This window comes from Streptomyces sp. 7-21, assembly GCF_016741785.1.
Classification (GTDB): Bacteria; Actinomycetota; Actinomycetes; order Streptomycetales; family Streptomycetaceae; genus Streptomyces.
Genome location: NZ_JAERRL010000003.1, coordinates 343,909 through 400,891, shown reverse-complemented (window position 1 = coordinate 400,891; position 56,983 = coordinate 343,909). Strand labels below are relative to the sequence as shown.

Here is a 56,983-nt window from a genome sequence, read left to right as displayed (position 1 = left end):
CTTCTCGCTCAGGTAGCTGAACGGGCTCGTGGACGGCAGGTACATGAAGCCCCACATCAGCGAGGCGACCACGCCGGGGATGGCGTAGGGGATGAAGATCGCGGTGCGGGAGAACCGCCTGCCGCGGGAGCTGGCGTTGTCGAGCAGCAGGGCGAACAGCAGCGCCAGGCCGAGGGTGAGCGGCACGGCGATCAGGCCGTAGGCGGCGAGGCGGCCGAAGCCGGCCCAGAAGCCGCTGTCGCCGAGAATCTGGCGGTAGTTAGCGGTTCCGACGAACACCTCGGTGCGGATGCCGAAGACGCCCTCGTCGACGATGCGCAGGCCCTGGGTGCTGAGGTAGACCGCGTAGCCGATGGGTATCGCCATGAAGGCGAGGAACAGCAGGAGCGCGGGTGCCAGGAAGACGAACGGCGCGCTGCTGCCGCGTCGTTTCCTGGCCGAGCCGCCGCGGGCGGCCGTGGTGGAAGCCATGGGTACCCCGTCCGGTGAGTGTCCGGTGCGTGTCCGGTGAGTCGGTGCGGAAGCGTTATCCGGTGACGTTGAAGCCGACGCGTTCCATTTCGTCGACGACCGTCCGGTGCGTGCGCCGCATGGCGTCGGTCAGCGGCGTGTGGTCGCGGATCGCCGCCGACATGGCGTCCTGGTACACGTTGGTTGCCGTGCTGACGTTGGGTCCCCAGGTGATGTCGGGGAGGGTGTGCTCGGCGGCGAAGGAGGCCACCTCCCAGTAGTCCTCCTGTTCCGAGGTCAGCGGCGGCGGGTCGCTGCGGGTGGTCGCTTCCTGCCCGGCCAGGCTGGCGGGGTACTGGCCCCCGGCGATCTGGATCCGGGTGGCGTCGGGGTCGGTGTTCATCCACATCGCGAACTCGGCGGCCTCTTCCGGGTGGTCCGAGTTCTTGGTGACGGCGAGCGCGGTGCCGCCCTGGAGCGCCGCCTCGGGGCCGTCGCCCTCCCAGTGCGGCAAGGGTGCGATGGCCCAGTCACCCGCCTGGTTCTGCGCGATGTTGTACAGGACGCCGGGACCCCACAGGCCGACGGGCCAGCTGAGGATCTGGCCGCGGTTGACGCGGTTGTTCCACTCGGGCGTAAGCAGCGGTTCGGCATTGACGAGATCCCGGTCGATCAGGTCCTGCCAGTACTCGGCGACTCGCATGGTCGGTTCGTCGTCGAGCCCGACCGTCCACTGCCGGTTTTCGACCGACCACCACTGCGCGCCGGCCTGCTGGGCGAGGCCGGCGAAGTTGCCGAACTCCGAGGGAGCGAACGTCGTCAGGTAGCTGTCGGGGTCGGCGTCCCTGATGTCCTGGGCGACCTCGGCGAACTCCTCCCAGGTCCCGGGAACCTCGACGCCGAGTTCGTCGAAGCGCGCCTTGTTGTAGAGCAGCACCATCGGACCGATGTCCTGCGGAATTCCGAAGACCTGGCCCTCGAACCGGGTCATCTGCCAGACCTCGGGCGCGAAGTCGCCGGTGACTTCCTCCGTGTAGTCGGAGATGTCGGCCAGCACGTCGGAGACGATCATCGCGGGAACGGTCGGGTATTCCACGCAGGCGACATCGGGAGCGTTGCCGGCGCGGCTGGCGGTGAGCAGTTTCACCGAGGAATCCGTGCCGCCGCCCGCGTCGGTATGCCGGACCTGAATATGGGAGTGGCTCTCGTTGAACGCCTCGACCTTGGCGGCGGTCGGTTCCCCCCAGCACCAGAAGTCCAGCGTGACGACACCGTCGTCGCCCGAGCCCACGGCACAGGACGCCACCAGCGATGCCGTGGCGGCCCACACGAGCGGCAGGAGGCGGCGCGATACGGCCATGTCTGTCTCCCTCAACCCAGCTGTCCGCCTCGCCGACGGACGACGCCTTGCGCTCTCGCCCGCGCGTTGAGGGCGTCTCCCACAACAGTCGGTTTTGAGCCGGAGTCAAAGTAGAGCACCCGGGCGACGTTGTCACGACCCCTTGTTACAACTTCGCGCAAAAACACTCGCGTCAGCACGTAGAGTAAGTGAATGCGTTTCGACGCAAAGCTCTTCTCGCTGTCGAACGCACGGCCACGCGTTCGACAGAGCACGACCGGGGACGACCGGGGGAAGGCACGGAACCGGCACGGAACGGCGCCTCACGACAACGGACGCCGCCCCACCACCGGCCCCAGCGGCCAGCCGCTGCCATGCGTCCCTGCTATATGCTGCGCGGGTGTTTGCGGCGCCCAGGAAAAGCGTTCGACGGTCCGCGATCGAGGCATGGAACGACGTTTCCCGCCCGGCCCGCCCCATCCTCAGGGAATTGCTCATCGACGGCCCGCGGACCAGAACCGCCCTCGCCCGGAGCCTCGGCCTTTCCACGGGCAGCCTGACCCGCCTCACCAAGCCGCTGGTGCACGCCGGACTTCTCGTGGAACGGGGCACCGTGCACGACCCGGTAAACGGCCGGCCCACCCGTCCGCTCGACATCGTCGCGGACGATTACCACTTTCTCGGCGTGAAACTGACCGCCGACCGCCTCTACGCCGTCGTCACCGACCTGCGCGCCCGCATCGTGGCCGAGGCCGAGGAACCGCTGCCCGACACCTCACCCCGGGCGGTGTGCGCGCTGATCCGGCGCGTGAAGGACCGCCTCGCCAGGACGGCACCGCCGCCCGCCGCCGCCGGCATCACCTTCGGCGGCAGCGCCGTGCCACCCGGAGCCTGCGGCGCCGGGTCCGGGACCGGCTACGACGCCCCGTTCCTCGGCTGGCGCGGCGTCCCGCTCCACGCCCACCTGCGCGAGGCCATGGACATACCGTGCGTCGCCGGCAACGACGTCGCCGCGCTCGCCCACAGCCAGCACTGGTTCGGCGCCGCGCGCGGCCTCGACGCCTTCGCCCTGGTAACCGTCGGCGCCGGCATCGGCTACGCCCTCTTCCTGCACGGCCGCATGGTGACGGTGTCCGAGGACGACATGCGCGAGTTCGCCCACCACGTCCTCGACCCCGGCGGCCCGCTCTGCCCCGCCGGCCACCGCGGCTGCCTGTCCGCGTACCTCGCCACGGACTGCGTGCTCGCCGCCGCCGCTACCGGGCTGCGGCGGCCCGCCACGCTGGAGGAGATCGTCCGCCTGGCCGGCGAGGGCGACCCGGCCTGCCGCCACCTCACCCGGCAGGCCGGCTGGGCCGTGGGCGCGGTCATCGCCACCATCGCCAACCTCACGACCGTCAGGACCGTGATCGTCACCGGCGAGTCGGTCCCGCTCGCGCGCGCCGCCAGCGAGGACGTCGGGCGCGGCATCGCCCACCGCCGGCTGCACGGCCGCGCCTCGCTCGACCACACCCTGCTGCCCGCGCCCTTCACGCAGTGGGCGCGGGGCGGCGCCGTGCAGGCCATCAGGGCGTTCGTGCTGAACGAGCCGGACAGCGGCGCCGCCCCGGCCGGGCGTCAGTCGGCGACCGGCAGGTAGACCCGGTTGCCGGACTCGGCGAACTCCCGCGACTTCGCCAGCATCCCCTCCCGGATCTCCTCCTCGGTCAGCCCCTCAGCCGCACCCTCGGGGCCGAACCGGTCCATCACGTCCCGCGAGATGCGCATCGAGCAGAACTTCGGCCCGCACATCGAGCAGAAGTGCGCCGTCTTCGCGGGCTCAGCCGGCAGCGTCTCGTCGTGGAACTCCCGGGCGGTGTCCGGATCGAGCGAGAGGTTGAACTGGTCCTCCCAGCGGAACTCGAACCGCGCCTTCGACAGCGCGTCGTCCCACTCCCGCGCCCGGGGGTGCCCCTTCGCGACGTCCGCCGCGTGCGCCGCGATCTTGTAGGTGATCACGCCGGTCTTCACGTCGTCCCGGTTGGGCAGCCCCAGGTGCTCCTTGGGCGTGACGTAGCAGAGCATCGCCGTGCCCCACCAGGCGATCATCGCCGCACCGATCCCGGACGTGATGTGGTCGTACCCCGGCGCGACGTCGGTCGTCAGCGGCCCCAGTGTGTAGAACGGCGCCTCGTCGCACAGCTCCTGCTGGAGCTCGACGTTCTCCTTGATCTTGTCCATCGGGACGTGTCCCGGGCCCTCGATCATGGTCTGCACGTCGTGCTCCCGCGCGATGCGCCCGAGCTCGCCCAGCGTGCGCAGCTCCGCCAGCTGTGCCTCGTCGTTGGCGTCCGCGACCGAGCCGGGCCGCAGGCCGTCGCCGAGCGAGAACGTCACGTCGTACTCGCGCAGGATCTCGCACAGCTCGGTGAAGTGTGTGTACAGGAAGTTCTCCTCGTGGTGCGCCAGGCACCACGCCGCCATGATCGAGCCGCCGCGCGAGACGATGCCCGTGACCCGGCGCGCCGTCAGCGGCACGTACCGCAGCAGCACGCCCGCGTGCACCGTCATGTAGTCCACGCCCTGCTCGGCCTGCTCGATCACCGTGTCGCGGTAGACCTCCCAGGTCAGCTTCTCGGCGCGCCCGCCGACCTTCTCCAGCGCCTGGTAGATCGGGACCGTCCCGACCGGCACGGGCGAGTTGCGCAGGATCCACTCGCGCGTGGCGTGGATGTCCTTGCCCGTGGAGAGGTCCATCACGGTGTCGGCGCCCCAGCGGACCGCCCACACCATCTTGTCGACCTCCTCGTCGATCGAGGAGGTCACCGCCGAGTTCCCGATGTTGGCGTTGACCTTCACCAGGAACCTCTTGCCGATGATCATCGGCTCGGACTCGGGATGGTTGACGTTGACGGGCAGCACCGCGCGCCCGGCCGCGATCTCCTCGCGGACCACCTCCGGCTCGACGCCCTCCCGCAGCGCCACGTACTCCATCTCCGGGGTGATCACCCCGCGCCGCGCCCAGGCCAGCTGCGTCACGGCCTTCTTGCCGCTCGCCCGGCGCTCGTTGATCCACGCACGCCGCAGCGGCGGCAGGCCGCGGCGGACATCGGTGTCGATCTCGGGGTCGGTGTACGGACCTGACGTGTCGTACAGCGTCACCTGCCCGCCGTCGGACAGGTGCACGCGCCGCACCGGGACACGGATGTCCGGGCGCGATCCCGTCAGGTAACCCTTGTGCCATGCGGTCATGTGAGACCCACTCCCTACGCCGGCATTACCCGGTAACAGGTTCAGCGGTCGGCGCAGCCTCAGCGCCCTCTCAGCCCCGTGCTCGGAGCTCCCGCGCACTTGCGATCGCACACCACGCTAACGGCACACCACCAGCAAAAACCAGAGCGGCTTGCGGGTTTGGGCGATCATCGGAACGTGACCGGACCCGACGACGCCCCCGCGCGGCCGCACTCCCGCTCCCATCCCCGCCTGCCTCCGCAGACCCCGGCCCACCGCCACACGCACGGTGACTCCCGCAGCCGGCCAGGCGGGCACGCCCACGGCCATGCGCACGGGCACGGCAAGCCGCCGCCCGCCTCCGCCCGGCTCCGGCGCGTCATCACGGCGGTCATCGTCCCGTTCGCCGCCGCCATCGGCATCGGGCTGGTGCTGCTGTGGCCCGGCGGCGCGCCCGAGAAGGAGGGGCACAGCGGCATCGGCTTCGACCAGCAGACCGAGCACGCCCGCGTGACAGCCGTCACCGACGTGGCGTGCGAGGACATCGGCGTGCAGGTGCCCCAAGGCATGGCGGGCCCCTGCCAGGAGGCCACGGTGGAGATCACCACCGGCCCGCACGCCGGACGCACCTACACCGAGATCGTGCCCCCCGACGCCACCCGGAGCTACCACGAGGGCCAGGACGTCATCGTCGCCTACGCGCCCGACGCGCCCGCTGAGCTCCAGTACAGCATCACGGACGTGGACCGCCAGGCGCCGATGCTGCTGCTCGCCGCCGTGTTCGCGCTGGCGGTCGTGGCCGTCGGGCGGCTGCGCGGCGTGCTCGCGCTGGTCGCCCTCGTCGTCAGCTTCCTGGTGCTGACGCTGTTCATCCTGCCCGCCATCCTCCGCGGCTCGAACCCGCTGCTGGTGGCCGTCGTCGGCGGCAGCGTCATCATGCTCGTCACGATGTACGTCACGCACGGCGTCAACGCCCGCACGTCCGTCTCCGTGGTCGGCACCCTCATCTCGCTGCTGCTGATCGGCCTGCTCGGCTCGGCGTTCATCGACTGGGCCAGCCTCAGCGGCAACACCGACGACCAGACCGGCCTGGTCCACGCCCTCTACCCGGACATCGAGATCCGGGGCCTGCTGCTGGCCGGAATCCTCATCGGCTCGCTGGGCGTGCTGGACGACGTGACGGTCACGCAGACGTCCTCGGTGTGGGAGCTGCGGCAGGCCGAACCGGGCGCGAGCTGGCGCAAGACCTACCGGGCGGCGATGCGCATCGGCCGCTCCCACATCGCGTCCGTCGTCAACACCCTGGTGCTGGCCTACGCCGGCGCCGCCCTGCCGCTGCTGCTGCTGTTCACGATCGCGCAGAGCGGCGTGAGCACCGTGGCCTTCAGCGAACTCGTCGCCGAGGAGATCGTCAGGACGCTGATCGGCTCGATCGGCCTGGTCGCCTCCGTGCCGCTGACGACGCTGCTCGCCGCGCTCGTCACCGCCGCCGACCGGCCGGACGCCCGCCCCGCGGCCGCTACCAGCCGCCGCCGGAGGAGGGCCCGCCCGAGGAGGAGATGAACTTCCGCACCGCGAAGATTCCCAGCGCCACCGCGACCGCGGCGAGCACCACCCAGAACACGACGCTGAGCACGAAGGTGACGAGCTTGATCAGCAGCGTGCCGAAGAGAAACAGCACGACGAGCGGGACGGCGAGCCACCGCACCCACCATGGCAGCGCCATGAAGAGCTGCTTCACAGCTCATCTCCCCTTCGTCTCGTCTGTGGACCTGCTCCGCGGTTCGCGGCTTCCGGCACGATGCTAAGCGGCCCGGGTACCCCGGCGGGAGGGCCGCCGCCCCCGGTTGGCCCCTGAGCGTTCCCTGAGACGGACCCTGACGTGTCCGGCCGCCTCAGCCCTCCGGGGGCGAGAAGACGACCATCACGCGCAGGTCCTCGGTGATGTGGTGGAACCGGCTGGGCGTCCCCGCCGGCACGTACACGACGCTGCCGCGCGCCACGACGGTCGTCTCGTCGCCCACCGTCAGCGAGGACCGGCCGCTGACCACGAAGTAGAGCATGTCCTGGCGCTGCGGCTTCTGCGGGTCCTGCTGCCCCGCGTCGAGCGCGTACAGCCCGACCGAGAGATTCCGTTCGCGCAGAAACCGCAGGTAGGCACCGTCGTTCGCCTTGCGCTCGGCCTCCAGTGCGTCGAGCCGGAAAGCCTTCACCGGGGCGCACCCCCTGCCCGGCGACCCGTTCCGTCTGGAACGATCTCAACCATGATGAGCATCCTGTTCAAGTTCATCGCCAACGCCGTGGCCCTGGCCGCCGCGGTCTGGCTGGTGGGCGACATTACCCTCGGAGAGGACGACGCCAGCACCGGCAGCCGTGCCGTCACGCTGGCCATCGTCGCGCTGATCTTCGGCCTGGTGAACCTCATCGTCAAGCCGATCGTGAAACTCTTCTCGCTGCCCCTGCTGATCCTCACGCTGGGGCTCTTCACGCTGGTGATCAACGCGCTGATGCTGATGCTGACGGCCGCGATCGCCGGTGACGCCTTCAACGTCGGCGGCTTCATGCCCGCCGTGCTCGGTGGCCTGATCATCTCGATCGTCTCCTGGGCCGTGAACCTGGTCCTCGACCGCGACTGACCCGCCGACCCGCGAAACCCGACCGAAAACCGACGACAGCTGACCAGAAGAGGGACGTGTTGTACCGCATCAGCTTCGTGTGCACCGGCAACATCTGCCGCTCCCCGATGGCGGCGTCGGTCTGCCGCGCCCAGGTCGCCGAGCGCGGGCTCGGCGACCGGGTGGCGGTCGACAGCGCCGGCACCGACGGCTGGCACGAGGGCGAGCCCGCCGATCCGCGCGCCGAGGCCGTGCTGGCGGCCGCCGGGTACGGCACGGCCCACCGCGCGCGGCAGTTCCAGGCCGAGTGGTTCGAGCGCTACGACCTCGTCGTCGCGCTCGACCAGGGCCACCTGCGCCGCCTGCGGCGGCTCGCCCCCAGCGCCGGCCACGCCGCCCGGGTGCGGCTGCTGCGCTCCTGGGATCCGGCCGCCTCCGGCGACGGCGACCTGGACGTCCCGGACCCGTACTACGGCGACGAGGCAGGCTTCACCGACTGCCTGAAGCTCATCGAGGCCGCCATGCCGGGGCTGCTCGACGAGGTCGAGGCGGGCCTGCCGTGACCGCGCCAGGCCCGCTCGCCGCGCGCATCGGCGCGCTCACCGGCACCACCGTGCGCCGTCTGACGCCCGTGTCCGGCGGCGACATCTGCGACGCCTACCGGGCCGATCTGGACCGCCCGGCGGCCGGCCACGGCGCCGGGCGGACGGTCTTCGCCAAGACCAGGCCCGGCGCGCCCGCCGACTTCTTCGCCGCCGAGGCCGCCGGGCTCGAACGCCTGGGCGCCACCGGCACCGTGGCCGTGCCCGGCGTGCTCGCCGCCGAGCCCGGCCTGCTCGTCCTCACCTGGATCGAACCCGGCGCCCCCACCCCGGCCGCCGCCGAGCGGCTCGGCCGCGACCTCGCCGCCCTCCACAGCACGCCCGCGCCTCACTACGGCGCCACCGGGCCGCTCTACCTGGGCACCGTGCCGCTCACTACGCCCGACCCGCCGCCCGCCGCCCCCGCCGACTGGCCCGCCTTCCACGCCGAGCACCGGCTGCTGCCGCTGCTGCGCATGGCGGTCGACAACGGCGGCATCGGCGCCCGCGACGCCGCCGACGTGGAGCGGCTGTGCGACCGCATCGCCGAGGTCGCCGGGCCGCCGCAGCCGCCGGCCGTCATCCACGGCGACCTGTGGGCGGGCAACATCCTGTGGTCCGACCGCCCCGCCCTCATCGACCCGGCCGCCCAGGGCGGCCACCCCGAGGCCGACCTGGCGTTCCTGGAGGCCTTCGGCACGCCCCACGCCGACCGGCTGCTCGCCGCCTACGAGGAGGTCAGACCGCTGCCGGGCCGCCGCGAGCGCGCCCCGCTCCACCTGCTGCACCACCTCCTCGTCCACGCAGCGCTGTTCGGCGGCGGCTACGGCCGCCAGTGCGGCAGCGCCGCCCGCGCCGCCCTGGGGGCCGCCGCGCCGTGACCGGGGCCGCCCCGTAGCCTCGGGGGATGAGCACGACCCGCGAACCCGCCGGCGGCGCGCCGCACCCGGCGCCTGGTGCCGAGCTGGGCGACGGCACGCGCACCGTGCACGCCGGGCTCCCCGCCGCGACGCCGTACGCGCCCCCGATGCCGGGCCCGGTCTTCGCCGCGCACTACCACCTGCCCGGCGAGGTGGCCGGCGCCCCGTACGCCTACGGCCGCGAGTCCAATCCGACGTGGACCGCGCTGGAGGAGGCCATCGCCGCCCTGGAGTCGCCCGGCGCGGCGGCCGAGGCCGTCGTCTTCCCCTCCGGCCTGGCCGCGACGACCGCCCTGCTCTTCGGCCTGGCCCGGCCCGGCGACGCCGTCGTGCTGCCCGCCGACGGCTACCAGGGGCTGGCCATGGTGCGGGAGCGGCTGGCGGCGTTCGGCGTCGAGGTGCGCACGGCGCCGACGGCCGGCGACGCCCAGCTCGCCGCGCTGGACGACCGGGTGCGGGTGCTGTGGCTGGAGACCCCGAGCAACCCGGGCCTCGACGTGTGCGACATCCGCCGCCTGGCCGCGGCGGCGCGGGCGCGCGGCGCGGTGACCGTCGTGGACAACACGCTCGCCACGCCGCTGGGGCAGCGGCCCCTGGAGCTCGGTGCCGACGTGGCGATGGCCAGCGGCACAAAGGCGTTCAGCGGCCACGGCGACGTGCTGCTCGGCTACGCCGCCACCCGCGAGGCCGCGCTCGCCACGCGGCTGCGGGAGTGGCGCACGGCCACCGGGGCGATCCTCGGGCCGATGGAGGCGTGGCTGGCGCACCGGGGCGTGGCCACGCTCCAGCTGCGCACCCAGCGGCAGGAGGCGGGCGCGCGGGCGGTCGCCGAGGCGCTGCGGGAACGGCCCGAGGTGACCGGGCTGCGGTACCCGGGGCTGCCGGACGATCCCTCGCACGCGCTGGCGGCGCGGCAGATGCGGGGCTTCGGGTGCGTGGTGTCGTTCACGCTGCCGTCGCGGGAGGCCGCCGAGCGGTTCCTCGCCGGGCTGCGGATCATCGGCCAGGCCACGAGCTTCGGCGGGGTCCGCGCCACCGCCGAGCGGCGCGGCCGCTGGGGCGGCGACCCGGTGCCGGAGGGGTTCATCCGCCTGTCGGCCGGGATCGAGGACCCCGGCGACCTGGTCGCCGACGTGCTCCAGTCCCTCGCGCGGCTGTGACCGGGCGGGCCGGGCCGCGACGGCTCAGCGGCGGCTGAACCAGTCCTCGGGCCGGGAGGGCGCGGCGGCGCCGCGGCGTTCGGCCTCCTCCAGGGCGCGCCGGGCCTGGGCCCGCCACGCCTCGGCGTCCGCCGCGGCCGGGGCCGACGCGACCGGCCCGGAGACCACCGGCGGCGGCGCCGCGGCGGCCGGGACCGGTTCCGGCGCGGCGTCCGGCGCCGGGGCGGGAGCCACCGGGGGCGGAGCCGGTGCTGCCGGTACTTCCGGCACCGCCGGTGCCGCCGGTGCCGCGGGCGGCGGGGCCGGGACCGCCCGCCCGCGGGCCCGCCGCTGCTCGGCTTCGCGGGCCGCGCCGAAGAAGTCACCGCCCTTGCGCCGGTAGTCGTCGGTGCCCCAGTCGCGTTCCCGCGCCGCCCGGCCCTCCACCTTCGCCAGCCGCGGGATGTGCTTGGCGCAGTGGATGTACGCCTCCTCGACCTCCAGCCGCACCCACACCTGGGCCCGGCGCCCCGGCACCGTCTCCTCCGGCAGCTCGGGGTGGCGGGCCCGCATCTCGGCGTCGGGCACGATCCGGGCGCGCCCGTTGATGTGCAGCCCGATCCGCGCCCGTTCGAAGTCGATGAGCAGCAGCGCGGCGTGCGGGTTCTCCGCGATGTTGCCGAGCGAGGCGTGCACGCCGTTGCCCCGGTACTCGGGGAAGACGAGGGTGCGCTCGTCCACGACGTGCAGGAAGCCGGGCGGACCGGCGCGGAAGGAGTTGTCGCACTCGCCGTACCGGTCGGAGGTGGCCAGGAAGAACATCTCCTGCGCGGCGACGAACTCCCGCATCCGGTCGTTGAGGTAGTCCAGCACCTGCTCGTCGTAGAAGCGTTCGGCGCGCTCCCGCGTCCCGAGCTTCAGCTGGAGGGCGTGCTCACCGTCGCTGCCGGGCAGTCGCCGGTCGCCGCCGGCCGCCGCGCCGTTGTGGTCCATTGCTGCCATGCCTCGCGATCCGTCACTTTCCCAGCGTCAGAGTTCCCATGAAGTCGTGCCGGATCCGCTCCCGCGGCATGCCGCTCGACACCAGCGCGTCCACGCTCTTGCGCACCATCTGCGGCGGGCCCGACAGGTAGCCGTCGAAGCCGCTCCAGGGCCCGGACTCGCGCACGGCGTCCGGCAGCTGGCCGCGCAGGCCGCGGTGGGCGGGCGAGGCCACGACCGGGCGCACCGTCAGCCACGGGTGGCGCCGTTGCAGCGCGGTGAACGACTCCAGGTCGTAGAGGTCGGCGTCGCGGTTGGCCCCGAAGAACACCTCGACCCGGCGGCGGCTGCCGTGCTCGGCGACGTCCTCCACCAGCGCCTTGATCGGCGCGATGCCCGTTGAGCCGCCGACCAGCAGCAGGCCGGTGCCCGAGGAGTGGTCGATGGTCATGGATCCGGAAGGCGGCCCGAGCCGCAGCACATCGCCGGGTCTGGCCCGGTGGACGAGCGCGTTGGAGACCCACCCGGCGGGGACGGCCTTGACGTGGAAGGAGAGCAGGCCGTCGGGGCGGGGGGAAGAGGCGAAGGAGTAGTTGCGCCACACGCGCGGCCACCACGGCGTCTCCAGCGCCGCGTACTGCCCGGCCCGGTACGGGTAGGGCTGGTCGGGCCGGACGGTGAGGACGGCGACGTCGCGGGTGCGGCGCTCGTGGCTGACGATCTCGGCGTTCCACCAGGCCGGGGCGCGCAGTTCGTCCTCCGCCGCCGCGTCGATCATCGTCTGCGACATCACGGTGTAGGCGCGGGCCCAGGCCGCCTCCGCCTCGGGGCTCCAGGTACGGCGGGCGAAGCGCTCGAGCGCAAGCATCAGGCATTCGCCCAGCAGCGGATAGTGCTCCGGACGCGTGCCGTATTTGCGGTGACCGCGCCCGAGATGCGTCAGATACTCCTCAAGCGCCTCGGCGTCGTCGATGTGTTCGGCGGTGGTGAGAAGCGCCGCGAATAGCCGGTCGCGCTGCGCGTCCATCGCGGCGGGGAACATATCCCGCAGCTGCGGATTATGGAGAAAGAGCAGCGCGTAAAAATACGAGGTCAGCTGGTCGGCGACGGGCTCGATCTCCTCGAGCGTGCGTCTGATCAGTATCGCGTCCGGCGAGGGGCGCCGCCGTCCGCCGAGGCTTTCGGGGAGCCCGCTCGGGTAATCCCCGCCCGTGGTGGCGGCGCCGTCGTCGGCCGATATCGCGGTCATGACCCTGCCTTGCCTTCATCGCTGTACGGTTGCCCAGCGTGCCAGCCGGCTCACCCGGAATGGATGAGCCCCTGGATTCCGGGCTCGCAGCACCCCCGCGTCATCTAAACTGAACGGCCCCATCGCGCCGCCCGGATGCGGATCAGACCCTACCGTTATACAGCCGAGACACAACCCCCTACCGGAAACGCGATGTTCGGGCGTTTTACGCGCTATCACGCCGTTGATTTCGGACTCTTCGTCAACTAAGGCGGATGGGACGGTCGTTGACACCATTCGTGCGGCAGGTGACCGGTATGGCCGGCGGCGGGGCCGTGCCGTCAGCCGCCCCAGCCCGCCGGGTCGGTGCCGCCGGGGATGGCGTGGCCGGGCTCGTACGGGGCGCGCGTCAAGACGAATGTGCCCAGGTCGAGGTGGTCCACGCCGCCGTCCTCCCGCCGCACCACACGCAGCGTCTCCCCGGCGAACTCCCCCGACTGGCCGGTCCAGCGCTCGCCGTCGCCGGCGGGGAGGAACCGCGAGGCGCCGAGCCCGGTCTGTGTCAGCGGCGCGAGCGAGACCACACGGCCCGCGTGCAGCCGCAGCAGGAACGGCACCGTCCCCCAGTACCAGGCGCCGGTGAGGGCCAGCAGCGCCGGATCGGCGTCCGTCTGCGGCATCGGACGCCACGGCGGCGGGAACGCCGGCTCCAGCCGTGCCGCCTCGCTGAGCAGCCCGGCCGCGAGCGAGGCGGCGAACAGGCCCGAGGAGGCGTTGGTCAGCGCCACGGCCGCGAGCCCGGCGGCGTCGTCCGCGGCGTCGTCTTCCGGGATGGCGTCCGGGATGGCGTCCGGGGCGTCTGCCGGGTTCCCGCCGGCCGGGCCGCCGGGGGCCAGCCACAGGCCCGCCGTGAAACCCGGCATCGTCCCGGCGTGGCCGCGCAGCAGCCGCCCGTCGTGCCGCTCCAGCGCCATGCCAAGGCCGTAGCCGGCCTCCCAGCCGGGATCCTCGGGCACCACGGCGGCCCGCCGCATCTCGGCCAGGCTGGCCGCGCCCAGCACCCGGTCGTCACCGGACGCCAGGAACGCGGCGAAGGCACACAGGTCACCCGCCGTGGACCACAACTGCCCGGCGGGCGCCATCAGCCCGGTGTCGGTGAGCGGCTCCGGCTGCCGGACGTCGGCGTAGGGGTGCACGGCCCAGCCGCGGGCGTACGGCTCCTCGGGGCGGATGGTGGTGCGGCGCATGCCCAGCGGCTGGCAGATCTCCTCACGCACCACCTCGTGCCACGGGGCGCCGCGCTTGGCCGCGACGAGCGCGCCGAGCAGGGCGAAGCCGACGTTCGAGTAGTGGTGTCGGCGGCCCGGCTCGTGCGGCCGCGGCGCGTCGCCGAACAGGTCGGCCAGCCCGGGCCGCAAGGTGCCCGGCGTCCGCTCCCACCAGGGGCCACGCGCCTCGGACGCCAGGCCGGCGGTGTGCGCGAGCAGCTGCGCCAGGGTGGCATCGCCCCCGTGAGGGACGGACAGGTGCGCGCCGAGCGGGTCGCCGAGACCGACCAGGCCCTCGTCGCGCAGCCGCAGCACGAGCACGGCCGTGAACGTCTTGGTGATCGACCCGATGCGGTACTGCACCTCGGCGGGCGGCACGCCGCCGGGGAGTTCGCCGCGGCCGTCGCACCACACCCGCTCGCCGTCGCGGACGAGGGCGGCGACGGCCGAGGGGGCGCGTCCGGTGGACTGGGCGACGGCCAGGCGGCGGGAGAGCGCCCGGCGGGTGGCGGGAAGCAGCGGCTGGCTCATGACCGCCATGGCTACCGGCTCCGGGCGGCGCGCGCCACCGGATTACCGGCGGCGTACTCGCCGCCGAGTAGCGGCGGATACTCCCGCTGCCCGACGACGGCGGGCCGCCGCGCCGCGACCGTGGAGGCATGGATGCTCTGGCTCCTCCCGCCCGTCAGGCTCGTTCGGCCCGTTCCGCCCGTTCCGCCCGGCTGCCCCGCCGCGTCCGCCGGGGCCTGCTCGTGGCACACCTCGCCGTCTCCGTCAGCTGGCTCGGGCTGACGCTGTGCCTGCTGGCGCTCGGCGTCACCGGTGCCACCAGCGGCTCGGCCGCGGCGGCCGCGGCGGCGTACCGCTCGATGAAGGTGTGCGGCGACTGGCTGCTCCCGCCGCTGGCGCTGTCGACGTTCGCCACCGGCCTGGTGCTGGCGCTGGGCACCCCGTGGGGTCTGGCGCGCTACCGGTGGGTGTACCTGAAGTTCTGGCTCACGCTGGGCGCGGCCGCCGCCTCGCTGCTGGTGTTCCGCGGCAGCGTCAACGCGGCGGCGGCCGACGTGGCGGCCGGGCAGGCCGTGAGCGATCCGGCCAGCCTGGTGGCGCCCCCCGTGGTGTCCGGTTCGCTGTACCTGTTCATGACGGCCATCTCCGTGCTCAAGCCGTGGGGTCCCACGCGGCGGGGGCGGCGCATGGGTGGCCGCCGGGTGCCCGCGCCGGCCGGTGAGGGGCGGTGACCGTGAGGACGCCGCCGGTGTCACGGCCCCGGTCGGCAGCAGCCGCTCGCAGGCCGGGGGGATACCGCTCCGCGAGCCGGCGGCTCCCCTCGCGGCGGGTGACGGGTCCGCCCGTGCCCGCCAGGATCCCTGGCCGCTCAGCGGGATGGCCCGGTCAGTCATTGCACGCGCTGGATCGGCGCGGACGCGGGCAATTGCACGTATTGGCTATGCTGGCGGCAGGACAGGGAGGACGAGCGGAGCGGAGGAGAGCGATGACGCGTCCCGGACCCGCGCTGGCCCAGAGCTGGTGCGCCCTGTCGGCCCTGCACGACCGCATCGAGGCCCACGTCGAGCGCGCCTTGCAGGAGGCGCACGGGCTCAGCGTCCGCGAGTACTCCGTGCTGGACGTGCTCAGCCAGCAGCACAAGGGCCCGCGGGGCCACTTCCGCATGAACGAACTGGCCGACGCCGTCGTCCTCAGCCAGAGCGCCACCACCCGCCTCGTCACGCGGCTGGAGGACCGGGGCCTGCTCACCCGCTACCTGTGCCCGGACGACCGGCGCGGCATCTACACCGACGTCACCGAGCCGGGCCGCCGCCTGCTCGAGGAGGCCCGCCCCACCAACGAGCGGGCCGTCCGCGAGGCGCTCGACCAGGCCGAGCAACGCCCCGAACTCGCCCCGCTGGTGCGGGCCGTCCGCGCGCTCCCCGCGCCCGCCCCGTGACCGGCGCGGGCGCGATCAGGACCGCCGGGCGTGCTCCAGGACGCGGGTGAGCAGCCCGGTCAGCTGCTGCCGTTCGTCCTCGGCGAGCGGGGCGAGCAGCGTGTCCTGCACCGCGGCGAGGCGTTCGTCTATGCGCCGCAGCTGCCGCTGGCCCTCCGGCGTGATGGTGATGACGTTGCGCCGCCGGTCGGTCGGATCGGGGGAGCGCACGACCTCGCCGCGCTCGGCCAGTTCGTTGAGCGCCGCCACCACGTCGCTGCGGTCGATGCCGCACCGGCGTCCCAGCACCGCCTGGCTCGCCGCGCCGAACTCCGCCAGCGCCGCGAGCAGCGCGTAGTGATACCGCCGGGCGCCCGCCGCCGCGAACGCTTCCTGCACCAGCCGCCCGGCGTGCGTCGCCGTCTGCGTCAGCAGCCAGCTCGGCGCGGCCCGGAGCCGCGCTGGCACGCGATGATCAGCCGCCGTCTCCATGGCCCTGACCCTACCGGCGCCGCATGGCCCAACTCGCCCTGCGGCAGCCGTACTCGCGAGTGCGGGAGCCGCCGCGGGCCCCGCTGACCGGCGCGCCCGTCAGGCGTACTCCGGCGTCATCGCGGCGGCCAGCCGCAGCTGCGCCGCCGCTTCGTCGTCCCGTCCCAGGCGCTGGAGGGTGCGGCCGAGCATGAGACGGGCGTAGGAGTCGTCCGGCGCGTCGGCGACCAGCCGCACCAGCGCGTCGTGCGCCCGGGCCAGCTGCGCCGAGTGGAAGTAGCAGCGGGCCTCGGCGCGGCGGACGTTCAGGTCGCCGGGGTGCGCGTCGAGCAGGGGGCGCAGCAGGGTCAGCGCGCCCAGCGGGTCCCGCTGCCGCAGCAGCGACTCCACCCAGCGCAGCCGCCGGACCTCCGCGGGCTCCCGCCGGCTGCCCCCGCCTCCGCTACCGTCGCCGTCGCCGCTGGCAGCGGCGGCGAGGAAGTCCGCGATGACCCCGGGCGGCTGGGCGCCGGCGAGCGCCCGGTCGCCGACGACGATCGTCGGGGACGTGGCGATGCCCCGCGCCTTGCCGATGAGCAGCAGCTCGCGCACCTCGCGGTCGCCCGCGCCGGTGTCCAGCAGCTCCCGGCCCCCGGGGAAGCCCGCGCGCGCGGCGGCCGCCGCCAGGCACCGCCGGTCGCTGATGTCCTCGCCGTCCCGGAAGTGCGCCCGCATCACCTGCTCGGCGACCTCGTGCTGCAACGCCGGGCCGCCGTGCGCGCGGGCCAGGCGGAGCAGGCGGTGGGCGTCGTGGCTGCTGGCGCGCCAGGCCACCCGCCACGGCGCCAGTCCCTCGTCCGCCGCGATCCGCGAGATCCGCTGCCGGTTCTCCTGCGGCGACAGCCCCGGGGCGCAGCGGCGCAGCGCGGCGTCGACCAGCGGGTCGCGCCAGGCCGCCTCGGCGGGGACGGCCGCATCCGGCGTGGTGGGATCGATGCGGAAGGGCAGCCAGTCCACCTCGGCTCCGGCGCCGGCCAGCCTGGGGTCCGCCAGCGCCTGCTCCAGGCGCCGCTTGCCGATGTAGGCCCAGCCGCAGACCACGTCTGCCCAGATCTCAATGCGCATACCCGGCACACTAAACGACAACTGTTGATTAGAAAAGCGACAACTGTCGGTTAGTCTTGGGGCGTGAACCCGGACGACCCCCGTGCCCAGCGCAGCCGCGCCCGGCTGCGGACGGCGATCCTGCGGCTGGCGGCGGCCAAGGACCCGACCGCGATCACCATGTCGGAGGTGGCCCGGCAGGCGGGCGTCAACCGCGCCACCGTCTACCAGCACTTCCCGGACGTGAACGCGCTGATCACCGACGCCCTGGACGACGCCGTGGCACACGTGGCACGCGCGGCGTCGCTCTGCCCGCTCGACGCGCCCCACGGCACCGTGCCCGAGCCGCTGCGGGAGCTGTTCCGGCACGTCGAGGAGCGCGCCGGCCTGTACCGGCGCATGCTCGGCACGCGCGGCAGCGCCCAATTCGCCGCCCGGCTGCGGGAACGGGTGACCGGCGAGCTGCTCGCGGCGTTCCGCGCCGGCCGGCGCCCCCGCGGGTTCGCGGACGTGCCGCCGCAGACGCACGCCGCCTACCTGGCGGGCGCCCTGACCGGCGTGATCGCCTCATGGGTCACCAGCGACGCCCCGGCACCGGCGGACGACACCGCCGCCGCGTTCTGGCGCCTCGTGGCAGGCGGCGCGCCGGCGGCCTGACACGCCGGCACCGTCGTCAGGCAACGGGCGGCCGTCCACCGCGAGGCACGGCTCGGCCAGCACGGTCGCCGGGGTCCGGCCGCTGCACGCCACGACCCCGCGGTGCAGGGGGGACTGGTCGCAGTAGCCCGCCCGCGACGCGGCGCGCGGACCGAGCCGCGGCCGGGCCTGGGGCGCCCCCTCACCGAGGCCCCGGCGCGCACCGCCGCGCCGCTGCCGCGCTTCGCCCCGGCCCACGCCGTCTGACCGCGGCGCGGGGCCGCCGCCGGTCAGAAGCCGTTCTGCATGTTCACGAAGCGGGAGTAGTGGCCCTGGAAGGCGACCGTGATCGTCGCCGTCGGGCCGTTGCGGTGCTTGGCCACGATCAGGTCGGCCTCGCCGGCCCGCGGCGACTCCTTCTCGTAGGCGTCCTCGCGGTGCAGCAGGATCACCACGTCGGCGTCCTGCTCGATCGAGCCGCTCTCCCGCAGGTCGGAGACCATCGGCTTCTTGTCTGTGCGCTGCTCGGGCCCGCGGTTCAGCTGGGACAGCGCCACCACCGGCACCTCCAGCTCCTTGGCCAGCAGCTTGAGGTTCCGGGACATCTCCGAGACCTCCTGCTGGCGGCTCTCCGGGCGGCGGCTGGAGCCGGTCTGCATCAGCTGGAGGTAGTCGATGACGACGAGCTGGAGGTTGTTGCGCTGCTTCAGGCGGCGGCACTTGGCGCGGATCTCCATCATCGACAGGTTCGGCGAGTCGTCGATGTACAGCGGCGCCTCGTTGACCTCCGCCATCTGGCGGGCCAGCCGGTTCCAGTCCTCGTCCGTCATGCTGCCCGAACGCATGTGGTGCAGCGCCACCCGTGCCTCGGCGGACAGCAGGCGCATCGCGATCTCGTTCCGCCCCATCTCCAGGGAGAAGATCACGCTGGGCAGCTTGTGCCGGATCGAGCAGGCGCGGGCGAAGTCCAGCGCCAGCGTGGACTTGCCCATGGCGGGGCGGGCGGCGATGACGATCATCTGGCCGGGGTGCAGCCCGTTGGTCAGCGCGTCGAGGTCGGTGAAGCCGGTCGGCACGCCCGTCATCTCGCCGCTTCGGTTGCTGATGGCCTCGATCTCGTCGAGCGTGCCCTCCATGATCTCGCCGAGCGGCAGGTAGTCCTCGGCCGTCCGCTGCTCGGTCACGGCGAACACCTCGGCCTGCGCCGAGTCCACGATGTCGTCCACATCGCCGTCGGCCGCGTACCCCATCTGGGTGATGCGGGTGCCCGCCTGGACCAGGCGGCGCAGCACGGCCCGGTCGCGGACGATCTGCGCGTAGTACTCGGCGTTGGCCGCGGTGGGGACCATGTTGACCAGCGACTGCACGTACCCCGCGCCGCCGACCTTGGCCAGCTCGCCGCGCTTGGTCAGCTCCGCCGCGGTCGTGATCGGGTCGGCGGGCTCGCCCCGGGCGTACAGGTCGAGGATCGCCGCGTAGATCGCCTCGTGTGCCGGCTTGTAGAAGTCCTGGCCCTTGAGCACCTCGACGACGTCGGCGATGGCGTCCTTCGACAGCATCATGCCGCCCAGCACCGACTGCTCCGCCGCCAGATCCTGCGGCGGGACGCGCTCGAACGCCGCACGCTCCCCCGGCTCAGGGCCGTAGCCGGCGTGCCCGTCGGCGGCCACCGCGTCCGGGTCCCGCCGGGGACGGGTCACGGACAGGGGGCCTGACTCGACGGCCTCATCCCACGGAGGGCCCGCATGCTCAAGCTCAGCCACAGCACCCGCCTCCTTATGACCGCACGCGCCGCGCCCGCACCATTCTTCAACGCCCTTCCTACGGCACGGCACTGACACTCAGGCGGGCGCGCGGCCGGGAAGCACGGCGCGTTCCGCCAGCGCGAGCACCGGGTGCACCGTCAGGACGTCCAGGCGAGCGGCACCCCACGCTAAGGGGCGGAGGGGGAGGGACCCAACCAAGTTATCCACAGGCTATGTGGATTTCAGATCGATGCCTGTGGATGACGGCCCGATTCCTGTGGACGAAGCGGGGGATGACACTGTGGACGACTCCTGCAAGATCATCCGACAGTGGGCCTGACCTGGGAAGACCGTGTCCACCGGCTGTGGGAGGAAAAAAGTTCTCCCCCTGTGCCCCGCGCACGGCGGCCGCCCGCGCCACCGGCTCCGCGACCGCCAGAAAGTAAGGGACTGAAGACCCTTGCGTCCCTTACCTGTGGATGTTTGGATCGGAACATGCCAGCCAACCCCCCGGACGCCCCCGCACCCGCTGAGAGCGACCGCCGCGAGCGGCGGCGGGCCATGCGCCGCCACGACCGCGAAATCCTGGCGCTGGCCCTGCCCGCCTTCGGCTCCCTCGTCGCCGAGCCGCTCTTCCTCATGGCCGACAGCGCCATGGTCGGCCACCTCGGCACCCCGCAGCTGGCCGGCCTCGGCGTCGCCTCCGCCGTCCTGACCACCTGCGTCAACGTCTTCGTCTTCCTCGCCTACGCCACCACGGCCGCCGTGGCCCGGCGCGTCGGCGCCCGGGACCTGCCCGCCGCCGTGCGGCAGGGTGTGGACGGCATCTGGCTGGCCTTCCTCCTCGGCGCCGCGGTCCTCGCCTTCACGCTGCTGGCCGCCCCCGCGCTCACCGACGCGCTCGGCGCCTCCGCCAGCGCCGCCCCGCACGCGGTGACCTACCTGCGGATCAGCGCCCTCGGCATCCCGGCCATGCTGGTCGTCCTGGCCGCCACCGGCGTGCTGCGCGGCATGCAGGACACCCGCACGCCGCTGTACGTCGCCATCGCCGGCTTCGCCGCCAACATCGCGCTCAACGCCCTGTTCATCTACGGCTTCGGCTGGGGCATCGCCGGCTCGGCCTGGGGCACGGTCGCGGCCCAGACCGCCATGGCCGCCTTCTACCTGCGCGTCACGGCGTCAGCCTGCGGCCCAGGGCGGCCGGAATCCGCGCCAGCGCCCGCGCCGGGGCGCCGCTGCTGGTGCGCACCCTCTCGCTGCGCGCCGTGCTGCTCATCGCCACGTCCGTCGCCGCCCGGCTCGGCGACGCCGACATCGCCGCGCACCAGATCGCGCTGACCATCTGGACACTCCTGGCGTTCGCCCTCGACGCCATCGCCATCGCGGGACAGGCCATCACCGGGCGGTACCTCGGCGCCAGCGACGCCCCCGGTGCGCAGGCGGCCTGCCGGCGGATGGTGTGGTGGGGCGTGCTCTCCGGAATCGTGCTGGGGGTGCTGACCGCGGCGGCGAGCCCGCTGCTGCTGCGGCTGTTCACCTCCGACGCCGGCGTACGCGAGGCGCTGCTGCCCGTGCTGCTCGTCGTCGCCGTCACCTCGCCGGTCTCCGGCGTGGTCTTCGTGCTCGACGGCGTGCTCATGGGCGCGGGCGACGGCACCTACCTGGCCTGGGCGATGCTGCTCACCCTCGCCGTCTTTGCCCCGGGCGCGCTGCTGGTGCCCGCGCTCGGCGGCGGGGTCACGACGCTGTGGTGCATGGTCGCGGGGCTGATGATGGGCACCCGCCTGGTCACGCTCGGACTGCGCGCCAGGACCGGTCGCTGGCTGGTCACCGGCGCCGAGCGCGCCTGACCGGCCGGCGGCCGGGCCACGAGTATGGCAGCGCCCGCGCCCTCAGCCGTGCGGCTGCGGGCGCGGGCGCGTGGTGCGCAGCTGCTGCGATGTGCTGCGACGCCGTGCGAAGCCGCGGATTACTTCGCGGCCTCGACCTGGAGGCCGACGTTGGCGACGACCTCGGGGTGGAGCCGGATCGGCACGCGGTGCGCGCCCAGGCTCTTGATCGGCGTGCTCAGCTCGATGCGGCGCTTGTCGACCTCGGGACCGCCCGAGTTCTTCACGGCGGCCACGATGTCCGCCGGGGTGACGGAACCGAACAGCCGGCCGCCCTGGCCCGCACGGACCTTCAGGCGGACGGTGACGCCCTCGAGCTTGGCCTTGATGTCGTTGGCCTGCTCCACGGACGCGATCTCGCGCATCTTCCGCGCCCGGCGGATCTGCTCGACGTCCTTCTCGCCGCCCTTGGTCCAGCGGATGGCCACCCGGCGCGGCAGCAGGTAGTTACGGGCGTACCCGTCCTTCACCTCGACGACGTCGCCCGCCGAGCCGAGACCGGACACGTCACTGGTCAGGATGATCTTCATGACGCGGTGCCCCTTTCTCAGCGAGCGGTCGAGGTGTAGGGCAGCAGCGCCATCTCACGGCTGTTCTTCACGGCCGTCGCGACATCGCGCTGGTGCTGGGTGCAGTTGCCGGTGACCCGGCGGGCACGGATCTTGCCGCGGTCGGAGATGAACTTCCGCAGCAGGTTCGTGTCCTTGTAGTCGACGTAGGAGATCTTCTCCTTGCAGAACACGCAAACCTTCTTCTTCGGCTTGCGCGCGGGAGGCTTCGCCATGGTGGTACTCCGGTGAAGTGGACGAACAGGTCTGTCAGAAGGGGGGCTCGTCCGAGTAGCCGCCGCCAGAGCCACCACCCCAGCCACCGCCGCCCTGGCCGCCCGCCGGGGCACCGGTGGCCCACGGGTCGCCCGCGGGACCGCCGCCCTGCTGGCCGCCGCCGGCCGGACCGCCGCCGGGGCCCTGGCCCCAGCCGCCGCCCTGGCCGCCGCCGCGCGAGGTCTTGCTCACCTTGGCCGTGGCGTAGCGCAGGCTGGGGCCGACCTCGTCGACCTCAAGGTCGATCACCGTGCGCTTGATGCCTTCGCGGTCCTCGTAGGACCGCTGCCTGAGGCGGCCCTGCACGATGACGCGCATGCCCTTGGTGAGCGTCTCCGCCACGTTCTCCGCCGCCTGACGCCAGACGGAGCAGGTGAGGAACAGCGCCTCGCCGTCCCGCCACTCGTTGGTCTGCCGGTCGAACGTACGCGGCGTGGACGCGATGCGGAACCTCGCGACGGCCGCACCGGACGGGGTGAAGCGCAGCTCGGGGTCGTCGACCAGGTTGCCGACGACCGTGATGACGGTCTCGCCTGCCATGGGGAACCTCTCGGCGGGGGTAACTGCGGTGTGCTGCGGATGCTGCTGTGGTCGACGTCACCGGCGGTGAGGCCGATGCTGTCGATGATGGCCTATGGCTCTGACAGTGCTACCCGGGTTGCCTGACCCAGGAGGGTGCCCGTGAGGCTCAGTGCGTGTCGGGACGCAGCACCTTGGTGCGCATGACCGACTCGTTGAGGTTCATCTGCCGGTCGAGCTCCTTGACCACGTCGGGCGTGGCCTGGAGGTCGATCACGGTGTAGATGCCCTCGGGCTTCTTGTTGATCTCGTAGGCCAGGCGGCGACGGCCCCAGGTGTCGACCTTCTCGACCTTGCCGTTGCCCTCGCGGACCACGGAGAGAAAGCTCTCGATCAGGGGAGAGACGGCACGCTCCTCAAGATCGGGGTCGAGGATGACCATCACCTCGTAGTGACGCATGCGAAAACCCACCTCCTCTGGACTCAGGCGGCCACGGACGGTCCGTGGCAGGAGGGTCGTGATGCGTTTCCGCTCCGGCACCGGCTGCGGTGCGGGCGGACAGTACACCGTACCCGCACTCTCCCTTCCGGTTGAAATCCGGCCGAGCCCGGGCGCAGTCTGGACATATGGGGCATTGCGGTCTCTTCCGGCACCGCGCCCCCGCGCGCCCCGCACCAGGCCCACCACAGGCCCACCACAGGCAGGAGGTGCCGAATGACGCAGGCGGCGCACCACCACCGACCCTCCCGGTTCTCCCGGCTCACAGCCGCGGGCGAGAGGGTGATGAACACCGACGGCCGTCCCCACCCCGTGCAGAACGCCCTCGCCGGCGTCACCCTGCTGCTCGGGGTGATCGCGCTCGTCACCGCGGCCTGGCCCGGCCTGCACGTGATCAGCTGCTGGGCCGGCCTGGCCGGGATCGCGGCCGGCGGCTACGGGCAGATGATCTCCGCGACCACGGCCGAACGCTTCGTCCTCGTCATCGGCATGGGCGCGGCCGGCGTCGGCCTCTTCCTGGGCATTGCGCACGGCGGGCCCTTCGGCTGACCCCGCTGGCTCCGCTCCTCCGCTGACGCACGGAGCGGGGGGGCGGCACCGCGCCGTCCCACGCCTCCTCCGGCGCCGTTAGGCTTCCGGCCAGACCCTGCGATTGACGCCGGAGGAGCGCCCCGAATGAGCCTGACGTTGAGGACCATCAGCCGCGAGCAGCATCTGGCGTACATCCGCTCGCTGCCCTCGGCCAGCCACATGCAGGTGCCCGCGTGGGGTGACGTGAAGGCCGAGTGGCGCTCGGAGTCGCTGGGCTGGTTCGACCGCTCAGGTGCGCTGGTGGGCGTGGGCCTCGTGCTTTACCGCCAGCTGCCCAAGATCAAGCGGTACCTGGCGTACCTGCCCGAGGGCCCGGTGATCAACTGGTTCGCGCCCAACCTCGAGGAATGGCTGCGGCCGATGCTGGACCACCTCAAGAAGCAGGGCGCGTTCTCGGTGAAGATGGGGCCGCCGGTGATCATCCGGCGGTGGAACGCCGCCGCCGTGAAGGCCGGTATCCAGAACCCCGACGTCAAGCGGCTGCGGGACGTGGAGGCGACCTTCCTGGAGCCGAAGGCCTTCGAGGTCGCCGACCAGCTGCGGCGCATGGGCTGGCAGCAGGGCGAGGACGGCGGGGCCGGCTTCGGCGACGTGCAGCCCCGGTACGTCTTCCAGATCCCGCTGCGCGGCCGCTCCCTGGAGGACGTGCACAAGTCCTTCAACCAGCTGTGGCGGCGGAACATCAAGAAGGCCGACAAGGCCGGGGTCGAGGTCGTCCGCGGCGGGTACGAGGACCTGCCGGTGTGGCAGCAGCTGTACGAGGTGACGGCGGAGCGCGACCGGTTCCGGCCGCGTCCGCTCACGTACTTCCAGCGGATGTGGCGGGCGCTCAACGCCGAGGACCCGGACCGGATGCGGCTCTACCTGGCGCGTCACGAAGGCGAGGCGGTGGCCGCCGCGACCATGCTGATCGTGGGCGGTCATGTGTGGTATTCGTACGGTGCCTCCGCGAACCACAAGCGTGAGGTACGGCCTTCCAACGCGATGCAGTGGCGGATGCTCCAGGACGCGCACGCACTGGGGGCCGACGTGTACGACCTGCGGGGAATCGGCGACGCGCTCGAGGAGTCCGACCACCTCTTCGGCCTGATCCAGTTCAAGGTGGGTACGGGCGGCGAGGCGGCGGAGTACCTCGGTGAGTGGGACTTCCCGCTGAACAAGCTGCTGCACAAGGCGCTCGACATCTACATGTCGCGGCGCTGACGGCCGTTCGGCACCGCATGGGCCCCTCGACCGCACCACCAGAACTTCACAACAGAAAGGTCCCCGGCCATGGCGCTCACCCTGTACGTCGATACAGACCGCTGGCGTGCGCACCAGCGGGCGGTGCTGGCTGACTTCCCCGGCCTGGTGCCCGTGTGCAAGGGCAACGGCTACGGGTTCGGTCACGAGCGGCTGGCCGAAGAGGTCACCCTGCTCGGCAGCGACATCATCGCGGTCGGCACCACCTACGAGGCGGCCTCGATGAAGGACCTGTTCGGCGGTGACGTGCTGGTGCTGACGCCCTACCGGCGCGGCGAGGAGCCGGTGCCGCTGCCCGACCGCGTGATCCGGACGGCGTCCTCGGTCGACGGCGTGTACGGGCTGGTCGGCTCGCGCGTGGTGGTCGAGGTGATGAGCAGCATGAAGCGGCACGGCGTCGCCCCGCGCGACCTGGGCAAGCTCCAGCCCGCGCTCGAGGACGTGCGGCTGGAGGGCTTCGCCATCCACCTGCCGCTGGACCGGACCGACGGTTCGGACGCCGTCGAGGAGGTCATCGCGTGGATGGACCGGCTGCGCGCCGCCCGGCTGCCGCTGGACACGATGTTCGTCAGCCACCTGTCGGCGGAGGAACTGGGGCGGCTGCGGCAGCAGTTCCCGCAGACCCGGTTCCGCGCCCGCATCGGCACCCGGCTGTGGCTGGGTGACCACGGCGCGACGGAGTACCGCGGCGCGGTGCTGGACGTCACGCCGGTCGCCAAGGGCGACCGCTTCGGCTACCGGCAGCAGAAGGCCCCCGGCGACGGCTGGCTCGCGGTGGTGGCGGGCGGCACCTCGCACGGCGTGGGCCTGGAGGCGCCGAAGGCGCTGCACGGGATGACCTCGCGCGCCAAGGGCATGGCGCGGGCCGGGCTGGCGACAGTCAACCGCAACCTCTCGCCGTTCATCTGGGACGGCAAGCAGCGGTGGTTCGCGGAGCCGCCGCACATGCAGGTGTCGATCCTGTTCATCCCGGCGGACGCCAAGGGGCCGAAGGTCGGCGACGAGCTGAAGGCGATCCTGCGGCACACCACCACGCAGGTGGACCGCCTGGTGGACCGGAGCGGCGGGTACCAGGCGTAGTCCCGGGCCGGTCACGGGCGCGGGTACAGACGGCGGCAGCCCCGGGTCCGGTCCGGGGCTGCCGCTTGCTGCCGCCGCGTCACGCCGTCACACCGTCCGCCGCAGCGGTGCCGGGAGGGGGCGTGAGCGCGGGCGGTGTCAGCGCTCGACCTCGCCGCGGATGAACTTCTCGACGTTCTCGCGGGCGACGTCGTCGGAGTACTGCACGGGCGGGGACTTCATGAAGTAGGACGAGGCGGAGAGGATCGGCCCGCCCACGCCCCGGTCCTTGGCGATCTTCGCGGCGCGCAGGGCGTCGATGATCACGCCGGCGGAGTTCGGGGAGTCCCAGACCTCCAGCTTGTACTCGAGGTTCAGCGGGACGTCACCGAACGCGCGGCCCTCCAGGCGGACGTACGCCCACTTGCGGTCGTCCAGCCAGGCCACGTAGTCCGACGGGCCGATGTGGACGTTCTTCTCGCCCAGGTCGCGGTCGGGGATCTGCGAGGTGACGGCCTGCGTCTTGGAGATCTTCTTGGACTCCAGCCGGTCACGCTCCAGCATGTTCTTGAAGTCCATGTTGCCGCCGACGTTCAGCTGCATCGTGCGGTCGAGGATGACGCCGCGGTCCTCGAAGAGCTTGGCCAGGACGCGGTGCGTGATCGTGGCGCCGACCTGGGACTTGATGTCGTCGCCGACGATCGGCACGCCGGCCTCGGTGAACTTGTCCGCCCACTCCTTGGTGCCGGCGATGAAGACGGGCAGCGCGTTGACGAACGCCACCCCGGCCTCCAGCGCGCACTGCGCGTAGTACTTGGCCGCCTCCTCCGAGCCGACCGGCATGTAGCAGACGAGAACGTCGGCGCGGCTGTCCTTGAGGGCCTGGACGACGTCCACCGGTTCCTCGTCGGACTCCACGATCGTCTCGCGGTAGTACTTACCCAGGCCGTCGTGGGTCTCGCCGCGCAGGACGGTCACACCGGTGGGAGGCACGTCGCAGATCGTGATGGTGTTGTTCTCGCTGGCCTTGATGGCGTCGGCGAGGTCGGTCCCGACCTTCTTGGCGTCCACGTCGAACGCCGCCACAAACTCGATGTCGGAGATGTGGTAGTCGCCGAACTGCACGTGCATCAGACCCGGGACCCGGCTGTCCGGGGAGGCGTCCTTGTAGTACTCGACGCCCTGTACCAGCGAGGCGGCGCAGTTGCCCACGCCGGCGATGGCTACGCGAACCGAACCCATTCCGGTTGCTCCCTGTATGTTCTCGTTAAGCCCGCTTCGTCGCGGTGCTGCTAATTGGCGGTCTCGTCGGAGGATGCTGACCCCGGGCGGCCGCGCGGCTCACGCTCGCGGGGCTGCCCGCTCCGGGCGCCTGAGTCGCCCTGGTCGCGGCGGTCACGCCCCTCCCGCTCGCTCTCGATCAGCTCGTTGAGCCAGCGGACTTCTCGCTCCACGGACTCCATGCCGTGACGCTGAAGCTCCAGGGTGTAGGCGTCCAGCTTCTCCCGGGTGCGCGCCAGGGAGGCGCGCATCCGGTCGAGGCGCTCCTCCAGCCGGCTGCGCCGTCCCTCCAGCACGCGCATCCGCACGTCCCGCGAGGTCTGCCCGAAGAAGGCGAAGCGGACGCCGAAGTGCTCGTCCTCCCAGGCGTCAGGGCCGGTCTGGGCGAGCAGCTCCTCGAAGTGCTCCTTGCCCTCCGCGGTCAGCCGGTAGACGATCCTCGCCCGCCGGCCCGTCAGCGGCGCACGGTTGCCGTCGGCGCCGCCGGTGTCCTCGGCGATCAAGCCCTGGCGGACGAGTGACTTCAGGCACGGGTACAGCGACCCGTAGCTGAACGCCCGGAAGACTCCGAGCGAGGTGTTGAGCCGCTTGCGCAGCTCGTAGCCGTGCATCGGCGACTCGCGCAGGAGGCCGAGCACGGCGAACTCCAGGACCCCGGATCGTCTGCTCACCAGGGGGTTCACCTCCCGTCCTCAGCCGCGGGCCGTCTCGGTACACTGACTCGATACACCGTCTCGATGCATCGTCTCGATGTATCGGCCCGATGTATCTGTCCGATATATCGCCACGATAGATCCGCTCCGGGGAGCGCCGCAACCGTGCCCCCGGTGAGCGGGGTCACATTGCGGCATCGTCCTGATCGAAATGCACCAATTCTTCGCGGAACGGCGAGAGATGGGCTGTTTGGCGGTGCGTACGCTGGGGCCCGTGCGGATGACGACAACCGGGAACTCTGTGACGCGAGAGGGCGTCACAGTTCTAGGGCCTGGGCAGCCGGACGCCGCGGCACGGTCCGCGACCGGTCCGGCGGGCAGGGCCCTGGTGCACTGGCCCGGACGCCGGACCGGCCGCACGTCGGGGGACTCGGATCCACCTGAACTACCTGCCGCCAGCAGGCGTTCCACGTCTGTGCGAGGAGTAGCTGTCCCATGAGCGAGCACCGTCGCAAGCCGCCGTCACGTGGCCGCCGCGCAGCGCCGTCCTCCGGTCGGCGAGCGGCCTCACGAGGGCAGGGCGCGGCTCCGGTGCCGCCCCCGCCCGGCGGGGCGACGCCCGAGAAGCCGTACGGCAGCCGGGCTGAGGCCAGACGGGCGCAACGCCGCGGTGGCCGGCGGCGCGCGGGCGCCGCGGGCGCCGGGGCCGCGGCGGCGAGCGCCGCGGAGGGAGTGGGGCGCCGGCGCCGGGCCGCGCCGGCGAAGCGCAAGCGCTTCATCGACTACCCGCGCTCCGGCTACCACGGCCTGCGCCGGTGGGTGCCGTCGTGGAAGCAGGTGCTGGGCTCCGCCGTCACCTTCCTCGGGCTGCTGATCGGCCTGGTGGGCATCGCCTACTGGATGGTCGAGATCCCCAGCGCCAACGCGCTGGCCGTCTCACAGAGCAACGTCTACTACTGGGCCGACGGAACCCGGATGGTCACCTCCGGCGACGACGGCACCAACCGCGTCAACGTCGAGCTGAGCGACATCCCCGAGGCGTGCCAGGAGTCGGTCGTCGCCGCCGAGAACGCGTCGTTCTGGGATGACCCGGGCATCGACCCGATGGGCATCGGCCGCGCCATGCTGAACATGGCCCGCGGCGGCAGCACGCAGTCGGGCTCGACGATCACGCAGCAGTACGTGAAGAACATGTACCTCACCCAGGACCAGAGCATCTCGCGCAAGGTCCACGAGCTGCTGCTCTCGGTCAAGGTGGGCGCCCAGGTCAGCAAGGACGACATCCTCCAGGGCTACTTCAACACCTCCTACTTCGGCCGCGGCGCCTACGGCATCCAGGCCGCCGCCCAGGCGTACTACGGCGTCAACGCGGTGGAGCTGGACGACAGCCAGTGCGCCTACCTCACGACGCTGCTGCGCGGCTCGGCGCTGTACGACCCGTACAACACCGAGACGGGCGAGGAGCCCGACCCCGACCTGCTGGAGCTGGCCCAGGACCGCTGGTCGTGGGTCCTCGACCGGCGCGTGGAGACGGGCTCGCTGACGGAGGCGGAGCGGGCGCAGTTCGACGAGTTCCCGATGCCCCAGGAACCGACCCCGGCGATGAACCTGGCCGGCCAGATCGGCTACATGACGCAGATGGCTGACCAGTACCTGATCAGCAACGAGATCCTCACTGAGGAGGAGCTGGCCAGGGGCGGCTACCACATCTACACCACCTTCGACAAGCAGTCCGTCGACCAGATGGAGGCCGCTGTCGAGCAGGTGCGTGACGAGTACATCGACCCGGAGGAACGGCCCGAGGACCGGCACGTCCAGTTCGGCGGCGCCTCGGTGATCCCGGGCGACGGCGCCATCACCGCCATCTACGGCGGCGAGGACTACACCGAGCACTACCTGAACAACGCGAACAACCCGCAGGCGCAGGTCGGTTCGACGTTCAAGCCGTTCGTGCTGGCGGCGGCCATGCGGGACGGCATCCGCGACCCCGAGGGACCGCCCGAGCAGGACGCGGACGAGCGCACGCCGATCTCGCTCGACAGCGTGTACCGCAGTGAGGACGGCCTCCTCATCCACAACTACGACGGGTCCGTCTGGCACGGCGACGAGGGAGAGACGCTGCACCAGGCGAACTTCGAGGGCGGCGACCACGGCGACATCACGCTGTGGGAGGCCACGCAGGTCTCGGCCAACTCCCCCTTCGTCCAGCTCGGCATGGACATCGGCCCGGCCACCGTCAAAGAGGCTGCGATGGACGCGGGCCTGCTCGAGGAGACGCTCGGCCCGGCCGACGACACCGTCCCGTCGTTCCCGCTCGGTGTCTCCACCCCCGGCCCGATGCGGATGGCGTCGGCCTACAGCACCTTCGCCGCCAACGGCGAGCAGGCCGACCCGTACTCGGTGTACCGCGTCGAGACCAGCCGCGGCGTCTACTGGGAGCACGAGATCGAGACCGAGCAGGCGTTCGACTCGGATATCGCGGCCAACGTCACCCAGGCCCTGCAGGGCGTCATGACGGAGGAGGGCAGCGGCGCCGCCGCCGCCGACTTCCCGCTGCCCGTCGCCGGCAAGACGGGCACCACCGACGACAACCGCAGCGCCTGGTTCGTCGGCTACACCGCCAACCTCTCCACGGCCATCGGCATGTGGCGCTCCGCGGACTCCGAGGACGAGCTCGTCGGCGACGAGGAGATGGGCTTCCTCTCCATGTACGGCACCGCCGGCCTGGAGCGCATCAACGGTGGCTCGCTGCCGCTGGAGGTCTGGGAGACCTACATGCGCGAGGCCACCGAGGGCGACGACCCGGTGGAGTTCCCCGAGGCCCCGGACATCGGCGAGGTCGTCTACGGCGGCGGCGCCTCCGAGCCTGAGGCGGAGCCGGAGCAGGAGGACGAGGAGCAGCAGGAGGACGCCGAGTCGCCCGATCCGACGCAGACCGAGTCCGAGGAGGAGAGCGAAGAGCCCGAGGCGCCGCCGTCCCAGACCGAGGAGGAGCCGGGCTCGCCGCCCGCGGACGAGTGCTCCCCCTGGGACTGGGGCTGTGACAGCGACTCGGGCGGCGAGAGCGGCGGCGGAGACCTCGAAGGCCCCGGCGATGCGGAAGGCAGCTCGGACGGCGGGGACCAGGGAGGCTCCGACAGCGAAGGTGACAGCGATTCGTCAGGCGGTCCCGGCGGCTGGGGCGACTCGGGCGCCATCTTCGGCCGGGGCTGGAGAGACGGGTGACACAGCTGTGACGTAATCACGCCACAGGGAATGTGGGCTTAAGGGGCCGAACGCGCGGATTTGACCACTCGCGCGGTCGGCCCCTTGCCCCTAGGGTGAAACGCCCGGGGGGGCGTGCCAGCGAGCGCCCACAAGCGGGGAAGGTGGGAGAGCCATGGCGAGGAAAGAGCAGCCAGACGCCCTGGACGTGCGGATACTCGAACTCCTGGCGCGTGGCTATGACGACGCCCGCGTCGGCTACCGCGTCGGGCTGAGCCACCGCAGCGTGCAGCGCCGGGTGCAGTGGCTGATGACCTACCTCGGCGCCAACGGGCGCGTCGCTCTGGGGGCCAAGGCGCACGCCGTGGGGCTGCTGACCGTCTGTCTCGGCCCCGAGGTCAAGGCGTCCCGTGCCGCCGGGCGCATGGCCGAGTCCGCCGCGAGCCGGTCGTCCACGCGGACCTCCCGGCGCGCGGCCTGCGGCCCCACCGCCTGAGCCGCCCACACGCGGCCCGGGGCCCCGGGCGCCGTGAGGCAAGATGGTGCCCATGCTCCGTCCGACGCTGCGCCCCGACGTGGCCCCCACCGTCCACGACGAGGTGGCCGCCGCGGGCAGCGAGCTGATCGGCGGACCGGCAGGACGGCGGGTGAGGCCGGGCGGCGGACCGTGGAACCCGTTGCGCGTCGTCGCCCTCGTGACCATCGGGATGTTCGCCCTCGGCATGGCGCAGAAGCTGCCGTGCTACGACGGCGGCTGGTTCCTCGGCGCCTCGGAGCAGTACATCCACGCCTGCTACTCCGACATCCCTCATCTCTACGGTGCCCGCGGTTTCGCGGACGACCGGATTCCCTACTTCGAGCAGATCCCCGAGCCGACCGAGCACTTCGCCCACCTCGAGTACCCCGTCCTTACCGGGCTGTTCATGCAGCTGGCCGCCTGGCTGACGCCCGGCGGCACCACCGATCCCCGGCCCGAGCAGATCTACTGGCTCGTCAACTCCGGCATGCTGCTGGTCTGCGCCGTCGTCGTCGCGGTCTGCGTGGCCCGCACCCACCGGCACCGCCCCTGGGACGGCCTGCTCGTCGCCCTCGCGCCGGCCCTCGCCCTGACCGCCACGATCAACTGGGACCTGCTCGCCGGAGCCCTCACCTGCGCGGCGCTGCTGATGTGGTCCCGCTCCCGGCCGCTGGCCGCCGGCGTCCTGCTGGGCCTGGCGACGGCGGCGAAGTTCTATCCGCTGCTCCTCCTCGGCCCGCTCCTCGTCCTGTGCTGGCGGGCGGGCCGCTGGCGGGCCTTCGCCACCGCCGCGGCCGGAGCGGCGGGCGCCTGGCTCACCGTGAACCTGCCCTTCATGCTCAGGGCCTGGGACGGCTGGTCGGAGTTCTACACCTTCAGCCAGGAGCGGCCCGTGGACTTCGGCTCCTTCTGGCTCGTCCTGGTGCACCGGTTCGACGCCGACCTGCCACCCGAACGGGTCAATCTGCTCGCGACCCTGCTCATGGCCGCCGGCTGCGCCGCCCTGGCGGTCCTGGCGCTCGCCGCGCCGCGCCGGCCCCGGCTGGGCCAGCTCGCCTTCCTGGTGGTGGCGCTCTTCATCCTCACCAACAAGGTCTACTCGCCGCAGTACGTGCTGTGGCTGGTCCCGCTCGCCGCCCTGGCCCGCCCCCGCTGGCGCGACATGCTCATCTGGCAGGCATGCGAGGTGCTGTACTTCCTCGGCGTGTGGATGTACCTCGCCTACTCCACCAGCCACCAGGGCCTGCCCCCCGGCGGCTACCATCTCGCCATTCTCGTCCACCTGCTGGGCACGGCCTACCTGGGCGTCCAGGTCGTCCGCGACGTCCTGCGCCCCGAGCGCGATCCGGTGCGGCGCGACGGCTCCGACGACCCGGCCGGAGGCGTCCTGGACCGCGCACCGGACGCCTTCGCTCTGAGCCGCCCCGCCCCCGTTCCCGCCGCCCCCGCTGCCACCGCCGTGCACTGGGGCACCTCCTCCGGTGACGTTTCACGTGAAACCTGACGCGAGCGGACGGACCTCCGTCCTCACCGACCTGCGGACCCTGCTGCGCTTCCCGGGCTTCCGGCGGCTGCTGACCGTCCGCCTGCTCTCCCAGTTCGCTGACGGCGCCTTCCAGGTCGGCCTGGCCACCTACGTCGTCTTCTCCCCGGAGCAGCAGACCACCCCGGGCGACATCGCCGCCGCCATGGCCGTTCTCCTGCTCCCCTACTCCCTGCTCGGCCCGTTCGCCGGCGTGCTCCTCGACCGCGTGAGCCGGCGCCAGGTGCTGCTCTGCGGCAACCTGATCCGCACCGGCCTCGTCGCCACCACGTGCGCCCTCGTCCTCAGCGACGTGCCGGACTGGCTCTTCTACCTCTCCGCGCTGTCGGTCACCGCCGTCAACCGTTTCGTCCTCGCCGGGCTCTCCGCCGCGCTGCCCCGGGTCATCGACACCGAGCGCCTGGTCGTGGCGAACTCGCTGTCCCCGACAGCCGGGACGCTCGCCGCCACGGTCGGCGGCGGCGCCGGATTCGTCGCCCCGCTGCTGGCACGCAGCCAGGGGGTGCAGGACGCGCTGGCCCTCGCGCTGGCCGCCGCGGTCTACCTGCTGGCCGGCCTCTCCGCCCTGCGCCTGCGCCGCACACAGCTCGGCCCGGACCCCACCGCCGTGGCGCCCCGCCTCTCCGCCGCCCTCGCCAGCACCGCGCGCGGCCTCGCCGCCGGGCTGCGCCACCTGACCGCCCGTCCGCAGGCGGCCTGGACCCTGGCGTCGATCGGCGTCACCCGCTTCTGCTACGGCGCGCTGCTGGTCATGGTCCTGATACTCACCCGCTACGCCTGGAGCGACGGCGGCGCCGACGGCGGCGTGGCCCTCCTCGGACTGGCGGTCGGCCTCTCGGGCGCCGGGTTCTTCGCGGCCACCGTCGCCACGCCCTGGGCCGTGGCCCGGGCGGGCCGCCTCGGCTGGTTCGCCCTCTGCTCCGTCCTCGGCGCCGTCCTCGTGCCCGCCCTGGGCCTGCCGTTCCGCCCGGCCCCCATGCTCGTGGCGGCGTTCCTCCTCGGCCTGGTCTCGCAGGCGACGAAGATCGTGACCGACACGGTGGTGCAGTCGTCCGTCGACGACGTCTACCGCGGCCGCGTCTTCTCGCTCTACGACATGCTGTACAACATCGCGTTTGTGGCCGCCGCCGGCCTGGCCGCGGCCATACTGCCCGGCGACGGCCGCTCCCCCGCGCTGCTGCTGACGGTCGCGGCGCTGTACGCCGTCACCGCGGCGGCCGTGAACCAGTTGCGGCGGCGCGTCCCGGTTTCACGTGAAACGGCCCTCTAGACGCCCACGCGGGCGTCAGTTCCGCGACGCCCACCACTCCTTCAGTGCCGCCACCGCCGCCTCCCGGTCCATCGGCCCGTGCTCCAGGCGCAGCTCCAGCATGTGCCGGTACGCCTCGCCCACGAGCGGCCCCGGCCGGATGCCAAGGATCTCCATGATCTCGTTGCCGTTGAGGTCGGGCCGGATCGCGTCCAGCTCCTCCTGCTCCTTCAGCCGCGCGATCCGCTCCTCGAGCGAGTCATAGGCGCGCGACAGCGCGAGGGCCTTCCGCTTGTTCCGCGTCGTGCAGTCGGAGCGCGTCAGCTTGTGGAGCCGGGGGAGCAGCGGCCCCGCGTCCCGGACGTACCGGCGCACCGCCGAGTCCGTCCACTCGCCCGTGCCGTAGCCGTGAAAGCGCAGGTGCAGCTCGACCAGCCGCGAGACGTCCTTGACCGTCTCGTTGGGGTACTTGAGCTTGTTCAGCCGGTGGCGCGCCATCTTCGCGCCGACGACCTCGTGGTGGTGGAACGACACCCGGCCGTCCTTCTCGAACCGGCGTGTCTTCGGCTTGCCGATGTCGTGCAGCAGCGCCGCGAGCCGCAGCACGAGGTCGGGCCCCTCGTCCTCCAGCCCGATCGCCTGCTCCAGCACGGTCAGCGTGTGCTCGTAGACGTCCTTGTGCCGGTGGTGTTCGTCGCGCTCCAGCCGAAGCGCGGGGATCTCGGGCAGCACCCGGTCCGCCAGGCCCGTCTCCACAAGCAGCGTGAGCCCCCGGCGGGGGTGGCGGCCCAGCAGCAGCTTGTTCAGCTCGTCGCGGACCCGCTCCGCCGACACGATGCTGATCCGGTCGGCCATCTCCGTCATGGCCGCGCGCACCTCGGGGGCCACGGTGAAGCCGAGCTGCGAGCAGAAGCGCGCCGCCCGCATCATCCGCAGCGGGTCGTCCGAGAACGACCGCTCCGGCGTGCCGGGCGTCCGCAGCACACCGCGCGCCAGATCCTCCAGGCCGCCGTACGGGTCGACGAACTCCTTGCGGGGGAGCGCCACCGCCATCGCATTGACGGTGAAGTCGCGCCGCTCCAGATCGCCCTCCAGCGTGTCGCCGTACGCGACGTCCGGCTTGCGCGAGGTCCGGTCGTAGATCTCAGAGCGGTAGGTCGTGATCTCCAGCTGGTAGTCGCGCTCCGCCGGGTCGCCCGCCGGGTCCGGCCCCCGCTTGCGGCAGCCCACGGTGCCGAAGGCGATGCCGACCTCCCAGACCGCGTCCGCCCACGGCCGCACGATCCGCAGGATGTCCTGCGGCCGGGCGTCCGTGGTGAAGTCCAGGTCGTTGCCCAGCCGCCCCAGCAGCGCGTCCCGCACCGACCCGCCGACCAGAGCCAGCGAGAACCCGGCCTCCGCGAAGCGCGAGGCCAGGTCGTCGGCGACGGGGGAGACCCTCAGCAGCTCCGCTACGGCCCGTCGCTGCGCCGTCCCCGCGTCGGCGCTGGCGGGACGGGAGCGCGTTTCGTTCCTGTCGTTCGGCACAACAGCACAGCGTACGTGGCGCCGGCCCCGGCGGTCCTCCCCCCGGTCGGTCCGGGGGCGGCACCCTCTCACCCCCATCCTCGTTACCATGGCGGCTGGTTGGCCGATGACCGCGGATGACGGAACGGGGCTTGTGGCGTGGCAGACGTGGCGGGGACGATCGGGAGCGCCCGTCCGGTCCGGCGCCGGAGGCTGGTATCCGCGCTGACGGCCGGCCTGGCCCTCTCCCTCCTGAGCCCCGTGCCGGCCAGCGCGGCCGATGTTCCGTCCCGCGTCCCGGCCGAAGAGACCGGCACCGGCAACCGCACCGCCACCGTGTCCATCACGGAGGTCAGCCCGGCCGTCCCGGACGACACCCTCACCATCCGCGGCACCATCACCAACGAGGGCGACTCGCCGATCATCGACAGCACCCTCGATCCCCGTCTCGGCGTGCCGCTCACCACGCGGAACGCCATCGAGGACGCCGCGACCCGCACCGGCTTCGACATCTCCCTCGACGGGGGCCTGATCACCGGCCACGGCCAGCAGATCGAGCGGCTCGGTCCCGGCATGTCCACCACCTTCGAGCTTCAGGTGCCCGTCTCCGAGCTCTCCCTCGGCGAGGACGGCGTCTACCAGATCGGCGTGACGCTGACCGGCCAGACCGAGGCCGAGCAGTGGGGGGACCAGATCCTCGGCGCCGGGCGCACCGTCCTGCCCTGGCAGCCGGACCCCGGCAGCACCGAGACCACCCAGCTCACCATCCTGTGGCCGCTGATCTCCACGCCCCACCTGACGGCCCAGACCGGCTCGGACGTCGAGCAGACCCCGGCGTTCCGCGACGAGGCGCTGCTGGAGGAGATCTCCCCTGGGGGACGCCTCCACGAGATGGTGGCCTTGGGCGCTGACCTGCCCGTCACCTGGGTCATCGACCCCGATCTGCTCGCCTCGGTCGACGCCATGACCGAGGACTACCAGGTCTACACCGACGACGGCCTGGAGGCCGGGCACGGACAGGACGAGGCCCGCGCCTGGCTCGGCGCCCTGCGGGAGGCCGTGGAGGGCGACGAGGTTGTCGCCCTCCCGTTCGGCGACCCGGACCTCGCCTCCCTCGCCCACCAGGGCCGGGACGTCCCGGGCTCCCTCGGGCAGCTGCGGACCGCCACGGACCTGGCCGCCGTCACCGTGGAGACCACCATCGGCGTCGAGCCGAGCACCGATTTCGCCTGGCCCGTCGAGGGCGCCATCGACCCAAGCATCGTGTCCGTGGCCACCTCGGCCGGAGCCACCAACATCATCGCCCGCAGCGACAGCCTCCGCCCCGCCGCAGGCGAGAACGCCACGCTCACCGCCGCGCGGCCCATCGGCGGCGGCATCTCCGCGCTCGTCGCCGATGCCGGGCTGTCCACCCTCTTCGAGGGCGACATGACCAGGACCGCGGCCGCTTTGCAGGCCCAGCAGCAGCTGCTGGCGCAGACCCTGGCCATCACGCTCCAGGAGCCCGCCAACCAGCGCAGCATCGTGCTGGCGCCGCAGCGCATGCCCACCACCGCGCAGGCCCGCGCCATGGCAGCGGCTCTCCAGGCCCTCAGCGACGACGCCGGCTGGGTGGAGTTCACCGGCCTCTCGGAGGCCGCCCGGGCCGAACCCGACCCCCGCGCCAACCAGCAGGTGCCTCCGGCCTCCGCCTACCCCGAGCGGCTCCGCTCCCAGGAGCTGCCGACGAGCGCCTTTCACCAGATGCGGGAGACGCAGCGCACGCTCGACGACTTCGCCGTCATCCTCACCCGCCAGGACCGCGTGACCGTGCCCTACGGCAACGCGATCCGCCGCGAGATGTCCACCTCCTGGCGCGGCGACGAGGAGGCCGGCGAGGAGTACCGCGAGGAGCTCCAGGAAGACCTCATCGCCCTCACCGAGCAGGTGCACCTCATCCAGAAGTCCCCGATCACGCTGTCGGGACGCAGCGCGACGATCCCCATCACCGTCCAGAACAACCTCGTCCAGGACGTGCACAACCTGGAGCTGCGCCTGGAGTCCAGCCGCAGCCTCGGCCTGGAGGTCGGGGACGAACAGGAGGTGAGGGTCAACGGCGGGCACAGCCAGTCCGTGAAGTTCTCCGCCACCTCCCGGGCCAACGGCCGCACCACCCTGGTCGCCCAGCTCTACACCGCTGACGGCAAGCGCTACGGCGACCCGATGCAGTTCCAGGCGAACGTCACCTCCATCACCTCGGCGGTGCTGATGGTCATCGCCGGCGGTCTGCTCCTCGTCGTCCTGGCGGGGATCCGGATGTACACACAGCGCAAGCGCGCCGCCCGGCGCGCCGCCACGGCCGCGCCGGATGAGACCGTCTCCGGCGAGGAAAGCGGCTCCGACACCGGTCCGCAGGGCAGCGGCCCCGCGGCTGGTAGTGAGAGGCTTGACCTCGACGACTGAGGCAGTCATCAGGCCGGTGAAGGGCCCGTGAATTTCGAAGTGGGGTAGCGATGCAAGCGCCGTATGACCGTGAACGCGGCCAGGCGCCCGGTGGCGGCGATCACGGCTGGCACCCCGATCCGCCGGGGCAGCAAGGCCAGCCCGAGCAGCCGGATGACTACTGGGAGCCCTACCCCGCGCCCGGGGCCCCTCACCACCCGTACGCGCAGCCGCACCCGCCGTACGACCCGTACCAGCACGCCGGTCACCAGCCCGCGGACTCGTTCTACGACCAGGAGGCCCAGCCGCCGCAGCAGGCGGCGCCTCCGCCATACCACCACGATCCGCGGTACGGCCAGCACCGGCAGCACTACCAGCAGCCGCCGCAGCCGCCGCAGCCGCCGCAGCCGCCGCAGGACCCGCAGCTCTACCAGCAGCAGGCCCCGGGCCCCTACCGCCCGCCGCAGGACCCGCGGCACGTCTCCGGCCAGCGGTACCCGCACACCCAGCCGTACCCCGCGGACTCCGGCTACCCCCAGGAACCCCACCCGCCGCGGAACCCGCACCAGCAGCACTACCAGCAGTCTTCGCAGCAGCCGCGGAACCCGCAGCAGCCGTACGCGCAGGAGCCCTACCCGCCGCAGCCCGCCCCCGGCCCGTACGGCGAGCCGCAGCAGTGGGCGCAGCAGCCCTACGACGAGGGCGCCTACGGCGGGTACGACGGGTCCGGCCCGCCCCCCGCCGCGCCGGACCCGCAGGCCGCTCCCGGCGCCGAGTACGGCCAGCAGCAGGAGACAGACGACGCCTTCGCCTATCTCTTCCGCGACCAGCACACCGGCCCCCGGCGCTACACCCCGCCCGAGCAGCCGTATCCCACGCCCCCGCCCGACTACCCCGCGGCCCCCCCGCGCGACCAGGAGCCACCGCCGCAGCCCGAGGAGCCCGCGGCACGCACCCAGCCCGCGCCCGCCGCCGGACGGCGCCCGGGCAAGGCCGCCAGCCTGCTCAAGTCCAGCGCCGTGATGGCCGCAGGCACGCTGGTCTCCCGCGCCACCGGCTTTATCCGGCAGCTGGTCATCGTCGCCGCCCTGGGCGCCGCCGTCCTCGGCGACACCTACACCGTCGCCTGGGCGCTGCCGAACATGATCTATATGCTGACCATCGGCGGCGGCCTGAACTCGGTCTTCGTCCCCCAGCTCGTGCGGGCGATGAAGAACGACGACGACGGCGGCGAGGCGTACGCCAACCGGCTCCTCACCCTCGTCACGGCCGTCCTCGGCGCCCTCGTCATCGTCGCGTTCTTCGCGGCCCCGCTGCTGGTGAAGATGATGTCGCCCGCGATCGCCGGGGACGAGCAGGCGAACGATGTCGCGGTGACCTTCGCCCGCTACTGCCTGCCCACGATCTTCTTCATGGGCATCCACGTCGTCCTCGGCCAGGTGCTCAACGCCCGCGACCGCTTCGGCCCGATGATGTGGACGCCCGTCCTGAACAACATCGTGGTGATCTTCACCTTCGGGATGTTCCTGTGGGTCTACGGCACGCAGCGCTCCTCGGGCCTCACGGTCGGCACCATCACCCCCGAGGGCGTCAGGCTGCTCGGCGTCGGTACCCTGCTGGGCCTCACCGTCCAGGCCCTCGCGATGGTGCCCTACCTGCGCGCCGCTGGCTTCCGGCTCCGTCCCCGGTTCGACTGGCGCGGCCACGGCATGGGCAAGGCCGCCCGCCTCGCCAAGTGGACCGTTCTGTTTGTCCTGGCCAACCAGATCGGCCTGATCATCATCACCCAGTTCGCCACCTGGGCCGGGCAGAACGCCGAGGAGTCCGGACACACCGGCGCCGGGTACATCGCCTACAGCAGCGCGCTGCTCATCTGGCAGATGCCGCAGGCCATCATCACGGTCTCCGTCATGGCGGCGCTGCTGCCCCGCCTGTCCCGGTCGGCCGCCGACGGCGACACCGCAGCCGTGCGCGATGACCTCTCCCAGGGCCTGCGTACCTCCGCCGTCGCCATCGTGCCGCTCGCGTTCGCCTTCGTCGCGCTCGGCGTCCCGATGTGCACCCTGCTGTTCGGCTCCGCCGGCGAGGAGGGCGCACGCTCCTTCGGGTACATCCTCATGGCCTTCGGTCTGGGGCTGATCCCCTACTCGGCCCAGTACGTGGTGCTGCGCGCGTTCTACGCCTACGAGGACACCCGCACCCCGTTCTCCAACACGGTCATCGTCTCCGGCACCTGGATCCTGCTGTCGGCGCTCTGCTTCGTCACGCTCCCCGACCGCTGGATCGTCGCGGGCATCGCCTTCAGCTACGGCATCGCCTACGCCATCGGCGTCCGCGTCGCCTGGCGCCGCCTGCGCCGCCGCCTGCGCAGCGACCTCGACGGCGCCCGTGTCGTCCGCACCTACGTCCGGCTCATCGGGGCGTCGATCCCTGCCGCGCTCGTCGGCGGCGCCGTCGGCTACGCCGTGCTCGGGGCGCTCGGGGAAGGGCTCGTCGGCTCGTTCGCGGCCCTGGCCTCCGGCGGCCTGCTGCTGCTGGCCGTCTTCTACCTGGCGGCGCGCCGCATGCGCATCGAGGAACTCACCTCGCTGATCAGTATGGTCAGGGCCCGCCTCGGCCGCTGATCCCGTCCGCGGCGGCACCCCTCGCCCGGGGGCCGCCGTACAACCTCCGCTCGTACTCACAAGTCGTGCAGGGTGACGGACTAACGGCACAATGAAATCTGGCAGAGGCACCACCCGACAGCCGATCCGGGGAGGCGGAAACGACGGTGGCGGAACGGAGCACGGCGACAAGCCCTCCACAACGTCCCGCGACGGCCCGTGAGACGTCCGTTGCGGACACGGCGGCGGCGCCTACGGCCGCGCCCGCCAAGGGGGCGGCGGCGGACACCGTCTCGCCCCGGCCGCCCGAACTCCACAGCGGTCATCGCCTCGCTAAGCGGTACCGCCTGGAGGAGTGCATCACCCGGCTGGACGGGTTCAGCAGCTGGCGTGCGGTGGACGAGAAGCTGCGGCGGGCCGTGGGCGTCCACGTGCTGCCCGCGGACCACGAACGGGCCCCGGCCGTGCTGGCGGCGGCCCGCTCTTCCGCGCTGCTCGGCGACCCGCGGTTCGTGCAGGTCCTCGACGCCGTCGAGCAGAACGACCAGGTCCACATCATCCACGAGTGGCTCCCCGGCGCCACGCCGCTGAGCACCCTGCTGCAGTCGGGACCGCTCGACGCGTACGAGGCGTTCCAGCTCGCCAGCCAGGTCTCCCAGGCTCTCGCCGCTGCCCACCGCGAAGGGCTGGCGCACCTCAGGCTCACCCCCGCCACCGTGCTGCGCACCGGGCCGAGCCAGTACCGCATCCGCGGTCTCGCCGTCGACGCGGCCCTGCGCGGCATCACCTCCCCCGCCCCCGAGCGCACCGACACCGAGGCCATCGGCGCGCTGCTGTACGCCGCTCTCACGCAGCGCTGGCCGTACCCGGAGGGCGCCCACGGGCTGCGCGGGGTCGTCGGTCTCGGCAAGGGCCGCGACGCCCTGGCCACGCCCGAGCAGGTGCGGGCGGGGGTCCACCGCGGGCTCTCGGAGCTGGCCATGCGCGCCCTCGTCAACGACGGTGCCACCGCGGCCAGCCAGAGCCCGCCGTGCACCTCCCCGGCCGAGCTCGCCGAGGAACTCGCCAAGCTTCCTCGCATCCCGCCGTCCGATCCGACGCCGACGCAGCTTCCCGCGGCCTACGGGAACCCGCAGCGGCCCGCCGCACCCGGGCGCGGCACCGCCTCCAGCGGTCCGCCGGCGCTCCCTGGCCGCACCGGCACCGCGCTGAAGTGGGGTGTCTCCGCGCTTCTCATCGTCGCGCTCGGGCTCGGCAGCTGGCAGCTCGCCGACGTGCTGCACAACGGCGAGTCCGCGCCCGAGTCGACCGAAACCAGTGCCCCGCCCCCGGACACCAGCGAGGAGCCGCCGCCGCCCGAGCCCGTCAGCATCGCGGCGGTCTCGTCGTTCGACCCCGAGGGCTCGCCGGTCAACGAGGAGAACTCCGAGGCGGCGTCCTACGCCATCGACGGCGACCCGGACACGTCCTGGCACACGGAGAACTACTACGGGCCTTCTTTCGGCAACCTCAAGCCCGGGGTCGGCCTCATCCTCGATCTCGGCGAGCCGCAGGAGATCCGCTCCCTGTCGGTGTCCGCGATCGGCGAGACGCAGGTCGAGTTCCGCGCCGCCGCCTCCGACGCGACGAGCGCACCGGCGTCCCTCGACGCCTACACCCGTCTCGACCAGGCCACCGGCGAGGACCTCACGCTCGACGCGGGAGAACCGGTCGAGACGCGGTTCGTTCTCGTGTGGCTCACCGAACTCCCCCAGGGAGACGACGGCAACTACCGTGGCCGCATCACCGACATCGGCGTTTTCCGGTGACACCCGGCCGGCCGGGGAAGAGGGGAGGAGGTTTGCCGTGGTCCGACAGGCCCCAGGCGGACCCGCCGTCGCCACCGACCGAGAGCTGCTCGCACGGCACGCCGACGGCGACCCCGACGCCTTCTCCGAGATCGTCCGGCGCCACCGCGACCGGCTGTGGTCCGTCGCGCTGAGAACGCTCGGCGATCCGGAGGAGGCGGCCGACGCGCTGCAAGACGCGTTCGTCTCCGCCTACCGCGCCGCGCACACCTTCCGCGGCGAGGCGGCCGTCACCACCTGGCTGCACCGGATCACCGTTAACGCCTGTCTCGACCGGGCGCGCCGGGCCCGCAGCCGCCGCACCGCGCCCATCCCCGAGCCCGAGCGCCTGGAAACGCTCATGGAGCCGCACGAGTCCGCCGCCGCTCCAGCCGAGCGCCAGGACCTGCGCCGGGAGCTGGAGACGGCCCTGAACGAGCTGCCCGTGGAGCAGCGCGCCGCCCTCGTTCTCGTAGACATGCAGGGCTACCCGGTCGCCGAGGCTGCCCGTATCCTGCGGATTCCGGTGGGGACGGTCAAAAGCCGCTGCGCGCGCGGCCGTGCCCGGCTGCTGTCCCTGGTGCAGCATCTGCACCCCCGGCGCGACCCTCTTGCGGACGACCTCACACCGCCGCCCGGGAACCGGGCATCCGGCGCATCCGTCCCATCACCGAGAGGTCCGCACGACGCCGGGACGACCAGGGACGGAGGTACCACCAGGTGAGAGAGCCCCATCCCGATCCCGAGGAGATCGCGGCACTGGGCGAAGACTCACTCCCCGCGGAGGAGGAGAGCCGGGTGCGCCGCCATCTGGACTCCTGCGACTCCTGCGCCGGGATCGAGCGGGACCTCCGCAGCGTGCGGCGAGCGCTGGGCGAGCTTCCGGTTCCTCCCCTGCCTCCCGACGTCGCCCTGCGCATCGATGCCGCTCTGGCGGCAGAGGAACAGCACCAGCAGCGGGTGCCACGACAGGCGACGCGCCCCGGCGTCCCCGTTTCACGTGAAACCGCGGCGCCGCCCGGCCCGCCGCACCGGTGGCCGCGGCTGGGCCTGGCCGCCGCGGGCGCGGTCGTCGCACTGGCCGTCGGCAGCGCCCTCCTCAGCAGCGCGGGCACGGGCGACGGCGGCACGACAACGGGCGCCGTACAGGATCACGCGCAGACCAGCCATATCCCCGAAGGGTCCGAGGACGAGCTGGAAGGCCAGGTCAGGGAGCTTCTCGCGGAGAGCGAGGAGGCCGGAGCCACCGGTCCCGGCCTCTTCTCCGACGGCTCCGGCTCGCCGCCGGAATCCCCGGCGGAGGAGTCCCCGGAGATGACCCCGCCGGAGGAGAACGAGAGCCGTTCCTCCAACTCCAACGAGGGCGACGAAGCCGGGGACGGCGGAGCAGCGTCCTCGGCAGAACCCCTCCAGGCGAGCCTGCCGCTGTGCGTACGCGCCGCCATCGACCGGCACGAGGCGCCGCTGGCCGCCGCGGAGGACTACTTCGCGGGACGCACCGCCTACCTTGTCGTCCTCCCGCACGCCGCGGACCCCAACCGGGTGGACGCCTACGTCGTGGACGCGGACTGCGTGCGGACCTCCCCCTCCTCGTCGGGGGAGGTCCTGATCCGCGAGAGCTACCCGCGCTAGCGCTGCCCCGCCACCACGTTGCTGGCGTCGCCGCTGCCCCGACCGGGAATGTCTGGGACCCTAGGATCCGTTACCCCAACCGAGGACCCCGCCGGGGTCCCGGACCAGGTCTCCGAGACAAGGAAGAACTCCGTGAGCGACGTCCGTAACGTGATCATCATCGGGTCCGGGCCCGCGGGCTACACAGCGGCGCTGTATACGGCACGCGCCTCGCTGAAGCCTCTCGTTTTCGAGGGGTCGGTCACCGCGGGCGGCGCGCTGATGAACACCACCGAGGTGGAGAACTTCCCCGGCTTCAAGGACGGGATCATGGGCCCCGACCTGATGGAGAACATGCGGGGCCAGGCGGAGCGCTTCGGCGCCGAGCTCGTTGCGGACGATGTCACCGCGGTCGACCTGAAGGGCGACATCAAGAGCGTCACGGACAGCGCGGGCACCGTGCACCAGGCGCGGGCGGTCATCGTCGCGACGGGCTCCCAGTACCGCAAGCTCGGGCTGCCCAAGGAGGACGAGCTTTCCGGCCGGGGCGTGTCCTACTGCGCCACCTGCGATGGCTTCTTCTTCCGCGACCAGGACATCGCCGTGGTCGGCGGCGGCGACACGGCCATGGAGGAGGCGACGTTCCTCACCCGCTTCGCCAAGACCGTCACCGTCATCCACCGCCGCGACACGCTGCGCGCTTCCAAGGCCATGCAGGAGCGGGCCTTCGCCGATCCTAAGATCAAGTTCATCTGGGACACCGAGGTGGCGGAGATCAAGGACACCGACGGCAAGCTTTCCGGCCTGACACTGCGCAATACGCGGACCGGCGAGACGTCGGGCCTGCCGGTGACCGGGCTGTTCATCGCCATCGGCCACGAGCCGCGTGTGGAACTCTTCGCAGACCAGCTGGAGCTCGACCCACAGGGCTACCTGAAGGTGGAGTCCCCCAGCACGCGGACGAACATCCCCGGTGTCTTCGCGGCGGGAGATGTCGTCGACCACACGTACCGCCAGGCGATCACGGCGGCCGGGTCCGGCTGTGCCGCCGCTCTGGACGCCGAGCGGTATCTGGCCGCCCTCACGGACGCCGAATCGCTCCAGGTCTGAAACCGCCCGCACAACACACCCGAGAGCTAAGGAGAAGCACCATGGCCAGCGCCACTGTGACCGCCACCGACGCCGACTTCGAGGAGAAGGTCCTCAAGAGTGACAAGCCGGTGCTGGTCGACTTCTGGGCCGAGTGGTGCGCCCCGTGCCGCATGATCGCCCCGTCGCTGGAGGCCATCGCCGAGGAGCACTCCGACAAGATCACCATCGTGAAGCTGAACATCGACGAGAACCCTCAGACGGCCGCCAAGTACGGGATCATGTCCATCCCGACGATGAACGTCTACAAGGGCGGCGACGTCGTGAAGACGATCGTCGGCGCCAAGCCGAAGGCCGCCATCGAGCGTGACCTGAGCGAGTTCATCGGCTGAGACCGGCCACCAGCCAACGGCCCGTGCGTTTCACGTGAAACGCACGGGCCGTCCGCTGTGCCAGGACCTTCCCGCCCGGGTATGCCTCACGGCGACAGCTGTCGCTGCTGACGAGTGCCCCCGGAGTACCCCTGCGGCCCGCGCGCGGTCATCAGGCACCAGCTCCGCTGCCGCACCTCGCCTGGCGAAGGCCACACCTGGTGGCCGGACAGGAGCCGTTCTCACACGCCGACCGGACGAGCGGCGCGCTCCACCGGCTGCCGGCCGACGACCAGTGCGTTTCACGTGAAACACGGGACGTCCGCTGCGCCACGGCTTGTCGGCGCGAGGGGGTTCACATCGCCGCCGCTGGCCGGGCGCCGCCCAGCAGCCGGTCGAGCGCGGACTCCACGTCCGCCCGCCAGGACATCGCCGTCCTCAGCTCCAGCCGCAGCCGTGGATAGGACGGGTGCGGGCGCACCACCTCGAAGCCGACCGACGCCAGATGGTCGGCGGGCAGCAGACAGGCGGGTTCCTTCCAGCGCGCGTCGCCGAACGCCTCCACCGCTCGGAAGCCCCGCCCCAGCAGGTCCTTGGCCACCCCCTGCATGAGCATGCGGCCCAGTCCCTGATGCTGGAACGGCGGAATGATCCAGCCGGTGACAAGGTGCACCGCGTCGGCGGACAGCGGGTTCGTGGGGAAAGCCTGTGACCGGGGCACGTAGGCGGGCGGCGCGTACAGCACGAAACCGACCGGTCTGCGGTCCACGTAGACCAGCCTGCCGCAGGACCCCCACTCCCGAAGGACGGTGGAGATCCACGCCTCCTTCTCCTGTGCCGACCGGCCGCACCGCTCGGCCTCCTGCCCGCTCACCGGATCAAGCTCCCAGAAGACGCAGGAGCGGCACGGCGACGGCAGATCCGCGAGGTTGTCCAGCGAGAGAGGCACAAGCCGACGCCCCATGGATCCATCGTATCCACGGGGCGTCGCGCGTACGGGGAACGCCGAAGCGGCGGGCTGCTCAGCCGGCCGCCCCGCCCTCCTGCTGGGGGTCCTCCCGGGCATCAAGGACGACCGGGCCCTCGCCCGGAGCCAGCTGGGCCAGGATGCGCTCCAGGTCCTCTATCGAGGCGAACTCGACGACGATCTTGCCCTTCTTCTGTCCCAGGTCCACCTTCACCCGGGTGTCGAACCGGTCCGACAGCCGCTCCGCCAGCCCATTGAGCGCGGGGGAGATGCGCTTGCCCGCGCGGGGACGCCGGGTGCGGGTTCCGCCAGTCTTACCCTCCGCCCCCTGGAGGGCGACGATCTCCTCAACGGCGCGGACGGACAGCCCTTCCGCGACGATCCGCTTGGCCAGCCGGTCCTGTTCCTCGGCGTCGGTGACCGACAGCAGCGCCCTGGCGTGCCCCGCCGACAGCACGCCCGCCGCGACCCGGCGCTGCACCTCCGGCGACAGCTTCAGCAGCCGGAGCGTGTTCGACACCTGGGGGCGGGAGCGCCCGATCCGGTCCGCCAGCTCGTCGTGGGTGCAGTTGAAGTCCCGCAGCAGCTGGTCGTAGGCGGCGGCCTCTTCCAGCGGGTTGAGCTGGGCCCGGTGCAGGTTCTCCAGGAGGGCGTCCAGCAGCAGCCGGTCGTCCTCAGTGGCGCGGACGATCGCGGGAATCCGCTCCAGGCCCGCCTCCTTGCAGGCCCGCCAGCGGCGCTCCCCCATGATCAGCTCGTAGCTGTCCGGCCTGGCCTGACGCACCACCACCGGCTGAAGCAGGCCGACCTCCTTGATGGAGGTGACCAGTTCGGCCAGCGCGTCCTCGTCGAACACCTCACGCGGCTGCCGCGGGTTGGGCGAGATGGCGTCCACCGGCAGCTCCGCGAAGTGCGCGCCCATCACCGCGCCGGGAGCGGCGGCGCCGTCCGCCGCGGCGGGCGACGCCTGCGGCTCCTCCGGCAGGCTCGCCACCGTTGTCCCCGTGCGGCCGGGGCTGAGCACCGGCACCGCCCCCGGCGACACCGTCGCCCCCTCGCTGGGGCCTGAGCCGTCCGCACTCCGCGGCGCGGCGGGAATCAGGGCTCCTAGCCCTCGGCCCAGCCCTCTCCGTCGTTCACTCACCGTGGCCCTCCGCAAGGCTGTGCTGCTCCTGCTGCGGGAGGGTGCCCCGCAGCGCGATTTCCCGGGCCGCCTCCAGGTAGGACAGCGATCCGCTGGAGCCCGGGTCGTACGTCAGGACCGTCTGCCCGTAGCTCGGCGCCTCGGAAATGCGCACCGAGCGCGGGATGTTCGTGCGCAGAACCTCGGCACCGAAGTGGCCGCGCACCTCCTCGGCGACCTGCGAGGCCAGGCGGGTCCGGCCGTCGTACATGGTCAGCAGGATCGTGGAGACGTGGAGCGCTGGGTTGAGGTGCCCCCTGACCAGTTCCACGTTGCGCAACAGCTGGCCAAGCCCCTCCAGCGCGTAGTACTCGCACTGGATCGGAATGACCACCTCGGATCCCGCGACCAGCGCGTTCACCGTGAGCAGTCCCAGCGAGGGCGGACAGTCGATGAAGATGTAGTCCAGCGGCTGCTCGTACCCGCTGATCGCGCGGTTCAGCCTGCTCTCGCGCGCGACGACGGACACCAGCTCGATCTCGGCGCCCGCCAGGTCGATGGTGGCAGGGGCGCAGAACAGTCCTTCCACGTCACGGACCGGCTGCACCACCTCCGCCAGCGGCTTGCTCTCGATCAGCACGTCGTAGATGGACGGGACCTCGGCGTGGTGATCGATCCCCAGCGCCGTCGAGGCGTTCCCCTGCGGGTCGAGGTCGATGACCAGGACGCGGGATCCGTGCAGCGCCAGCGCGGCGGCTAGATTGACCGTCGTGGTGGTCTTGCCCACGCCGCCCTTCTGGTTGGCGACGACCATGACCCGGGTCTCCTCGGGCCTGGGGAGGCTACCGCCGACGCGGTGCATGGCCTCGACCGCCCGCTGAGCCGCCCTGCCGGGCACATCGCCCGCGGCAGCGGGGACCTGTGACTCGATGTCAACCGCGGCCCCGGGGGTGTCAGCCGATTCGGACCGAGGGCCGGGGACCGGATCGGCCGTCGGCCCAGCGATATTGGCGTCGGACCGCAATGCTTCACTCTCCTCGACACGCGCAGCCTTCGTGGGTTCAAAGCCTGCCATGCCGCGTGGGTGACGAACCAGCGAGTGGGGGTCTCTTGTGGACAACGGGCCCTCGGCTGACACGCCCGTCACCCTCTCGGGGCCGACCGGCCCTGCGGAGGTGACACGAGAACGGGGACCACGCGGCTCGGCGGCCCGGCCACGACTGATGATTCCATGCAGCAACGAGCGGCGTTTCACGTGAAACACGATGCCGACGCCGCCAGCCGTCGCCCTTGACGACACTCCGCGCCCTGGCCGATCGGGCCCGTTTACCGCCGGATCAACCGTCGGATCGGAGGAACGCTCCTGCGGGTGTCAGCGGGAGCGCCTGCCGCTCCTGCCCTTGCGCGCCGCGCGGGCACGCTTGGCCGCGAACCGCACGCCGCCCGGGCTCTCGCCCGCCACGACCCGCACCACCGTGGACGGCGGGTCCAGCAGGCCCTCGCCCACGCGCAGCACCGAGGTGCGCTCCACCCCCAGCTTCGCCAGCGCCGCCCGCGCCCGCTTCAGCTCCTCCTCCGCGGTGTGGCCCTTGAGGGCCAGCATCTCGCCGTAGGGACGGAGCAGCGGCACGCCCCAGCCCGCGAGCCGGTCCAGGGGAGCGACGGCCCGGGCCGTCACCACGTGCACCGGCTCCAGGCTGCCGAGCACCTCTTCGGCCCGGCCGCGCACCACGTCCACGTGCTCAAGCCCAAGCAGCTCCACGGCCTCGCGGAGGAATGTCGTGCGCCGCAGCAGCGGCTCCAGCAGCGTGATCCGCAGGTCGGGCCGCACCAGGGCGAGCGGGATGCCCGGCAGCCCCGCACCGGAGCCCACGTCACAGACCGTGACGTCCTCCGGTACGACCTCGGCCAGCACCGCGCAGTTGAGCAGGTGCCGTTCCCAGAGCCGCGGGACCTCCCGGGGCCCCAGCAGTCCCCGCTCGACAGCAACCTCGGCCAGCAGCTCGGCATACCGTACGGCGTCGCCGAGGCGGTCGCCGAACAGCTCGCGCGCCGCATCGGGCGGCGCCGGAGGCTCACCGCCAGAAGAAACGCTCATGGCAGGACAACCACACGTCGCCGCGGCTCCTCGCCCTCAGACTCACTCCGCAGCCCCGCCGCGGCCACGGCGTCGTGCACCACCTTGCGCTCGAACGGCGTCATCGGCTGGAGCTTGACGGGCTCGCCCGACTCCTTGACCTGCTGCGCCGCCTGCTTCCCCAGCCGCGTGAGCTGCTCCCGCTTCCGCGCCCGGTACCCGGCGATGTCCAGCATCAGCCTGCTGCGCTCGCCGGTCTCCCGGTGCACGGCCAGCCTGGTCAGCTCCTGCAACGCCTCCAGCACCTCGCCGTCACGGCCGACCAGCTTCTGCAGATCGCGCGACCCGCCCTCGGTGATCACGGACACCGAGGCACGATCGCCCTCAACGTCCATGTCGATGTCCCCGTCGAGGTCCGCGATGTCAAGAAGCCCTTCCAGGTAGTCAGCCGCGATCTCACCCTCCTGCTCCAGGCGGGTCAGGACGTCCGTGTCGTCCTGAGCGGCAGGGGAAGTGGTGTCCGTCACAGATGGGCTCCTTCGTGCTACTTCTTGCTCTTCGCCGACGGCTTGGACTTGCGCCCCTGGGACGTTTTCTTCCCCGGCTGCTGCCGCTTGGCCGCCTGCTGACCGTTCTTCGTCTGCGCGGACGAGCCGGACGGCGAGGCCGGCGCGGCGGAGCCCCCGTCGTCCGGGCCCTCGGAGCCGTCCTTCTGGTCACCGGAGCCGGCACCGGCCGCGGCGGACGGATTGCGCTTCTTCGCCTGCTGCTGGCGGGCGGCCGCCTGCCGCTGTGCCTTCGTCATCCGCTTCGGCTGGGTACGCGCGGTCCGCGAGGCCGCCACCGACTTCTTGGCCTCGTTCGCGGGCTCCTGCGGAAGCTTGCCCTTCTTGCGGAGCCGCTCCTGGCGCTGCTTGTAGGCGAGGCTGCCGGGGGTGGGGTTGCGCTGGATGACGTACATCTGCTGCCCCATGGACCACACGTTCGTGGTCAGCCAGTAGATCAGGACGCCGACCGGGAAGTTGATGCCAAAGACGGCGAACATGATCGGGAAGATGTACATGAGCATCTTCTGCTGGCTCATGAACGGCGTCTTGACGTCGAGGTTCACGTTCTTCGTCATCAGCTGCCGCTGCGTGAAGAACTGCGAGGCCGACATCAGCACGATCATGACGACCGTGACCACGCGCACGTCGGCGAGCGTGGCGCCCAGCTCGGCGACCTTGTCACCGCTGTCCATGAAGCGCGAGGCGATCGGCGCTCCGAGGATGGTCGCGCGCCGGGCGCTGTCGACCTGCTCCTCGTTGAGAACACCCACCTCGTCGTTGTTGGCGATGTGGTTCAGCACCTGGAAGAGAGCGATGAAGAACGGCGACTGCGCCAGAATCGGCAGGCAGCTCGCAAACGGGTTCGTCCCCGTCTCCCGGTACAGCTTCATCATCTCTTCGGACTGACGCTGCCGGTCGTTCTTGTAGCGCTCCTGGATCTTCTTCAGCCGCGGCTGGAGCGCCTGCATGTTCCGCGTCGCCTTGATCTGCCGCACGAACAGCGGGATCAGGCAGATCCGGATGACCACCACCAGGGACACGATCGACAGGCCCCAGGCCCACCCGCTGTCCTCATCGAAGACCAGGGAGTAGAGGTTGTGGAACTGGATCACGATCCAGGAGACAGCGATATAGAGAGGACTGAGGATCGAATTGATCGTGTCCACGGGTCAGGCTCCTTGGGCATTGTCGGGGGCACCCCCGGGCGAGGCGTGGGAAGCGGCCGGCTTGTGCCACTGCGCGCGCAGCCGCTGGTGCCAGACGGGCCGCCTCCGGGGAGGAACATGATCGACACCGCCGCGCGACCAGGGGTTGCAGCGAAGGATCCGCCAGGCGGTCAGCGCTGACCCCTTCAGCGCACCGTGCCTGTCAATGGCGGTATAGCCGTAGTGAGAGCACGACGGATAGTAACGGCATACCGGGCCGAGCAGCGGAGAGATGGTGCGCTGATACAGCTTGATCAGCAGCAGCAGCGGGTACTTCACGTCCGCACCCCTCCCAGCAGCCGGTCCAGCGCGGCGTCCAGTTCCCGGGCCAGCTGGCCATACGTGGCGCTGTCGGCTCCCGGCAGGGCCCGCACGACCACCAGGCTACCGGCGGGCAGCACGGACATCCGTTCCCGCACCAGATGGCGCAGCCGCCGCCGCACGCGGTTGCGCACGACGGCGTTGCCCACGGCCTTGCTCACGACGAAACCCGCACGCGCGGGGAGAGGTGTCTCCCCGGCCGCGTGCGGGTCCGCTCCGCTGCTCAGGTGAACGACGAGGTGCCTGCGTCCGGCCCTGCGCCCCCGGCGCACCGCGGTCGCGAAGTCCTCTCGCCGCTTCAGCCGGTTCTCGGAGGGCAGCACCGCATGGACCTGTGGTCGGCGGGCTGGATCAGGCCGTCAGACGGGCGCGGCCCTTGGCGCGGCGGTTGGCGATCACGGCACGGCCTGCGCGCGTCCGCATCCGCAGCCGGAAGCCGTGGGTCTTCGACCGGCGCCGGTTGTTCGGCTGGTAGGTGCGCTTGCTCACTTCGTGGGCTCCAGACAGTCTGCTCGTCCGGCGGTCGGCCGGACGGTGGGATGGGCGCCGAAGGCTGCCACCGTGCGCCCACGAGGAGCTCGCGGGGCCCGTTCCGGCTCCCCACCGGGGCACGCGCGGCTCTCCGGTTCGTGGGCAGGCGGCAACAGCCGTCGGCGTCTCGACCTCGCAACGGTACGCGGCGGGCCTCGCCACGGTCAAACCGGCCCCGGCCAGCTTCATACACACCCTGTGGACCCCTGTGGACAATGACTTGATGTGCGAGCGCCGCGCTGACTACCGTGGCTGAACTCGACATCCTTCCCCCGCTGCCCTGGGCGCCACACCTGCCGGTGCCCCAGAGAAAGGCGGCGCCACCCCTGCGAGTGAGAGAGCGTGCCTCGTGGCTGACCTACCCGTAGATCTCGCCGCAGTCTGGCCGCGCGCCCTCACCGCCATGCTGTCCGACACCCAGCGGCTGGAGGCGAAGGACCACCGCTGGCTCCAGGACTGCCAGCCGCTCGCCCTCGTCTCCGGCACGGCCCTGCTCGGCGTGCCCAACGAGTACGCCAAGAGCGTCCTGGAGGGCAGGCTCGCGCCGCTGATCAGCGACACCCTCACCCGCGAGTGCGGCCAGCCGGTCCGGCTGGCGGTCACGGTGACGGCGCCGCCGCCCGAACCTCAGGTCCCCGAGCCGCGGCAGGCGCCCGGCGCGCCCGTGTCCTCGCGTCCCGGGGCCGGCCCGAGCCAGGACCCGCTGCCCGAGCCCGCGCCGGGTCCCGCCAGTCCCGCCAGTCCCGGCGGTCATGGCGGTCACAGCGGTCATGGCGGTCATGAGATGCCGACCGCGCGCCCCGCCTATCCGGATCACCCGCGCCCGCAGGCGCCCTGGCAGCAGCCGCGTCCGCACGACTACTCGCCCGTGCCCGCGCAGCACGGCCAGCCGGGCCAGCGTGACCAGTACGACCAGTACGGCGGGCGCGAGGCGTACGAGCCGCAGCCGCGCACGTCTTACAACGAGCCATACGGCGAGACGTACGGGGATTCCTACGGCGAGCAGCGCTACGGCCAGTCCCGCTACGAGCAGCAGTACGACCAGTACGAGCAGAGCCCGCCCGCCCCCAGCGGCGCGCCGAGCCCGCTGGCCGCCCAGCCCGCTCCCGCCACCGGCCCCGGCGAGCCGACGGCGCGGCTCAACCCCAAGTACCTGTTCGACACCTTCGTGATCGGCGCCTCGAACCGCTTCGCCCATGCGGCGGCCGTCGCCGTGGCCGAGGCGCCCGCCAAGGCGTACAACCCCCTCTTCATCTACGGCGAGTCCGGGCTGGGCAAGACGCACCTGCTGCACGCCATCGGCCACTACGCCCGCAGCCTGTACCCGGGCACGCGCGTGCGGTACGTCAGCTCCGAGGAGTTCACCAACGAGTTCATCAACTCCATCCGCGACGGCAAGGCGGACGCGTTCCGCAAGCGCTACCGGGACATGGACATCCTGCTCGTCGACGACGTGCAGTTCCTGGCGAGCAAGGAGTCCACGCAGGAGGAGTTCTTCCACACCTTCAACACGCTGCACAACGCCAACAAGCAGATCGTGCTGTCGTCGGACCGCCCGCCCAAGCAGCTGATCACGCTGGAGGACAGGCTCCGCAACCGGTTCGAGTGGGGCCTGATCACGGACGTCCAGCCGCCCGAGCTGGAGACGCGCATCGCGATCCTGCGCAAGAAGGCCGTCCAGGAGCAGCTCAACGCCCCGCCCGAGGTGCTGGAGTTCATCGCCTCCCGCATCTCCCGGAACATCCGTGAGCTGGAGGGCGCCCTCATCCGCGTCACGGCCTTCGCCAGCCTCAACCGGCAGCCGGTGGACCTCGGGCTGACCGAGATCGTGCTGAAGGACCTGATCCCCGGCGGCCAGGACACCACCCCTGAGATCACCGCCGACGCCATCAGCGCGGCCGTCGCGGACTACTTCGGCCTCACCGTCGAGGACCTCGCCGGGCAGTCACGCAGCCGGATCCTCGTGACGGCGCGGCAGATCGCCATGTACCTGTGCCGCGAGCTGACGGACCTGTCGCTGCCCAAGATCGGCCAGCACTTCGGCGGGCGGGACCACACCACCGTGATGCACGCCGACCGCAAGATCCGGGCTCTGATGGCCGAGCGCCGGTCCATCTACAACCAGGTGACCGAGCTGACCAACCGCATCAAGAACGGCTGACCGCCGCCCGCGCACACGAAACAGCGCCCCCGGGGACCGCCCGGGGGCGCTGTTCGATTTCCACCCGTCACAGGCCAGTTGTCCACAGAAACCGGACAGGTGTCCCGTCCACACCCTGTGGGAGCCTGGACTTCCTCACAGCGGTGTCCACACCGTCCCACGGGAATTCCGGAAGGCCCAGGTCAGAGGGGTGTGGATGTGGGGAAACCGGCCCTCCACAGGGTGTGGAAACCCAGCTTCCGGCATCCGGCTGCCCGGGCCGCTGTCCACCGGATACCGGCAGGTACCCACAACTGGCGGGAGTTGTGCACAGTGAATCCACAGAGTTGTCCACTGTTCGGCAACACAACGCACGCTCTCACCGGCAGGGGTGAATCAGCTCACAGGAGCAGCGGCACGGGCCTGTTGAGAACCGGGCCCGGAACTGGGGACGCAGCTGTTGACAACCCGGGGACACCTGGGGACGGGGTGTGCACAACGGGGCGGCGTCCACAGCAGCCCCCCGTTTATCCACCGCGCCACGCACAGGGCCGGTGGATAAAATCCCGGCTCTGAGCTGGGCAAACGGGGTTATCCACGGTTTCCACAGGCCCTACTACTACGACCACGGAGATAACCCGGGAAACTCGTTGGGAAGTGGGGGCTGTGCACAACTCGGCCCGGGGGAGCTCTACCCCGCCCAGGTCGATTTGACTCGCGGGGGCCCCTAGTGTCAGTGCCGTGCGTCAGACTGGTGCCCTGTTGGAAGCGAGAGCAGGAGGCGGCTGAAGTGAAGATCCGGGTGGAACGCGATGTGCTCGCGGAGGCGGTGGCGTGGGCCGCTCGCAGCCTGCCAGCCCGACCGCCGATGCCGGTTCTCGCGGGCCTGCTGCTGAAGGCCGAGGAGGGCACGCTGAGCCTCTCGGGCTTCGACTACGAGGTCTCCGCGCGCGTCTCGGTCGAGGTGGAAGCCGAAGAGGAGGGCACCGTCCTCGTCTCGGGCCGCCTGCTGGCCGACATCTGCCGCTCGCTGCCCAACCGTCCGGTGGAGATCTCCTCGGACGGCGTGCGCGTCACCGTCGTCTGCGGCTCCTCCCGGTTCACACTCCACACCCTGCCGGTGGAGGAGTACCCGGCGCTGCCCGAGATGCCGAGCGCGACGGGCACCGTCCCCGCCGACGTGTTCGCCAGCGCCGTCGCCCAGGTCGCCATCGCCGCCGGGCGCGACGACACGCTTCCGGTGCTCACCGGCGTCCGCATCGAGATCGAGGGCGACACGGTGACGCTGGCGGCCACGGACCGGTACCGCTTCGCCGTCCGGGAGTTCCTGTGGAAGCCGGAGTCCCCCGATGCCTCGGCGGTGGCGCTGGTCCCGGCCAAGACGCTGTGGGATACGGCGAAGTCGCTCAGCGGCGGTGAGACCGTGGCGCTGGCGCTCTCCGGCTCCGGCGCGGGCGAGGGCCTGATCGGCATCGAGGGCTCCGGCCGCCGCACCACCACCCGGCTGCTGGAAGGCGACCTGCCCAAGTACCGCACGCTGTTCCCGACCGAGTTCGCGTCGGTGGCCGTCGTCGAGACCGGCCCGTTTGTGGAGGCGGTCAAGCGCGTCGCGCTGGTCGCCGAGCGGAACACCCCGGTCCGCCTCAGTTTCGAGGAGGGCGTGGTGACGCTGGAGGCGGGCTCCAGCGACGATGCACAGGCTGTGGAGCGGCTGGACGCGCAGCTGGAGGGTGAGCCGATCTCCATCGCGTTCAACCCCGGCTTCCTGCTGGAGGGGCTGAGCGCGGTCGACTCGCCGTTCGCGCAGCTGTCGTTCACCACCTCGACCAAGCCCGCGCTGCTCAGCGGCAAGCCCGCGCAGGACGCCGAGGCGGACGAGGCGTACAAGTACCTGATCATGCCGGTGCGGCTGAGCGGCTGAGCGCCAGCGCGGCGGAGCGACGCACGCCACAGGGCCGCG

General features: G+C 72.0%; 52 protein-coding genes, 1 pseudogene and 1 riboswitch (1 of these 54 cut by a window edge). Of the genes and pseudogenes, 26 read left to right on the top strand and 27 right to left on the bottom strand.

What is annotated here, in order from left to right:
* Together JK356_RS05665 and JK356_RS05660 are read right to left on the bottom strand one after the other, a co-directional pair.
* Positions 1-471, bottom strand: partial view of a carbohydrate ABC transporter permease gene (locus tag JK356_RS05665; protein WP_201866410.1) — the 5' portion only. The gene continues 465 nt to the left of window position 1, outside the view; the window shows 471 of its 936 coding nt (coding positions 1-471); the start codon lies at positions 469-471; its stop codon lies beyond the left edge, outside the window.
* A gap of 55 nt (positions 472-526) precedes the next feature.
* On the bottom strand, positions 527-1,810 hold the full coding sequence (locus JK356_RS05660; RefSeq protein WP_201866409.1) for an ABC transporter substrate-binding protein: 1,284 nt from the start codon (positions 1,808-1,810) through the stop codon (positions 527-529).
* Between the two features lie 469 nt (positions 1,811-2,279).
* Between JK356_RS05660 and JK356_RS05655 the strand changes: the two genes are divergently transcribed.
* Positions 2,280-3,428 (top strand): ROK family transcriptional regulator, encoded by a 1,149-nt coding sequence (locus JK356_RS05655; protein WP_201866408.1) that lies wholly within the window; start codon positions 2,280-2,282, stop codon positions 3,426-3,428.
* On the opposite strand, the gene thiC is transcribed toward JK356_RS05655, so the two are convergent.
* Entirely contained in the window at positions 3,407-5,020 is a 1,614-nt protein-coding gene (gene thiC, locus JK356_RS05650) for a phosphomethylpyrimidine synthase ThiC (RefSeq protein WP_201866407.1), read from the bottom strand. The genes JK356_RS05655 and thiC overlap by 22 nt on opposite strands.
* Positions 5,015-5,125, bottom strand: a riboswitch (TPP riboswitch). (Overlaps the previous gene by 6 nt.)
* Positions 5,126-5,197: 72 nt before the next feature.
* On the opposite strand from thiC, the gene JK356_RS05645 reads away from it, so the two are divergent.
* Positions 5,198-6,562 carry a YibE/F family protein gene (locus JK356_RS05645; protein WP_374100611.1) on the top strand — a complete coding sequence of 455 codons (1,365 nt, stop codon included), beginning with the start codon at positions 5,198-5,200 and terminating at the stop codon, positions 6,560-6,562.
* On the opposite strand, the gene JK356_RS05640 is transcribed toward JK356_RS05645, so the two are convergent.
* Positions 6,519-6,740 carry a DUF5326 family protein gene (locus JK356_RS05640; protein WP_307815419.1) on the bottom strand — a complete coding sequence of 74 codons (222 nt, stop codon included), beginning with the start codon at positions 6,738-6,740 and terminating at the stop codon, positions 6,519-6,521. The two genes, JK356_RS05645 and JK356_RS05640, sit on opposite strands and share 44 nt — an antisense overlap.
* A gap of 154 nt (positions 6,741-6,894) precedes the next feature.
* Positions 6,895-7,212 (bottom strand): cupin domain-containing protein, encoded by a 318-nt coding sequence (locus tag JK356_RS05635; protein ID WP_201866406.1) that lies wholly within the window; start codon positions 7,210-7,212, stop codon positions 6,895-6,897.
* Positions 7,213-7,263: 51 nt separating this feature from the next.
* On the opposite strand from JK356_RS05635, the gene JK356_RS05630 reads away from it, so the two are divergent.
* The 4 genes from JK356_RS05630 to JK356_RS05615 are packed head-to-tail and all read left to right on the top strand — an operon-like array spanning position 7,264 to position 10,275.
* The gene (locus tag JK356_RS05630; RefSeq protein ID WP_201866405.1) at positions 7,264-7,635 is read left to right on the top strand and encodes a phage holin family protein; all 372 of its coding nucleotides are present in this window, start codon (positions 7,264-7,266) and stop codon (positions 7,633-7,635) included.
* 56 nt (positions 7,636-7,691) lie between these two features.
* The gene (locus tag JK356_RS05625; protein WP_201866404.1) at positions 7,692-8,177 is read left to right on the top strand and encodes a low molecular weight protein-tyrosine-phosphatase; all 486 of its coding nucleotides are present in this window, start codon (positions 7,692-7,694) and stop codon (positions 8,175-8,177) included.
* On the top strand, positions 8,174-9,076 hold the full coding sequence (locus tag JK356_RS05620; protein ID WP_201866403.1) for a fructosamine kinase family protein: 903 nt from the start codon (positions 8,174-8,176) through the stop codon (positions 9,074-9,076). Before JK356_RS05625 ends, JK356_RS05620 begins: the two co-directional genes overlap by 4 nt.
* 26 nt (positions 9,077-9,102) lie before the next feature.
* Positions 9,103-10,275: a cystathionine gamma-lyase gene (locus JK356_RS05615; RefSeq protein ID WP_201866402.1), complete on the top strand. Its 1,173-nt coding sequence runs from the start codon at positions 9,103-9,105 to the stop codon at positions 10,273-10,275.
* Between the two features lie 24 nt (positions 10,276-10,299).
* On the opposite strand, the gene JK356_RS05610 is transcribed toward JK356_RS05615, so the two are convergent.
* The 3 genes from JK356_RS05610 to JK356_RS05600 all read right to left on the bottom strand — a co-directional run bounded on the left by JK356_RS05610 (position 10,300) and on the right by JK356_RS05600 (position 14,271).
* A complete protein-coding gene (locus JK356_RS05610; RefSeq protein ID WP_236670768.1) occupies positions 10,300-11,256 on the bottom strand; it encodes a pyridoxamine 5'-phosphate oxidase family protein in 957 nt (318 codons plus the stop codon).
* Positions 11,257-11,269: 13 nt separating this feature from the next.
* Complete coding sequence (locus JK356_RS05605; protein ID WP_201866401.1) at positions 11,270-12,484, bottom strand: globin domain-containing protein; 1,215 nt, start codon at positions 12,482-12,484, stop codon at positions 11,270-11,272.
* Positions 12,485-12,804: 320 nt separating this feature from the next.
* Positions 12,805-14,271, bottom strand: a complete 1,467-nt coding sequence (locus tag JK356_RS05600) for a serine hydrolase (protein ID WP_201866400.1) — start codon at positions 14,269-14,271, stop codon at positions 12,805-12,807.
* A gap of 119 nt (positions 14,272-14,390) precedes the next feature.
* Between JK356_RS05600 and JK356_RS05595 the strand changes: the two genes are divergently transcribed.
* Positions 14,391-14,972: a DUF2269 domain-containing protein gene (locus tag JK356_RS05595; RefSeq protein ID WP_201866399.1), complete on the top strand. Its 582-nt coding sequence runs from the start codon at positions 14,391-14,393 to the stop codon at positions 14,970-14,972.
* A 254-nt stretch (positions 14,973-15,226) separates the two neighbouring features.
* Positions 15,227-15,679: a MarR family winged helix-turn-helix transcriptional regulator gene (locus tag JK356_RS05590; RefSeq protein WP_201866398.1), complete on the top strand. Its 453-nt coding sequence runs from the start codon at positions 15,227-15,229 to the stop codon at positions 15,677-15,679.
* A 15-nt stretch (positions 15,680-15,694) separates the two neighbouring features.
* Here JK356_RS05590 and JK356_RS05585 read toward each other — a convergent pair whose 3' ends face one another.
* Positions 15,695-16,126, bottom strand: coding sequence for a MarR family transcriptional regulator (locus tag JK356_RS05585; protein ID WP_307815418.1), 432 nt, complete (start codon positions 16,124-16,126; stop codon positions 15,695-15,697).
* A gap of 123 nt (positions 16,127-16,249) precedes the next feature.
* A complete protein-coding gene (locus JK356_RS05580; protein WP_201866396.1) occupies positions 16,250-17,254 on the bottom strand; it encodes a DsbA family protein in 1,005 nt (334 codons plus the stop codon).
* 63 nt (positions 17,255-17,317) lie between these two features.
* On the opposite strand from JK356_RS05580, the gene JK356_RS05575 reads away from it, so the two are divergent.
* Positions 17,318-17,890: a TetR/AcrR family transcriptional regulator gene (locus tag JK356_RS05575; protein ID WP_201866395.1), complete on the top strand. Its 573-nt coding sequence runs from the start codon at positions 17,318-17,320 to the stop codon at positions 17,888-17,890.
* A gap of 269 nt (positions 17,891-18,159) precedes the next feature.
* Here the strand turns inward: JK356_RS05575 and dnaB are convergent, their stop codons facing one another.
* Positions 18,160-19,569 (bottom strand): replicative DNA helicase, encoded by a 1,410-nt coding sequence (gene dnaB, locus JK356_RS05570; RefSeq protein ID WP_374100613.1) that lies wholly within the window; start codon positions 19,567-19,569, stop codon positions 18,160-18,162.
* Between the two features lie 606 nt (positions 19,570-20,175).
* On the opposite strand from dnaB, the pseudogene JK356_RS05565 reads away from it, so the two are divergent.
* Positions 20,176-21,464 (top strand): annotated as a pseudogene (locus tag JK356_RS05565) (MATE family efflux transporter).
* Positions 21,465-21,583: 119 nt separating this feature from the next.
* On the opposite strand, the gene rplI reads toward JK356_RS05565, so the two are convergent.
* From rplI to rpsF, 4 genes are all read right to left on the bottom strand, one after another.
* A complete protein-coding gene (rplI, locus tag JK356_RS05560) occupies positions 21,584-22,033 on the bottom strand; it encodes a 50S ribosomal protein L9 (protein WP_201866393.1) in 450 nt (149 codons plus the stop codon).
* A gap of 17 nt (positions 22,034-22,050) precedes the next feature.
* Complete coding sequence (rpsR, locus tag JK356_RS05555; protein ID WP_003978893.1) at positions 22,051-22,287, bottom strand: 30S ribosomal protein S18; 237 nt, start codon at positions 22,285-22,287, stop codon at positions 22,051-22,053.
* Between the two features lie 34 nt (positions 22,288-22,321).
* On the bottom strand, positions 22,322-22,867 hold the full coding sequence (locus JK356_RS05550; protein ID WP_201866392.1) for a single-stranded DNA-binding protein: 546 nt from the start codon (positions 22,865-22,867) through the stop codon (positions 22,322-22,324).
* Between the two features lie 148 nt (positions 22,868-23,015).
* On the bottom strand, positions 23,016-23,306 hold the full coding sequence (rpsF, locus tag JK356_RS05545; protein WP_201866391.1) for a 30S ribosomal protein S6: 291 nt from the start codon (positions 23,304-23,306) through the stop codon (positions 23,016-23,018).
* Positions 23,307-23,630: 324 nt separating this feature from the next.
* Here rpsF and JK356_RS05540 point away from each other — a divergent pair, with 324 nt between their 5' ends.
* The 3 genes from JK356_RS05540 to JK356_RS05530 all read left to right on the top strand — a co-directional run bounded on the left by JK356_RS05540 (position 23,631) and on the right by JK356_RS05530 (position 26,258).
* Positions 23,631-23,894 (top strand): hypothetical protein, encoded by a 264-nt coding sequence (locus JK356_RS05540; RefSeq protein ID WP_201866451.1) that lies wholly within the window; start codon positions 23,631-23,633, stop codon positions 23,892-23,894.
* 126 nt (positions 23,895-24,020) lie between these two features.
* A complete protein-coding gene (locus JK356_RS05535) occupies positions 24,021-25,139 on the top strand; it encodes a peptidoglycan bridge formation glycyltransferase FemA/FemB family protein (RefSeq protein WP_201866390.1) in 1,119 nt (372 codons plus the stop codon).
* Between the two features lie 69 nt (positions 25,140-25,208).
* Positions 25,209-26,258: an alanine racemase gene (locus JK356_RS05530; RefSeq protein WP_201866389.1), complete on the top strand. Its 1,050-nt coding sequence runs from the start codon at positions 25,209-25,211 to the stop codon at positions 26,256-26,258.
* Positions 26,259-26,396: 138 nt separating this feature from the next.
* Here the strand turns inward: JK356_RS05530 and JK356_RS05525 are convergent, their stop codons facing one another.
* A complete protein-coding gene (locus tag JK356_RS05525) occupies positions 26,397-27,479 on the bottom strand; it encodes an inositol-3-phosphate synthase (protein WP_201866388.1) in 1,083 nt (360 codons plus the stop codon).
* Between the two features lie 50 nt (positions 27,480-27,529).
* Positions 27,530-28,189, bottom strand: coding sequence for a PadR family transcriptional regulator (locus JK356_RS05520; RefSeq protein ID WP_201866387.1), 660 nt, complete (start codon positions 28,187-28,189; stop codon positions 27,530-27,532).
* A gap of 714 nt (positions 28,190-28,903) precedes the next feature.
* Between JK356_RS05520 and JK356_RS05515 the strand changes: the two genes are divergently transcribed.
* The 4 genes from JK356_RS05515 to JK356_RS05500 all read left to right on the top strand — a co-directional run bounded on the left by JK356_RS05515 (position 28,904) and on the right by JK356_RS05500 (position 34,705).
* Positions 28,904-31,396 (top strand): transglycosylase domain-containing protein, encoded by a 2,493-nt coding sequence (locus tag JK356_RS05515; RefSeq protein ID WP_307815417.1) that lies wholly within the window; start codon positions 28,904-28,906, stop codon positions 31,394-31,396.
* Positions 31,397-31,550: 154 nt separating this feature from the next.
* Positions 31,551-31,871: an AsnC family protein gene (locus tag JK356_RS05510; protein WP_201866385.1), complete on the top strand. Its 321-nt coding sequence runs from the start codon at positions 31,551-31,553 to the stop codon at positions 31,869-31,871.
* A gap of 52 nt (positions 31,872-31,923) precedes the next feature.
* The gene (locus JK356_RS05505; protein ID WP_236670767.1) at positions 31,924-33,396 is read left to right on the top strand and encodes a glycosyltransferase family 87 protein; all 1,473 of its coding nucleotides are present in this window, start codon (positions 31,924-31,926) and stop codon (positions 33,394-33,396) included.
* Positions 33,386-34,705: an MFS transporter gene (locus tag JK356_RS05500; protein WP_201866383.1), complete on the top strand. Its 1,320-nt coding sequence runs from the start codon at positions 33,386-33,388 to the stop codon at positions 34,703-34,705. Before JK356_RS05505 ends, JK356_RS05500 begins: the two co-directional genes overlap by 11 nt.
* 15 nt (positions 34,706-34,720) lie before the next feature.
* On the opposite strand, the gene JK356_RS05495 is transcribed toward JK356_RS05500, so the two are convergent.
* Complete coding sequence (locus JK356_RS05495; protein ID WP_307815416.1) at positions 34,721-36,211, bottom strand: CCA tRNA nucleotidyltransferase; 1,491 nt, start codon at positions 36,209-36,211, stop codon at positions 34,721-34,723.
* A gap of 138 nt (positions 36,212-36,349) precedes the next feature.
* Between JK356_RS05495 and JK356_RS05490 the strand changes: the two genes are divergently transcribed.
* The 7 genes from JK356_RS05490 to trxA all read left to right on the top strand — a co-directional run bounded on the left by JK356_RS05490 (position 36,350) and on the right by trxA (position 46,132).
* Positions 36,350-38,632, top strand: coding sequence for a DUF6049 family protein (locus tag JK356_RS05490; protein WP_201866381.1), 2,283 nt, complete (start codon positions 36,350-36,352; stop codon positions 38,630-38,632).
* Positions 38,633-38,682: 50 nt separating this feature from the next.
* On the top strand, positions 38,683-41,235 hold the full coding sequence (gene murJ / locus JK356_RS05485; RefSeq protein WP_201866380.1) for a murein biosynthesis integral membrane protein MurJ: 2,553 nt from the start codon (positions 38,683-38,685) through the stop codon (positions 41,233-41,235).
* A gap of 146 nt (positions 41,236-41,381) precedes the next feature.
* Complete coding sequence (locus JK356_RS05480) at positions 41,382-43,022, top strand: protein kinase family protein (protein WP_201866379.1); 1,641 nt, start codon at positions 41,382-41,384, stop codon at positions 43,020-43,022.
* Positions 43,023-43,059: 37 nt separating this feature from the next.
* Complete coding sequence (sigM, locus tag JK356_RS05475; RefSeq protein ID WP_201866378.1) at positions 43,060-43,764, top strand: RNA polymerase sigma factor SigM; 705 nt, start codon at positions 43,060-43,062, stop codon at positions 43,762-43,764.
* Positions 43,761-44,672, top strand: coding sequence for a hypothetical protein (locus JK356_RS05470; protein WP_201866377.1), 912 nt, complete (start codon positions 43,761-43,763; stop codon positions 44,670-44,672). Before sigM ends, JK356_RS05470 begins: the two co-directional genes overlap by 4 nt.
* Positions 44,673-44,804: 132 nt before the next feature.
* Positions 44,805-45,761 (top strand): thioredoxin-disulfide reductase, encoded by a 957-nt coding sequence (gene trxB / locus JK356_RS05465; protein WP_201866376.1) that lies wholly within the window; start codon positions 44,805-44,807, stop codon positions 45,759-45,761.
* A gap of 41 nt (positions 45,762-45,802) precedes the next feature.
* A complete protein-coding gene (gene trxA, locus JK356_RS05460; protein WP_201866375.1) occupies positions 45,803-46,132 on the top strand; it encodes a thioredoxin in 330 nt (109 codons plus the stop codon).
* Positions 46,133-46,466: 334 nt separating this feature from the next.
* Here the strand turns inward: trxA and JK356_RS05455 are convergent, their stop codons facing one another.
* The 9 genes from JK356_RS05455 to rpmH form a co-directional block, all read right to left on the bottom strand.
* A complete protein-coding gene (locus JK356_RS05455) occupies positions 46,467-47,075 on the bottom strand; it encodes a GNAT family N-acetyltransferase (RefSeq protein WP_201866374.1) in 609 nt (202 codons plus the stop codon).
* A gap of 58 nt (positions 47,076-47,133) precedes the next feature.
* Entirely contained in the window at positions 47,134-48,222 is a 1,089-nt protein-coding gene (locus JK356_RS05450) for a ParB/RepB/Spo0J family partition protein (RefSeq protein WP_201866373.1), read from the bottom strand.
* Positions 48,215-49,276 carry a ParA family protein gene (locus JK356_RS05445; RefSeq protein ID WP_201866372.1) on the bottom strand — a complete coding sequence of 354 codons (1,062 nt, stop codon included), beginning with the start codon at positions 49,274-49,276 and terminating at the stop codon, positions 48,215-48,217. Before JK356_RS05445 ends, JK356_RS05450 begins: the two co-directional genes overlap by 8 nt.
* A 297-nt stretch (positions 49,277-49,573) precedes the next feature.
* Positions 49,574-50,299, bottom strand: coding sequence for a 16S rRNA (guanine(527)-N(7))-methyltransferase RsmG (gene rsmG / locus JK356_RS05440; RefSeq protein ID WP_201866371.1), 726 nt, complete (start codon positions 50,297-50,299; stop codon positions 49,574-49,576).
* Positions 50,296-50,805 (bottom strand): R3H domain-containing nucleic acid-binding protein, encoded by a 510-nt coding sequence (locus JK356_RS05435; protein ID WP_201866370.1) that lies wholly within the window; start codon positions 50,803-50,805, stop codon positions 50,296-50,298. Before JK356_RS05435 ends, rsmG begins: the two co-directional genes overlap by 4 nt.
* Positions 50,806-50,822: 17 nt before the next feature.
* Positions 50,823-51,983: a membrane protein insertase YidC gene (yidC, locus tag JK356_RS05430; protein ID WP_201866450.1), complete on the bottom strand. Its 1,161-nt coding sequence runs from the start codon at positions 51,981-51,983 to the stop codon at positions 50,823-50,825.
* A 12-nt stretch (positions 51,984-51,995) separates the two neighbouring features.
* Complete coding sequence (yidD, locus tag JK356_RS05425) at positions 51,996-52,310, bottom strand: membrane protein insertion efficiency factor YidD (RefSeq protein WP_201866369.1); 315 nt, start codon at positions 52,308-52,310, stop codon at positions 51,996-51,998.
* Positions 52,307-52,675, bottom strand: coding sequence for a ribonuclease P protein component (gene rnpA, locus JK356_RS05420; protein ID WP_201866368.1), 369 nt, complete (start codon positions 52,673-52,675; stop codon positions 52,307-52,309). Before rnpA ends, yidD begins: the two co-directional genes overlap by 4 nt.
* Before the next feature lie 28 nt (positions 52,676-52,703).
* Positions 52,704-52,841 (bottom strand): 50S ribosomal protein L34, encoded by a 138-nt coding sequence (gene rpmH / locus JK356_RS05415; protein WP_201866367.1) that lies wholly within the window; start codon positions 52,839-52,841, stop codon positions 52,704-52,706.
* A 391-nt stretch (positions 52,842-53,232) separates the two neighbouring features.
* On the opposite strand from rpmH, the gene dnaA reads away from it, so the two are divergent.
* Both dnaA and dnaN read left to right on the top strand, forming a co-directional pair.
* Positions 53,233-55,044 carry a chromosomal replication initiator protein DnaA gene (dnaA, locus tag JK356_RS05410; protein WP_201866366.1) on the top strand — a complete coding sequence of 604 codons (1,812 nt, stop codon included), beginning with the start codon at positions 53,233-53,235 and terminating at the stop codon, positions 55,042-55,044.
* A gap of 769 nt (positions 55,045-55,813) precedes the next feature.
* Positions 55,814-56,944, top strand: a complete 1,131-nt coding sequence (gene dnaN, locus JK356_RS05405; RefSeq protein WP_201866365.1) for a DNA polymerase III subunit beta — start codon at positions 55,814-55,816, stop codon at positions 56,942-56,944.
* Positions 56,945-56,983: the final 39 nt, after the last annotated feature.

Excerpts from the sequence above, each read along its gene's own strand:
- JK356_RS05590 (WP_201866398.1), top strand. The coding sequence starts at position 15,227 with ATGACGCGTCCCGGACCCGCGCTGGCCCAGAGCTGGTGCGCCCTGTCG.
- JK356_RS05610 (WP_236670768.1), bottom strand. The coding sequence starts at position 11,256 with ATGGCAGCAATGGACCACAACGGCGCGGCGGCCGGCGGCGACCGGCGA.
- JK356_RS05580 (WP_201866396.1), bottom strand. The coding sequence starts at position 17,254 with ATGCGCATTGAGATCTGGGCAGACGTGGTCTGCGGCTGGGCCTACATC.
- JK356_RS05550 (WP_201866392.1), bottom strand. The coding sequence starts at position 22,867 with ATGGCAGGCGAGACCGTCATCACGGTCGTCGGCAACCTGGTCGACGAC.
- thiC (WP_201866407.1), bottom strand. The coding sequence starts at position 5,020 with ATGACCGCATGGCACAAGGGTTACCTGACGGGATCGCGCCCGGACATC.
- JK356_RS05660 (WP_201866409.1), bottom strand. The coding sequence starts at position 1,810 with ATGGCCGTATCGCGCCGCCTCCTGCCGCTCGTGTGGGCCGCCACGGCA.
- JK356_RS05600 (WP_201866400.1), bottom strand. The coding sequence starts at position 14,271 with ATGGCGGTCATGAGCCAGCCGCTGCTTCCCGCCACCCGCCGGGCGCTC.
- rplI (WP_201866393.1), bottom strand. The coding sequence starts at position 22,033 with ATGAAGATCATCCTGACCAGTGACGTGTCCGGTCTCGGCTCGGCGGGC.
- murJ (WP_201866380.1), top strand. The coding sequence starts at position 38,683 with ATGCAAGCGCCGTATGACCGTGAACGCGGCCAGGCGCCCGGTGGCGGC.
- JK356_RS05455 (WP_201866374.1), bottom strand. The coding sequence starts at position 47,075 with ATGGGGCGTCGGCTTGTGCCTCTCTCGCTGGACAACCTCGCGGATCTG.
- JK356_RS05505 (WP_236670767.1), top strand. The coding sequence starts at position 31,924 with ATGCTCCGTCCGACGCTGCGCCCCGACGTGGCCCCCACCGTCCACGAC.
- trxA (WP_201866375.1), top strand. The coding sequence starts at position 45,803 with ATGGCCAGCGCCACTGTGACCGCCACCGACGCCGACTTCGAGGAGAAG.
- JK356_RS05605 (WP_201866401.1), bottom strand. The coding sequence starts at position 12,484 with ATGACCGCGATATCGGCCGACGACGGCGCCGCCACCACGGGCGGGGAT.
- JK356_RS05445 (WP_201866372.1), bottom strand. The coding sequence starts at position 49,276 with ATGGCAGGCTTTGAACCCACGAAGGCTGCGCGTGTCGAGGAGAGTGAA.
- JK356_RS05595 (WP_201866399.1), top strand. The coding sequence starts at position 14,391 with ATGGATGCTCTGGCTCCTCCCGCCCGTCAGGCTCGTTCGGCCCGTTCC.
- JK356_RS05615 (WP_201866402.1), top strand. The coding sequence starts at position 9,103 with ATGAGCACGACCCGCGAACCCGCCGGCGGCGCGCCGCACCCGGCGCCT.
- rpsR (WP_003978893.1), bottom strand. The coding sequence starts at position 22,287 with ATGGCGAAGCCTCCCGCGCGCAAGCCGAAGAAGAAGGTTTGCGTGTTC.
- JK356_RS05525 (WP_201866388.1), bottom strand. The coding sequence starts at position 27,479 with ATGGGTTCGGTTCGCGTAGCCATCGCCGGCGTGGGCAACTGCGCCGCC.
- JK356_RS05540 (WP_201866451.1), top strand. The coding sequence starts at position 23,631 with ATGAACACCGACGGCCGTCCCCACCCCGTGCAGAACGCCCTCGCCGGC.
- rsmG (WP_201866371.1), bottom strand. The coding sequence starts at position 50,299 with ATGAGCGTTTCTTCTGGCGGTGAGCCTCCGGCGCCGCCCGATGCGGCG.
- JK356_RS05510 (WP_201866385.1), top strand. The coding sequence starts at position 31,551 with ATGGCGAGGAAAGAGCAGCCAGACGCCCTGGACGTGCGGATACTCGAA.
- JK356_RS05530 (WP_201866389.1), top strand. The coding sequence starts at position 25,209 with ATGGCGCTCACCCTGTACGTCGATACAGACCGCTGGCGTGCGCACCAG.
- JK356_RS05535 (WP_201866390.1), top strand. The coding sequence starts at position 24,021 with ATGAGCCTGACGTTGAGGACCATCAGCCGCGAGCAGCATCTGGCGTAC.
- rpsF (WP_201866391.1), bottom strand. The coding sequence starts at position 23,306 with ATGCGTCACTACGAGGTGATGGTCATCCTCGACCCCGATCTTGAGGAG.
- JK356_RS05630 (WP_201866405.1), top strand. The coding sequence starts at position 7,264 with ATGATGAGCATCCTGTTCAAGTTCATCGCCAACGCCGTGGCCCTGGCC.